Source organism: Actinoplanes cyaneus (assembly GCF_016862095.1).
GTDB lineage: Bacteria > Actinomycetota > Actinomycetes > Mycobacteriales > Micromonosporaceae > Actinoplanes > Actinoplanes cyaneus.
Map to the genome: position 1 here is coordinate 1 of NZ_BOMH01000049.1, position 57,504 is coordinate 57,504.

Annotated in this window: 51 protein-coding genes (1 of these 51 only partly in view); 14 read left to right on the forward strand and 37 right to left on the reverse strand. The window is 70.0% G+C overall.

Features of this window, described 5'->3' with window-relative positions; translation table 11 throughout:
* The 3 genes from Acy02nite_RS31780 to Acy02nite_RS31790 all read right to left on the reverse strand — a co-directional run.
* Window positions 1–2,199, reverse strand: a 2,199-nt coding sequence (locus Acy02nite_RS31780; protein ID WP_203748536.1) for an SseB family protein, incomplete at its 3' end; no start/stop codon positions are given.
* A 247-nt stretch (window positions 2,200–2,446) separates the two neighbouring features.
* Window positions 2,447–2,740 carry a WXG100 family type VII secretion target gene (locus Acy02nite_RS31785; RefSeq protein ID WP_203748539.1) on the reverse strand — a complete coding sequence of 98 codons (294 nt, stop codon included), beginning with the start codon at window positions 2,738–2,740 and terminating at the stop codon, window positions 2,447–2,449.
* A 17-nt stretch (window positions 2,741–2,757) separates the two neighbouring features.
* Complete coding sequence (locus Acy02nite_RS31790; protein ID WP_203748542.1) at window positions 2,758–3,075, reverse strand: WXG100 family type VII secretion target; 318 nt, start codon at window positions 3,073–3,075, stop codon at window positions 2,758–2,760.
* 282 nt (window positions 3,076–3,357) lie between these two features.
* Between Acy02nite_RS31790 and Acy02nite_RS31795 the strand changes: the two genes are divergently transcribed.
* From Acy02nite_RS31795 to rarD, 3 genes are all read left to right on the forward strand, one after another.
* Window positions 3,358–5,142, forward strand: coding sequence for a type VII secretion protein EccE (locus tag Acy02nite_RS31795; RefSeq protein ID WP_203748544.1), 1,785 nt, complete (start codon window positions 3,358–3,360; stop codon window positions 5,140–5,142).
* Between the two features lie 92 nt (window positions 5,143–5,234).
* The gene (locus tag Acy02nite_RS31800; protein ID WP_203748547.1) at window positions 5,235–5,618 is read left to right on the forward strand and encodes a phage holin family protein; all 384 of its coding nucleotides are present in this window, start codon (window positions 5,235–5,237) and stop codon (window positions 5,616–5,618) included.
* Between the two features lie 222 nt (window positions 5,619–5,840).
* Window positions 5,841–6,761, forward strand: a complete 921-nt coding sequence (rarD, locus tag Acy02nite_RS31805; RefSeq protein ID WP_203748550.1) for an EamA family transporter RarD — start codon at window positions 5,841–5,843, stop codon at window positions 6,759–6,761.
* An 84-nt stretch (window positions 6,762–6,845) separates the two neighbouring features.
* Here the strand turns inward: rarD and Acy02nite_RS31810 are convergent, their stop codons facing one another.
* The 24 genes from Acy02nite_RS31810 to Acy02nite_RS31925 form a co-directional block, all read right to left on the reverse strand.
* Complete coding sequence (locus Acy02nite_RS31810; protein WP_203748584.1) at window positions 6,846–7,529, reverse strand: anti-sigma factor family protein; 684 nt, start codon at window positions 7,527–7,529, stop codon at window positions 6,846–6,848.
* A gap of 195 nt (window positions 7,530–7,724) precedes the next feature.
* Window positions 7,725–8,519, reverse strand: a complete 795-nt coding sequence (locus Acy02nite_RS31815; protein WP_203748587.1) for an IclR family transcriptional regulator — start codon at window positions 8,517–8,519, stop codon at window positions 7,725–7,727.
* Between the two features lie 762 nt (window positions 8,520–9,281).
* The gene (locus tag Acy02nite_RS31820; protein WP_203748824.1) at window positions 9,282–10,241 is read right to left on the reverse strand and encodes a polyprenyl synthetase family protein; all 960 of its coding nucleotides are present in this window, start codon (window positions 10,239–10,241) and stop codon (window positions 9,282–9,284) included.
* A 115-nt stretch (window positions 10,242–10,356) separates the two neighbouring features.
* Window positions 10,357–11,268, reverse strand: coding sequence for a pyridoxamine 5'-phosphate oxidase family protein (locus Acy02nite_RS31825; protein WP_203748590.1), 912 nt, complete (start codon window positions 11,266–11,268; stop codon window positions 10,357–10,359).
* Between the two features lie 85 nt (window positions 11,269–11,353).
* Complete coding sequence (nuoN, locus tag Acy02nite_RS31830) at window positions 11,354–12,886, reverse strand: NADH-quinone oxidoreductase subunit NuoN (protein ID WP_203748592.1); 1,533 nt, start codon at window positions 12,884–12,886, stop codon at window positions 11,354–11,356.
* Between the two features lie 2 nt (window positions 12,887–12,888).
* Complete coding sequence (locus Acy02nite_RS31835; RefSeq protein WP_203748595.1) at window positions 12,889–14,427, reverse strand: NADH-quinone oxidoreductase subunit M; 1,539 nt, start codon at window positions 14,425–14,427, stop codon at window positions 12,889–12,891.
* Window positions 14,424–16,349 (reverse strand): NADH-quinone oxidoreductase subunit L, encoded by a 1,926-nt coding sequence (gene nuoL / locus Acy02nite_RS31840; protein ID WP_203748599.1) that lies wholly within the window; start codon window positions 16,347–16,349, stop codon window positions 14,424–14,426. Before nuoL ends, Acy02nite_RS31835 begins: the two co-directional genes overlap by 4 nt.
* 10 nt (window positions 16,350–16,359) lie before the next feature.
* On the reverse strand, window positions 16,360–16,659 hold the full coding sequence (gene nuoK / locus Acy02nite_RS31845; RefSeq protein ID WP_203748602.1) for an NADH-quinone oxidoreductase subunit NuoK: 300 nt from the start codon (window positions 16,657–16,659) through the stop codon (window positions 16,360–16,362).
* Window positions 16,656–17,399 (reverse strand): NADH-quinone oxidoreductase subunit J, encoded by a 744-nt coding sequence (locus tag Acy02nite_RS31850; protein ID WP_203748605.1) that lies wholly within the window; start codon window positions 17,397–17,399, stop codon window positions 16,656–16,658. Before Acy02nite_RS31850 ends, nuoK begins: the two co-directional genes overlap by 4 nt.
* A gap of 2 nt (window positions 17,400–17,401) precedes the next feature.
* Window positions 17,402–18,028 carry an NADH-quinone oxidoreductase subunit NuoI gene (nuoI, locus tag Acy02nite_RS31855; protein ID WP_203748608.1) on the reverse strand — a complete coding sequence of 209 codons (627 nt, stop codon included), beginning with the start codon at window positions 18,026–18,028 and terminating at the stop codon, window positions 17,402–17,404.
* Between the two features lies 1 nt (window position 18,029).
* Window positions 18,030–19,397 (reverse strand): NADH-quinone oxidoreductase subunit NuoH, encoded by a 1,368-nt coding sequence (nuoH, locus tag Acy02nite_RS31860; protein WP_203748611.1) that lies wholly within the window; start codon window positions 19,395–19,397, stop codon window positions 18,030–18,032.
* Window positions 19,394–21,892, reverse strand: coding sequence for an NADH-quinone oxidoreductase subunit G (locus tag Acy02nite_RS31865; RefSeq protein ID WP_203748614.1), 2,499 nt, complete (start codon window positions 21,890–21,892; stop codon window positions 19,394–19,396). Before Acy02nite_RS31865 ends, nuoH begins: the two co-directional genes overlap by 4 nt.
* A complete protein-coding gene (nuoF, locus tag Acy02nite_RS31870; protein WP_203748617.1) occupies window positions 21,892–23,208 on the reverse strand; it encodes an NADH-quinone oxidoreductase subunit NuoF in 1,317 nt (438 codons plus the stop codon). Before nuoF ends, Acy02nite_RS31865 begins: the two co-directional genes overlap by 1 nt.
* Window positions 23,205–24,272 carry an NADH-quinone oxidoreductase subunit NuoE gene (gene nuoE, locus Acy02nite_RS31875; RefSeq protein WP_203748620.1) on the reverse strand — a complete coding sequence of 356 codons (1,068 nt, stop codon included), beginning with the start codon at window positions 24,270–24,272 and terminating at the stop codon, window positions 23,205–23,207. The genes nuoF and nuoE overlap by 4 nt, the downstream gene beginning before the upstream one ends.
* The gene (locus tag Acy02nite_RS31880; protein ID WP_203748623.1) at window positions 24,272–25,597 is read right to left on the reverse strand and encodes an NADH-quinone oxidoreductase subunit D; all 1,326 of its coding nucleotides are present in this window, start codon (window positions 25,595–25,597) and stop codon (window positions 24,272–24,274) included. Before Acy02nite_RS31880 ends, nuoE begins: the two co-directional genes overlap by 1 nt.
* Complete coding sequence (locus Acy02nite_RS31885; protein WP_203748626.1) at window positions 25,594–26,313, reverse strand: NADH-quinone oxidoreductase subunit C; 720 nt, start codon at window positions 26,311–26,313, stop codon at window positions 25,594–25,596. Before Acy02nite_RS31885 ends, Acy02nite_RS31880 begins: the two co-directional genes overlap by 4 nt.
* The gene (locus Acy02nite_RS31890) at window positions 26,310–26,978 is read right to left on the reverse strand and encodes a NuoB/complex I 20 kDa subunit family protein (protein WP_203748629.1); all 669 of its coding nucleotides are present in this window, start codon (window positions 26,976–26,978) and stop codon (window positions 26,310–26,312) included. The genes Acy02nite_RS31885 and Acy02nite_RS31890 overlap by 4 nt, the downstream gene beginning before the upstream one ends.
* A 5-nt stretch (window positions 26,979–26,983) precedes the next feature.
* Window positions 26,984–27,349, reverse strand: coding sequence for an NADH-quinone oxidoreductase subunit A (locus tag Acy02nite_RS31895; protein ID WP_203748632.1), 366 nt, complete (start codon window positions 27,347–27,349; stop codon window positions 26,984–26,986).
* Window positions 27,350–27,431: 82 nt separating this feature from the next.
* Window positions 27,432–28,724 carry a geranylgeranyl reductase family protein gene (locus tag Acy02nite_RS31900; RefSeq protein WP_203748634.1) on the reverse strand — a complete coding sequence of 431 codons (1,293 nt, stop codon included), beginning with the start codon at window positions 28,722–28,724 and terminating at the stop codon, window positions 27,432–27,434.
* 116 nt (window positions 28,725–28,840) lie between these two features.
* Entirely contained in the window at window positions 28,841–29,101 is a 261-nt protein-coding gene (locus Acy02nite_RS31905; protein WP_203748636.1) for a hypothetical protein, read from the reverse strand.
* 235 nt (window positions 29,102–29,336) lie between these two features.
* Window positions 29,337–30,041, reverse strand: coding sequence for a demethylmenaquinone methyltransferase (locus tag Acy02nite_RS31910; RefSeq protein WP_203748638.1), 705 nt, complete (start codon window positions 30,039–30,041; stop codon window positions 29,337–29,339).
* Between the two features lie 262 nt (window positions 30,042–30,303).
* Window positions 30,304–30,591: a hypothetical protein gene (locus tag Acy02nite_RS31915; RefSeq protein WP_203748640.1), complete on the reverse strand. Its 288-nt coding sequence runs from the start codon at window positions 30,589–30,591 to the stop codon at window positions 30,304–30,306.
* A gap of 51 nt (window positions 30,592–30,642) precedes the next feature.
* A complete protein-coding gene (mqnC, locus tag Acy02nite_RS31920) occupies window positions 30,643–31,884 on the reverse strand; it encodes a cyclic dehypoxanthinyl futalosine synthase (protein WP_203748652.1) in 1,242 nt (413 codons plus the stop codon).
* 33 nt (window positions 31,885–31,917) lie between these two features.
* A complete protein-coding gene (locus tag Acy02nite_RS31925; RefSeq protein WP_203748655.1) occupies window positions 31,918–32,679 on the reverse strand; it encodes a TetR/AcrR family transcriptional regulator in 762 nt (253 codons plus the stop codon).
* Window positions 32,680–32,762: 83 nt separating this feature from the next.
* Between Acy02nite_RS31925 and Acy02nite_RS31930 the strand changes: the two genes are divergently transcribed.
* The 4 genes from Acy02nite_RS31930 to Acy02nite_RS31945 all read left to right on the forward strand — a co-directional run bounded on the left by Acy02nite_RS31930 (window position 32,763) and on the right by Acy02nite_RS31945 (window position 38,588).
* Entirely contained in the window at window positions 32,763–33,155 is a 393-nt protein-coding gene (locus tag Acy02nite_RS31930; protein ID WP_203748672.1) for a VOC family protein, read from the forward strand.
* A 30-nt stretch (window positions 33,156–33,185) separates the two neighbouring features.
* Window positions 33,186–36,278, forward strand: coding sequence for a DEAD/DEAH box helicase (locus tag Acy02nite_RS31935; RefSeq protein WP_203748675.1), 3,093 nt, complete (start codon window positions 33,186–33,188; stop codon window positions 36,276–36,278).
* 1 nt (window position 36,279) lies between these two features.
* Window positions 36,280–37,110, forward strand: coding sequence for an SWIM zinc finger family protein (locus Acy02nite_RS31940; RefSeq protein ID WP_203748678.1), 831 nt, complete (start codon window positions 36,280–36,282; stop codon window positions 37,108–37,110).
* Window positions 37,111–37,631: 521 nt separating this feature from the next.
* Complete coding sequence (locus Acy02nite_RS31945; RefSeq protein ID WP_203748694.1) at window positions 37,632–38,588, forward strand: aldo/keto reductase; 957 nt, start codon at window positions 37,632–37,634, stop codon at window positions 38,586–38,588.
* 167 nt (window positions 38,589–38,755) lie between these two features.
* On the opposite strand, the gene Acy02nite_RS31950 is transcribed toward Acy02nite_RS31945, so the two are convergent.
* A complete protein-coding gene (locus tag Acy02nite_RS31950) occupies window positions 38,756–39,607 on the reverse strand; it encodes a menaquinone biosynthetic enzyme MqnA/MqnD family protein (RefSeq protein ID WP_203748697.1) in 852 nt (283 codons plus the stop codon).
* A 702-nt stretch (window positions 39,608–40,309) separates the two neighbouring features.
* On the opposite strand from Acy02nite_RS31950, the gene Acy02nite_RS31955 reads away from it, so the two are divergent.
* The gene (locus tag Acy02nite_RS31955; protein ID WP_203748827.1) at window positions 40,310–42,298 is read left to right on the forward strand and encodes a HelD family protein; all 1,989 of its coding nucleotides are present in this window, start codon (window positions 40,310–40,312) and stop codon (window positions 42,296–42,298) included.
* Window positions 42,298–43,164 (forward strand): LLM class flavin-dependent oxidoreductase, encoded by an 867-nt coding sequence (locus Acy02nite_RS31960; RefSeq protein ID WP_203748700.1) that lies wholly within the window; start codon window positions 42,298–42,300, stop codon window positions 43,162–43,164. Before Acy02nite_RS31955 ends, Acy02nite_RS31960 begins: the two co-directional genes overlap by 1 nt.
* Window positions 43,165–43,214: 50 nt before the next feature.
* Here Acy02nite_RS31960 and Acy02nite_RS31965 read toward each other — a convergent pair whose 3' ends face one another.
* The gene (locus Acy02nite_RS31965; protein ID WP_203748703.1) at window positions 43,215–43,640 is read right to left on the reverse strand and encodes a GNAT family N-acetyltransferase; all 426 of its coding nucleotides are present in this window, start codon (window positions 43,638–43,640) and stop codon (window positions 43,215–43,217) included.
* Window positions 43,641–43,753: 113 nt separating this feature from the next.
* Between Acy02nite_RS31965 and Acy02nite_RS31970 the strand changes: the two genes are divergently transcribed.
* Window positions 43,754–44,515 (forward strand): VOC family protein, encoded by a 762-nt coding sequence (locus Acy02nite_RS31970; RefSeq protein WP_203748706.1) that lies wholly within the window; start codon window positions 43,754–43,756, stop codon window positions 44,513–44,515.
* 104 nt (window positions 44,516–44,619) lie between these two features.
* Here the strand turns inward: Acy02nite_RS31970 and Acy02nite_RS31975 are convergent, their stop codons facing one another.
* The 6 genes from Acy02nite_RS31975 to mqnE are packed head-to-tail and all read right to left on the reverse strand — an operon-like array spanning window position 44,620 to window position 49,537.
* Window positions 44,620–45,390: an ABC transporter ATP-binding protein gene (locus Acy02nite_RS31975; RefSeq protein ID WP_203748709.1), complete on the reverse strand. Its 771-nt coding sequence runs from the start codon at window positions 45,388–45,390 to the stop codon at window positions 44,620–44,622.
* Window positions 45,387–46,406 (reverse strand): FecCD family ABC transporter permease, encoded by a 1,020-nt coding sequence (locus Acy02nite_RS31980; RefSeq protein WP_239175409.1) that lies wholly within the window; start codon window positions 46,404–46,406, stop codon window positions 45,387–45,389. Before Acy02nite_RS31980 ends, Acy02nite_RS31975 begins: the two co-directional genes overlap by 4 nt.
* Before the next feature lie 11 nt (window positions 46,407–46,417).
* Window positions 46,418–47,338, reverse strand: coding sequence for an ABC transporter substrate-binding protein (locus tag Acy02nite_RS31985; protein WP_203748715.1), 921 nt, complete (start codon window positions 47,336–47,338; stop codon window positions 46,418–46,420).
* A 54-nt stretch (window positions 47,339–47,392) separates the two neighbouring features.
* Entirely contained in the window at window positions 47,393–47,920 is a 528-nt protein-coding gene (locus Acy02nite_RS47540) for a DUF4229 domain-containing protein (protein ID WP_203748718.1), read from the reverse strand.
* 12 nt (window positions 47,921–47,932) lie between these two features.
* A complete protein-coding gene (locus Acy02nite_RS31995; protein ID WP_239175403.1) occupies window positions 47,933–48,358 on the reverse strand; it encodes a hypothetical protein in 426 nt (141 codons plus the stop codon).
* A gap of 9 nt (window positions 48,359–48,367) precedes the next feature.
* Window positions 48,368–49,537 carry an aminofutalosine synthase MqnE gene (gene mqnE / locus Acy02nite_RS32000; RefSeq protein ID WP_203748734.1) on the reverse strand — a complete coding sequence of 390 codons (1,170 nt, stop codon included), beginning with the start codon at window positions 49,535–49,537 and terminating at the stop codon, window positions 48,368–48,370.
* A 296-nt stretch (window positions 49,538–49,833) separates the two neighbouring features.
* Here mqnE and Acy02nite_RS32005 point away from each other — a divergent pair, with 296 nt between their 5' ends.
* A complete protein-coding gene (locus Acy02nite_RS32005; RefSeq protein WP_239175404.1) occupies window positions 49,834–51,480 on the forward strand; it encodes a C40 family peptidase in 1,647 nt (548 codons plus the stop codon).
* Window positions 51,481–51,713: 233 nt separating this feature from the next.
* Here the strand turns inward: Acy02nite_RS32005 and Acy02nite_RS32010 are convergent, their stop codons facing one another.
* Complete coding sequence (locus Acy02nite_RS32010) at window positions 51,714–52,055, reverse strand: hypothetical protein (RefSeq protein WP_203748737.1); 342 nt, start codon at window positions 52,053–52,055, stop codon at window positions 51,714–51,716.
* 814 nt (window positions 52,056–52,869) lie between these two features.
* Between Acy02nite_RS32010 and Acy02nite_RS32015 the strand changes: the two genes are divergently transcribed.
* The 3 genes from Acy02nite_RS32015 to Acy02nite_RS32025 all read left to right on the forward strand — a co-directional run bounded on the left by Acy02nite_RS32015 (window position 52,870) and on the right by Acy02nite_RS32025 (window position 56,451).
* Complete coding sequence (locus Acy02nite_RS32015) at window positions 52,870–53,454, forward strand: hypothetical protein (RefSeq protein ID WP_203748740.1); 585 nt, start codon at window positions 52,870–52,872, stop codon at window positions 53,452–53,454.
* A gap of 265 nt (window positions 53,455–53,719) precedes the next feature.
* A complete protein-coding gene (locus tag Acy02nite_RS32020) occupies window positions 53,720–55,618 on the forward strand; it encodes a DEAD/DEAH box helicase (RefSeq protein ID WP_239175405.1) in 1,899 nt (632 codons plus the stop codon).
* Between the two features lie 179 nt (window positions 55,619–55,797).
* A complete protein-coding gene (locus Acy02nite_RS32025) occupies window positions 55,798–56,451 on the forward strand; it encodes a putative glycolipid-binding domain-containing protein (RefSeq protein ID WP_203748744.1) in 654 nt (217 codons plus the stop codon).
* Here the strand turns inward: Acy02nite_RS32025 and Acy02nite_RS32030 are convergent.
* Window positions 56,426–57,504: the 3' portion of a hypothetical protein gene (locus Acy02nite_RS32030; protein ID WP_203748747.1), read on the reverse strand. Its footprint extends 532 nt past the window's final position; 1,079 of the gene's 1,611 nt are visible here — the last part of the coding sequence; its start codon lies beyond the right edge, outside the window; its stop codon occupies window positions 56,426–56,428. The two genes, Acy02nite_RS32025 and Acy02nite_RS32030, sit on opposite strands and share 26 nt — an antisense overlap.

Sequence of the window (57,504 nt, forward strand, 5' to 3'; positions counted from 1 at the left end):
GTAGGCCGGCGGCGCGGCGGAAGCCGACGCACCGTACCCAGAGCTTCCCGGACCGCGGTCAGCGCCGGGAGCGCCCGGGATGACCGGCGGGAGCAGACCTGGACGGCCACCCGGCGCGGGCGGCGCCGGACGCTCGCCACCGGCCGGGCCGAAGTCGGAGCGCGGCAGCGCCGGAGCCGGGCCGGACGGGCCGAACCTGTCCGCCGACGGATCGCGCTGCGCGAGGCTGGGGTCCGGCGCCGGGGTCCGGCCGCCGGTAAGCGCCTGTGCCGCGGCCGCCATCGAGGACGGACGCTCCGAGGGCGGCGTCACCTGACGGCGGGGCAAGCCGCCCGGGCCGGTCGGCGCACTCGCGGACGAAACTGCCGCGGGCGGGGCGCCCGCGGGAGACGAATCGGGAGCCGGCGCGCCCGGGGCCGGGGTGGTCTGCGCGGCCGCTGCCTGCGGCGACGCGGGCCCCTGCGGGAAGCTCGGCGCCGGAGCGGAACCCGGCATCGTCCGCGCGTTGGTGAACCCGGAGAACGAGGTGGTCTGGCTGGGACCAGCGGCCTGCCCGGGCTGACGCCGCGGCAGGTCGGAGCCACCACGGGCGGGCGGCGGAGTCATCCCCACGCCGGCCGGTGTGCCGCTGGCCGGCACGCTGCTCGCCGGGACACTGCTGGCCGGGAAGTTGCTTCCCGGGACACCGCTGGCCGGGAAGCTGCTGGCTGCGGCACTGCCGGCCGGGAAGTTGCTTCCCGGGGCGTTGCCGGCCGGGGCGTTGAGCGAGGACGGGGCCGTGGCCGGGCTGGCGGGTGCGCTGCCGGGCGCGGCCGGGGCGCCGATGCTCGGCCCGCGCCCGCTGCCGATCGCCGCCCAGCTCGGGTCGACCTGCGCCTCGGCGGGGTCGTAGGGCTTGACGTGCTCGGGGATGGGCGGCGTGTTCGCCATCGGGGTACGCACGGGGAGCGGTGCGTTCAGATCCTGCAGCGGGCCGCGCGGGTCGTTGTCCGGCCCGAAGGGCACCGCGTCGGAGTTCCACCCCGGGGTCGCCGTGCCACTGCCGACCGGGTTGCGGGTGGGCAACGACGGCGAGGCGGCCGGAGCGCCGGGCGTTCCCGGGAAGTCACGCGGGATCGACGGCGACTGGTAGGCCGCCGGAACATGCTCGTCTCCCGGACGCCCGGGCGTGGCCGGAGCAGCCGGAGCCGGTGGGGCAGCCGCGGGCGTGGCCGAGGCGGGCAGCCCTGACGGGTCGACCGTCGACGGAGTGCGCACGGGCAGGCCGGACGACGTCGTCTGACGCGTGGGCAGACTCGCGGGACGCACCGGAAGACCACTCCCCGGAGCTCCACCCGGCTGAGCCCCCGGCCCTGGCGGCGTGCCGCCCGGACCGAACGGAGCGGAACCGGGCGCGTCGCCCGGGCTGAACGAGGAGGAGCCAGGCGTGGCGCCCGGACCGAACGAGGAGCCAGGCGTGGCGCCGGGACCGGCAGGCCCGGAGCCGAACTGCGCGGCAGCCGGCACCGGAGAACCGCCGGGCTGCGGTGCACCGCGCTGCGGAAGCCCACCCGGGCCAACCCCGGGCGGAGTGGCGCCGGGCTGCGGCGGCCGCGGGCCACCGCCGGGCGCGCTCGAAACCCCGGCAGGTGAAGCCGGGTAGGCGGCAGGCGCCGCGCCGGCCGGCTCATGGGTCGGCCCGCCAGGGCCCTCACCCGCGCGTTTGGCCGCGAGCGCAGCAGCTCCCAGCTCCTGGATCTTGGAGGTGCCGTGCACCTCACGCCCCGGACCGCGAGTCGGAAGCCGCAGGTCACCTCGCGCGAGCTGGGCGACGAACCAGGCCGGCAGGTATCCCTCGATCGGCAGACCGGGGTTGACCGCCAGCCACCACTCCAGGTTCGGCCAGGTGTTGGCCAGCTCCGCATACGGAACGCGGCGGGACGAACCGGTGTAGTCGGAGAGGCAGGACCGCAGTGCCTCCTGTGAGGTGAACGCCAGCACGTGCGTGCGCCCACCGGTGCTCCAGGTGCCCCAGCCGAGCGGGGCCAGACCGGCGAGCGCGTCGGCAGAAACCGGCAGCAAGAGGTCGACACCAGCGAGGATGCGGAAATAGGACTCCTGGTCGTCGGTACGCAACGCGTCGCGCATCGCGACCTCGGCGTCCGTAACCGGCTCCCACTCGGACACGTCCACCTCTCCCCACGCGTACGGCTGAGCCATCTCGACGCGTATAACCTACAAGGCCAGACCGCAATGACAATGGGCGGCAGTGCGCTGATGACCGAGTTGTATCCCGGCACGGCCGGTCCACGGTCGCGCCGAGCCGGTATGCGCGCTCCAATCGCCCGGCGCAATGATCCAACAACCGATGGTAGCCGTGTCAACCGCCCGGATCAGTACGCGAACGGGCGACCTCAACCCACCCGGATCGGGCCAATCGGAACGCCCGAACGGGTAAAACGCGTCATCACTGGAACCGCTGGGTCGCCGCCCGCTCGGTCGCCACGTAGTCGGCAGCCGACTCGTGCACCGCGTGCTTGATCTGGCGCAGGATGCCCTCCAGGTCGGCCGAGGCGGCGCGCCACTTGGCCTGCCGCTGGGCGTAGGCCTCCCGCGCGTCGCCGGCCCAGCCCGCGACCAGCGGAGCGGCATCCTGCTCGAGCTGGTCGAGCTGTGCCCGCAGGGTGCCGAGGGCCTTGTCGATGTCGGCGCCGGCCTGCTGCAGGCTGCCGAAGTTGACGAGCAGAACTCCGTCGTTCACAAGAATCTCCTGGGTAGTCAGAGCGGTAGCGTGAACGAGCCGCCGGTGCGGGCGACACGACTCGCGGCGTCGGAATCAGTGGTCTGATAGCCGACGCCGGAGGCCCGGATCGACTCGGCCGTCTCGGCCAGTGCGTTGTTGAGACTCCGCAGATCTGCCGCATATTGCGTCTTGACCTGCTCGAAAGCGGTTGCGCCGAGGCCCTTCCAGGTGCCGTTGAGCATCGACAGCTCGGACATCAACGTGCTCAGCATGGTTTGCAGCGCGCCGTTGACCTGATCGAATCTCGCGGCGGTCCGTGCCATCACCGCGGACTCCGCCTGCGTATAGGCCATTTCCGGTGTCCCCGTTCTCTGCTGTGGACATGGTCGAGGTCATCCACGCTCCGGCGCGGGTGATCAAGCTTTCCGGTGGCGACCAGGCATCGGGGCTGAGTGTGATCGCCTGATCACGTTCCGGGCCTCGACGCTAGGCGATGGACGGACGGCGGCGATAGCCCCGAATCAAGACCTGTGGATAACTCGGGCCTGTGGACAACGGACACGGCCGATCCGGATTTCGGCCTAGCATGAGCCGCGCAAAGGGATCGACGTCCATCATGATCTTGGGAGGTGCGCATGGCGACCGATCTGGCCACGCCACGGCCGCCCGGGGTGCGCCATGAGCAGGTGATCACCACTCAGGTGGCCGCGGTCCTCGTCCTGATCGGCGCCGCCAAGGGTGGTCCGGCCCTGTTCATCGCGGCGGTCGGCGCCGCGATCCTGCTCGCGGTGACCTGGCTGCGCAGCCGGGGACGCTGGGCATTCGAGTGGCTCGCCGCCGGCCTGCGGTTCGGCATCCGTCGCCGGCCCGCGGCCACGGTGCTCCGACTCGCCGTCCAGGGCACGCAGGTGAGTTCGGTAAATCTTCCGGGTGGCCAGGCCGCGGTGCTGGCCGACGACTCCGGACTCACCGTGCTTCTCGAGCTGGGCGACCCGGCCGGTCTGCTAGCCGATCCCGGCCACGAGCTTGCCGCGCCCTGGGAGCTACTGCCCGCCGACCGCCGTGAGCGGCCGTCCTGCCGGGTCCAGCTGCTGCTCTCCGGCGTGCCCGCGCCTGCCGTCACGACAGGGACAGGTCCGATCCCCACGTCGTACCGGGCGCTCGCCGGCAGCCCCGCGCTCGGGCACTCGCGGGCGATCCTCGCGGTCCGCACGCTGCGCGACGAGGGCTGGTCCGACGCCGAGCTCAGACGCACCCTGACCGGTCTGGCGCGGCGGTTGACCAAGCGTCTGGCGGCGCAACCGCTGGACACGGCGGCGGCGATGCGCACGATCACCGATCTCACGTATGCCGATCCGGCCGCCGAGGTCCACGAGGAGTGGGCAGCTTTGCGGGTCGGTGGCCTGCCCCAGGTCACGTTCCACACGTCACCGGAAGCGACAGCCACCCCGTCCGCAGAGTTGCTGACCGGGCTGCTTCACCTTCCGGTCGCGGCGACCACTGTCACGCTGACCGCCGACCTGCCCGAGTCCGGGTCCACCGACCCGCCACTGATCAGCCTGGCGGTGCGGTTGGTGGCCCAGGATCAAGCCGCCCTGGAGGTGGCGGCGGCCTCCGTGCAGCACATGTCAGCGGCCCTGCGCCGGCTCGACGGTGATCATCTCCGGGGCCTCACCGCCACCCTGCCGCTCGCCGCCTCCGGCAACCCCCGGCAGGCACTACAGACCTGGCACACCGTACGTCACTCACCGGCGACCCGGCCGTTCGGTCCGTTGTCACTGCCGGCGGGCTGGACGGGTGTCGTGGTGGGCCGCAACCGGCACGGGCACCCCCTGCCGCTCCGGCTGTTCCGCGCCGAGCCGACCCGGATGCTGCTGGTCGGCGGCCTGCGCTGTGCACAGCTGCTGGCGTTCCGCTCACTGGCCGTCGGCGCCCGGGTCCTGGTGCGCACCCGCCGGCCGCGGGAGTGGGTCGCGTTCGCCCGTGGCACGGCCGCGCAGGACGACTCGATCATCCTGGCGCCGCCCGGCCACCCGATCGAGCCGCCGCCGGGCACTCCACTACGCCCGCTGCTGACCATCCTCGACCTCGGTCCAGCCGATGAGGCCGGGGCGCCTGCCCGGGCGGGCAGTGGGAGACCCTGGGAGGCGACGGTGGACCTGCGCCAGGCTTTCGGCGATGCCGACGTCGTCACCGCGACCAGCGCCGATCTGGTGCTGCTGCAGCGGCTGCGGGCTGACGAGGCCGACCTGGTCGGGGCCGCGCTCGGGCTGGGTGATGTGGCCCGCCTGCTCACCAGGATGCGACCCGGCATGGTCGGTGTGATCAGCCACCAGGCGGTCCGGTGGGCCACGCTGTCCCCCACCGATGTCGAGAAGATCCTGATCGGGGACCCGAGTCGATCGGCAGGTGAGCGGTAAGTCTCAATACGACGGATTGTCCGGCGGGCTGCGGATGAAGATCGCGGAGTGTCGTACCCACCGGTGGCGCAGCCGTGGCACGATCCCCTGCCATGGGCATCATCATCCGGCTCGTGATCACGGCGGTCTCGCTGTGGATCTCGACCCTCGTCATCGACGGGATCGACCTCACCACAGGCAGCACGACCGGTAAGGCCGGCACGCTCCTCGCGGTCGCGGCGATCTTCGGTCTGGTGAACGCGGTTCTGCGGCCGATCGTCAAGACGGTCGGCTGCGGGCTGTACGTCTTCACGCTCGGCCTGATCGCGTTGATCGTGAACGGCCTGCTGTTCATGCTGACCAGCTGGATCGCGGGCCAGCTCGACCTGGGTTTCCACGTCGACGGCTTCTGGCCCTCCGCGGTCCTCGGCGCGCTGCTCGTCGGCATCGTGAGCTGGGTGCTCAACATGCTCGTCCCCGACGGCGGCGACGACTAGGAGCCATCGTCACGACGAGAGCGGGGTGCCGGTCGGCGCCCCGCTCTCGTCGTGCACGCCCGAGCCCGGCAGCCGGCTGAACCGGCCGGAGAATCCGGCTGGGAGACCGCCACGCAGCCGCCCGAGCGGGCACCGGACACGCAGGCCAGATGTCCCCGATTGGCCTCGTGACCTGGAACATATGCAAGGACCGCCACAGACGTCTGCCCTTACGGTGAGGGCATGAGCGACGAGCGGCGCGGATACCTGTTCGGCTTGACGGCGTACGCGATGTGGGGTTTCTTCCCGATCTACTTCAAGCTGCTCCAGCCGTCCCCGCCCCTGGAGATCCTCTCCCACCGCGTGATCTGGTCGGTCGTCTTCGTGGCGCTGCTGCTGATCGCCATGCGGAACTGGAGTTTCCTCGGCCGCATCCTGCGCACGCCGCGCCTGCTCGGCGGCGTCGTCCTGGCCGGTCTGCTGATCGGCGTCAACTGGGCGACCTACATCTACGGCGTGAACTCGTCCCGCGTCGTCGAGACCGCCCTCGGCTACTTCATCACCCCGCTGGTCGTGGTCCTGCTCGGCGTCACCGTCCAGCGTGAACGGCTACGCGCCTGGCAGTGGATCGCGGTCGGCGTCGGCGGGCTGGCGGTCGCGATCCTCACCGTCGACTACGGGCACCTGCCGTACATCGCGTTGATCCTGGCCGCGTCGTTCGGCTCGTACAGCCTGGTCAAGAAGCGGATGTCGTTGCCGCCGGCGGAGGGCCTGTTCATCGAGTCGGCGGTGCTCGCGCTGCCCGCGCTGGCCTATCTGACCTGGCTCAACCTGGATGGCGGCGCGAAGTTCGGTCACGTCTCCGCGCTGCACACGGCGCTGATGCTGTTCTCCGGCGTCGCCACCGCGGTGCCGCTGCTGCTCTTCGCCGGCGCGGCCAACCGGGTGCCGCTGGTCGGCCTCGGCATCCTGCAGTACGTCGCGCCGATCCTCCAACTGGCCTGCGGTGTCCTGATCTATCACGAGCCGATGCCGGCCGCCCGTCTCGCCGGTTTCGGGCTGGTCTGGATCGCCCTGATCATCTTCACGGCGGACGGTCTCCGCAGCGCCCGCGCCTCGGCCCGTTCCCGGGCTGCCGCCGAGGCCACCGCCGCCCCCGCCTGACGATCGAAGCTTCACGACGAAGAGCCTGATCCGGTACGGCGTCAGCACCGCACCGACCGAGGCGACACCCGGCAGAGCGGAGGTTCAGCGCGGTCGGTACGTCAGCATGACCTTGCCGTCGAACCGGACCAGATCGAGCCGGTCCAGGCTTTCCGCCGCGAAGTGGGTGGCCCCCTGCATCGGGAACTCCGCTCCGGGCTGGGGTGTCCACGATCCGAGCTGCTCGCTCTGGTCGTCCGGCCCGTAGGCGATCAGCCGGAACGTGTACGGCTTCCCGGACGCGGCGTACGCGCAGACCATCTCCACCTTCGTCCCGCCGGGTGTCCCGACGACCCGGATCGTCGCGGTGATCGGCGAGTCCGGTTCCACAGCGGTCATCGCCACGGCGGGACCACCGGCGCCACTTCCCGCGGCCGGCCGGTTCATCAGCCACAGCGTGACCCCGCCGCCGAGCATCACGATCAGGAGCACGGCCGCCACGGTGCTCAGTACCCGTACGGGAAAGGTCTTCGATCGAGGCGCAGCCGAGCGCGGGGGCGACACCGGGTAGGAGCGTTCCGGTGGCCGGTCGGCCAGGGCCGGGTCGAGCAGCCGCGCGAACTCGTCGGCGTCGAGCCGGTCAAGCATGTCCGGCACGCGGGACAGATCGGCCACCGCTTCGCGGCAGAACGAGCAGGTCGCGAGGTGCTGCTCGTAGGCCGCACGTTCCGCCGCGGACAGCGCGCCGAGGACGTACGCGGCGTCGTCGTGCCCGTCCTCACAGCGCATCTCGTCCTGCCTCCAGCCGGCTCAGGTCGTCCGCACTCTGGTACGCGACAACCGCCGGGGAGGTTCAAATATCTCTTAAAGCCGCACCTCAAGCTGTAGTGATTCGGTCACTCAAAACTCCCGGGGGCTGCGGAAACGTCGCCAAAAGAAATGTGCGCGGGCAGCGAGATCCGACGGGCTCCGCGCGACTGCTTCTCAGGCGGTCGCGGACTCCCCGCCGGAGAGCGCCTCGGCGACATTCCGCGCGGCCGCTGTCAGTTTGGCCCGCACCACCCGGGCCGAGGTCAGCATCTCGGCGGCCGGCATCGAGCAGGCGAGCACGAGCCGGCGCTCCATGTCGCGGTCCGCCACGACGACCACCGCGGCCGAGGCCAGCCCTTGCCGGAACTGCCCCATCTCGATCTGCATGCCGCGTCGCTCGCCCGCGGCGAGATCCGCCTCGAGCGCCTCGGGCGTGGTCAGCGTGGTCGGGGTGAACGCCCGCATCCCGTAATCCCGCAGATATCGCGACCGCTGATCGGGCGTGAGCGTGGCGAGCAGCGCCTTGCCCAGCGCAGTCGCGTGGCCGCCCTCGTCGAAGCCGGGTGCGACGTCGTCCAGGAACGGTGAACGCGCGCCCTCGGCCGACGCCGTCACCGCGATCCGGCCGCCGACGAACCGGCCCAGATAGTGGCTGTACCCGGTGTCGAGCGCGGCACGGCGCAGCGCGTCGCCGACCGCGGGTGGGCCGCGGAACGCCGAGACGAGCTCGCGATACCGATCCGCGATCTCCAGGCCGACGATGTACGTGCCGTCCTCGCGGCGAATCACATAGCCCTCATAGGCCAGCGTGCGCACGAGGTGATACGTCGTTGCGACGGTCAGCTCGCAGCGCCGGGCGATCTGTTTCACCGTGAGCCCGCGCGGAGCCCGGCCGACCGACTCCAGCACACGCAGGGCCCGCGACACGCTCCGGATGAGATCTGACGGCTCCGCTAGGGGGTCACGCACAGCTACCTCCGAGGCCAGGGACTTACACCATATGAAGAAACTCACGTCGACGGAATGCCAAAAGCATGTGGATCACGATCGATTTGCACAGCGGGTGTGATCAATAGAACGGCGCGTGTCCGAACCTGCCCGAATTGGCTTAGTCTGCGTCCGATGCCATCCGGTTCGGATCAGCCGTAGAAAGGCGCTCTCAGCAGGCAAGACGTCCCGCTGTCGGTGGCCAGGGTTTTACCACGGCGATTTCTGTTTCGATACTGGTCTTCTTGGTGGGTGGGGCCGCCGTTCAGGTGGGGCAGCGGTCTTCGGTTCAGTCCGCCGGTCCCGAGCCGGGGCTCCACCCACTTCGGAGCGCCCCGCCCTCGTCGAGCACTGTGGTCGGTAGCCGGGGCACCAAGGCCGCCTTGGAAGTCGACGGGGTCGTGGCGCAGGTGCTGATCGTTTTCGGACCGGTCACGACGCTTCCGGTGAGACCGCAGCGGCTCACGCGGCCATGGCACGGGACCGGGCGGAAGAACTCGACGCCGTCGACCGACCTTGTGCGGTAACCGCGACCACCCACGGACGCCGCCCTTGCGGGTTGAGCGTTCAGGGCGCGCCAGCGCCCTGCTCAGCCCGGAAGGGTCCCCGCGGGAGCGACGATCCGGACCACAGCGAAGGCAGGCAATGAAGAAGTTGATCCTGCAGTGGACCGGGAGCCGGACGGAAACACCGTCGATCGATGGCATGGTCGCCCGGAGGCGCCACGCGACAGGCGTGCCGCTGTCAGGTCGTGCGGTCGGCGATGTAGTCGCAGAGGCTGGCCATCGCGCGCTTCGCCTCGCCGTCGGGCAGTGGCGCCAGGCGGGCCTGCGCCTCCTCCGCATAGCCGCGGACCGTCTCGCGCGCCTGCTTCATCGCCGTGGACTCGCGCAGCAGGGCCAGCGCCTCGGCGTGCAGCGTGTCGTCGGTGATCGGGCCGGCGGAGAGCAGCTCGCGGAGGCGAACCGCGGCCGGGTCGGCGTCGTCGCCGGCGAGCGCGTAGAGGACCGGCAGCGTGGGCACGCCCTCGCGCAGGTCGGTGCCGGGCGTCTTGCCCGATTGGACGGACTCGGAGGCGATGTCGAGCAGGTCGTCGGAAAGCTGGAAGACCAGGCCGATGATCTCGCCGTAGCCCGCCAGCGCCTCGATGACCTCGGGGCGAGCACCGGAGAAGAGGCCGCCGAAACGGGCCGCGGTGGCGATCAGCGAGCCGGTCTTGTCCGCGATGACCTGCAGGTAGTGCTCGATGGGGTCGCGGTCGCGCGGGCCGACGGTCTCGGCGATCTGGCCGTGCACCAGGCGCGCGAACGTCTGGGCCTGCAGGTTCACCGCCTCGGTGCCGAGCTTGGCGGCCAGCTGAGCGGCCTGCGCGAACAGGTAGTCACCGACCAGGATGGCCACCGAGTTGCCCCAGCGCGCGTTGGCGCTGGGGGTGCCGCGGCGGACCGGCGCCTCGTCCATCACGTCGTCGTGGTAGAGCGTGGCCAGGTGGGTGAGCTCCACCACGTTGGCCGCGTCGATGAGCTCGGGGCGCGTGGGGTCGCCGAACTGGGCGGCGAGCGCGACCAGGATGGGGCGCAGCCGCTTGCCGCCGGCATCGGCGAGATGGCGCGCGGCCTCGGTCACCAGCGGGTCGGCGCTGGCGACGTGAATCCGCAGCGCTTCCTCGACGGCGGCCAGCGTCGCCGACACCGACGCGTCCATCGCGGGATCGACGTCGAGGCCCAGCGACGACAACGTCAGATCACCGGTGCTCACCACGCTCCAACGATGCCATACCGGCCCACTCGTTTCAGTCCCAGGGGTCCGACTCGCAAGATCAAGAATTGCTTTTCGGCAGGCTCGTCCGGATGGCGCGATAGGCGTCCCACGGGATGGACGGCCGGGCCAGGTTCCGGCGTTCCAGATAGCGGCGAGTCGTGGCCTGGCACTCGCGCCCGATCCGGATCGGGTCGAGCAGGCTCGCCTTGCTCCGCTGGCCCGGCTCGACCAGCTTCGACGGAAGAAGCAGCCAGCCCTTCCCGTCGGCGACGAGCGATCCTCGCACGTTGGCGTTGTGCAGATTCCACAGTTTCTCGTCGTGGCGGTGCACGAGCAGACCGGCCGGGCCTTCCGCGACCTGGGCGTCCCCGGGCACCTCGACCCGGTAGCCGCCGGCTTCCGAGGTGACCGTGGTGCGCACGAGCGTCGGCGCGCCCTCGGCATCGACGGCGATCAGGACGACGGCCGGGTACTGCGCCAGCACGTCGGCGCCGAGCAGCGCACTGCCGGAGACCGCGTTCGCCCCGGTCGGCAGCGGGCGGGTGACCACCTCCGTCGGCGCCACAATGATTTTGAGTCGCATGTAATAGAAATCGGTCATCTTGTTCGTCGGCCAGTTGAGGTACTTCTGGCTCGACGGCTGACGCTCCATCAGCCTCGCCCAGAGCCGCCCGAGGTCACCGACCGGCTCGACGTGCACCTGCTCCGGGCACGTGGCGATCCCGCGCACGAGAACCTGCCCGGGCGCCTCCAGACCACTGCCGAGCGGCTCGGAGAAGAGCAGCGCCACCCGCCCGTCCCGGCGGATGTTGAACGCCTTCTGCGGGTAGCCGAGCGACGTGCTCAGCAGGAACGTCCCGTCGTCGAGGCGCAGGCCCGAGGTGGGCCACGCGACCGGCGAACCGTCCCTGGTCAGGGTCGCCAGCTCGCAGGTGCGATAGGCGTCGATCACAGCGGGCAGCACATTCACGCCGCGAATCTTAAGTGGAGGCTGTCGGCGCCCGATAGACGAACAACGGCTCCGGCGGAATGCCGGAGCCGTTGAACAGGGTGTCTCATCGGACGAACTGGGAGGCCTCACGCGTCAGGTCGATCAGCGGCGCGGGGAACACACCGAGGGCGATCGTCACGAGCACCCCGAGGCCGAGCGCGGCCGAGGTGAGGAAGCCCGGGATGGAGACCGCCGGAGTGGACTCGCCCGGCTCGGACTGCCACATCAGCACGACGACCCGCAGGTACGGGAAGGCGATCAGCATGCTGCTGATCACGCCGAAGATGACCAGCCAGGTCTGCCCGCCCTCGATCGCCGCACCGAAGACCGCGAACTTGGCCGTGAAGCCACTGGTCAGCGGGATGCCGGCGAAGGCGAGCAGGATGAGCGTGAACACCCCGGCGAGCAGCGGGCTCTTGCGGCCGATCCCGGCCCAGCGGGACAGGTGGGTGGCCTCCCCGTCCGAGTCACGGACCAGGCTCACGATGGCGAAGGCGCCGAGCACCGAGAAGCCGTACGCCACCAGGTAGAGCATCGTGCTGCTCAGGCCGGAATCGTTGAGCGCCAGCACGCCGACCATCAGGTAACCGGCGTTGGCGATCGACGAGTACGCCAGCAGCCGCTTCATGTCGGTCTGGGTGACCGCCAGAATCGAGCCGACGAACATGGTCAGCACCGCGACCGTGCCCAGCACCGGCTGGAAGTCCCAGCGGACCCCCTCGAACGCCACGTAGAGCACGCGGAGCAGGGCGCCGAACGCCGCGACCTTGGTGCAGGCCGCCATGAACGCGGTGATCGGGGTCGGCGCGCCCTGGTAGACGTCCGGCGTCCAGACGTGGAACGGGGCGAGCGCGCTCTTGAAGAGCAGCCCGATCGCGACCAGGCCAAGGCCGCCGTAGAGCAGCAACTGGCTGTGCTGCGGGTTGGCCACCGCGTCGTGGACGACGCTGAGCTGCACGCCACCGGCGTAGCCGTACAGCAGGGCGACGCCGAACAGGAAGAACGCCGAGGCGTACGACCCGAGGAGGAAGTACTTGAGCGCGGCCTCCTGGCTGAGCAGGCGCCGGCGGCGGGCCAGCGCGCACATCAGGTACAGCGGCAGCGAGAAGACCTCCAGCGCCACGAACATGGTGAGCAGGTCGTTCGCGGCGACGAAGAGCAGCATGCCGCCGAGCGCGAACGCGGCCAGCGGGTACACCTCGGTCAGGCCGGGCTGGCCGGTCGACTGCTTGCCGTCCCGGTCCGAGCCGACCACGACGGCCGCCTGGGCCACGAACGCGCCGCCGGCCTCCACCGATCGTTCGCCGATCAGCAGCAGCGACACCCCGCCGAGCACCAGGATCGCGCCCTGCAGGAAGATCGTCGGCCCGTCGAACGCGACCGCGCCGCCGATCGTGACGATCCGGAGGTTCCGGTTGACGATCAGCACGGTCAGCGCGGCGACGACACCCAGAAGGGCCAGGCTCAGCTGTACGACGTTGCGGAGCCGGCGTGGAACCAGCACCTCGACGAGGACTCCGGCGCAGGCCACGCCGAAGAGGATCAACATGGGCGCCAGCGCGCCGTAGTCGATCGCGGGCAGTTTCAGCTCTCCCATGGTTACCGGCCAGCCTTTCCGTCCGCGATCGTCGGGGTCGGGTCCTGCGTGCCGACGTCCTCGAGGGTCTTCTGCACCGCCGGGTTGATCACGTCGGTGACCGGTTTCGGATAGAAGCCGAGCACCAGCAGGAGCAGGATCAGCGGGGCGACGACGACCTTCTCGCGCAGGCTGAGGTCCTTGCGCATCGCCGGGACCTCCTCCAGAGCCGGATTCAGGGTGCCCTGCGTGGTCCTTTGGATCATCCAGAGCACGTACGCGGCGGCCAGCACGATGCCGGCGGTGGCGATCACCGCGTACACCTTGTGGGTGCTGAAGGTGCCGATCAGCACCAGGAACTCACTGACGAACGGGGCGGTGCCCGGCAGCGCCAGCGAGGCGAGACCGGCGAAGAACAGCACCCCGGCCAGCACCGGCACCAGTTTGCCGGCCCCGCCGAAGTCGCTGACCAGCGACGACCCGCGCCGGGCCACGAACATGCCGACCACGATGAAGAGCAGGCCGGTGGCCAGGCCGTGGTTGACCATGTAAAGCACCGAGCCGGTGCCGCCCTGCGTGGTGAAGGCGAAGATGCCGATGCCGATGAAGCCGAAGTGCGCGATCGACGTGTACGACACCAGGCGCTTCAGGTCGTTCTGCCCGACCGCCAGCAGAGCCGCGTAGATGATGCCGATCACCGACAGCACCAGAACGGTCGGCGCGAACCAGCGGGACGCCTCGGGGAACAGCGAGAGGCAGTAACGCAGCAGGCCGAACGTGCCGACCTTGTCCATCACGCCGACCAGCAGCGCGGCCGCGCCGGCCGGGGCGGCGCCACCGGAGTCCGGCAGCCAGGTGTGGAACGGGAAGAACGGCGCCTTGATCGCGAACGCCACGAAGAAGCCGAGGAACAGCCATCGCGCGGTGTCCGTCTCGATCGACGAGCCGGCCTTGACCAGCTCGACGAAGTCGAACGTGTGCCCGCCGACCACCCACAGCCCGATCACCGAGGCCAGCATGAACAGGCCGCCGACCAGGCTGTAGAGGAAGAACTTCACCGCGGCGTACTGCTTCTGACCGGTGCCGAAGGACCCGATGATGAAGTACATCGGGATCAGCATGACCTCGAAGAACACGTAGAACAGGAAGATGTCCGCCGCGGCGAACACCCCGATCATGGTGAACTCGAACGCCAGGAGCAGGGCGAAGTAGGTCGGCGCGGACCGGCGGCTCTGGTCCACGTCGTTCCAGGACGCCAGGATCACGATCGGGAACAGCACCGCGACCAGCATCAGCATCACCAGGGCGATGCCGTCCGCCGCGAAGGTGAAGTTGATGTTCCAGGCCGGGATCCAGGAGTACGACTCGTGGAACTGGAAGCGATCCTTGGAATCGACCGAGTACGCCAGCCACATGACGATGCTGAGCGCCAGCACGACCAGCGACCAGATCAGCGCGACCAGCTTGGCCAACTCGGCCCTGGCCCGCGGAATGGCGGCCACCACACCGGCCCCCACCAGGGGAAGCAGCGTCAGAAGAGATAGATAGGGAAAGTCGTTCACGCCAGCCATCCCAACTGGATCGCGAGGAAGGCGCCGACCACGAGCATCGCGCCGGTGAGCATGGAGAGGGCGTAGGACCGGACGAACCCGGTCTGCAGCCGCCGCAGCCGGCCGGACCCGCCGCCGACCCCGGCCGCCAGCCCGTTGACCAGGCCGTCGACACCCTTGTTGTCCAGGTAGACCAGGGCGCGGGTGAGGTAGATGCCGGGCCGCTCGAACACCGCCTCGTTGAACGCGTCGGTGTAGAGGTTGCGCCGGGCCGCGGTGACCACGATCCCGGCCGGCTCCGGCGCGAGCGCGGTGCCACGGCGGAACAACGCCCAGGCAAGACCCGCACCGATGAGCGTGACCAGGATGGACAGGATGGTGATCACGGTGTGCGAGAGGACGCCGGTCGCCTCGGCCTGCTCCTCGCCGAAGACCGGGTTGAGCCAGTCCGGCACTGTCGTGCTCATCAGGTAACCGGCCCCGACCGAGCCGATCGCCAGCAGGATCAGCGGAATCGTCATGATCTTCGGCGATTCGTGCGGGTGCTGGTTGTCCTCGGTCCAGCGGGCCGGGCCGTGGAAGGTCAGCACGAACAACCGGGTCATGTAGAACGCGGTCAGACCGGCGCCGATCAGCGCCGCCATCCCGAACGTCCAGGCCTGCCAGGTCGACTCCCGCTCGAAGGCGGCCGCGATGATCGGCTCCTTGGAGAAGAAGCCGGAGAGCGGCGGGATGCCGATGATCGCCAGCCATCCGGTGGCGAACGTGATCCAGGTGATCCGCATCGGCTTGGCCAGCGCCCCGAACCGCCGGATGTCGACCTGGTCGTGCATGCCGTGCATGACCGAGCCGGCCCCGAGGAACATGTTGGCCTTGAAGAAGCCGTGCGCCAGCAGGTGGACGATCGCCAGCGCGTACGCCGCGCCGCCCAGCCCGACGCAGAGGAACATGTAGCCGATCTGGCTGACCGTCGACCAGGCCAGGACCCGCTTGATGTCGTCCTTCGCGGCGCCGATGACACAGCCGATCAGCAGCGTCAGCGCACCGACGCTGACCACCACCAGTTGCAGTGTCTCGTTCGCCGTGAAGATCGGGTTGGACCGGGCGATCAGGTACACGCCGGCGGTCACCATCGTCGCGGCGTGGATGAGGGCGGAGACCGGGGTCGGGCCCTCCATCGCGTCCGGCAGCCAGGCCTGCAGCGGGAACTGGCCGGACTTGCCGGCCGCGCCGAGCAGCAGGAGCAGGCCCATGACCAGCACGACGGTCGCGCTCATCCCGCCGACGCTGCTGAACACCTTGTCGTACTGGGTGCTGCCGACCGTGGTGAACATCAGGAACACGCCGACGGCCAGGCCGGCGTCGCCGACCCGGTTCATCAGGAACGCCTTCTTACCGGCGGTCGCCGCCGACGGGCGCGTGTACCAGAAGGAGATCAGCAGGTACGACGCGACGCCGACGCCCTCCCAGCCGAAGTACAGCATCACGTAGTTGTTGCCGAGGACGAGCAGGAGCATCGCCGCGACGAACAGGTTGAAGTACGCGAAGAACCGCCGGCGGTCCGCGTCGTGCTCCATGTACCCGACCGCGTACAGGTGGATCAGCGAGCCGACGCCGGTGATCAGCAGGACGAAGACCCCGGAGAGCGGGTCGAAGAGCAGCCCGAAGTCGACCTTCAGGCTGCCGACGTCGATGAAGTCGAAGAGACTCAGCTGCGCCGATCGGTGCTCGGCGTCCAGGCCGCCGAGCTTGATGAAGAAGATCAGCCCGAGTACGAACGACGCGGCGACCGCGAGCACGCCGAGCCAGTGCCCCCACTTGTCGGCGCGCCTGCCCAGTAACAGCAGGATCGCCGCGCTGGCCAGCGGGATGGCCACGAGCAGCCAGATGCTGCTCAACACTCCCGTCGCCGGGGCGTAGTCCACTTGTTCCACGACAGCCCCTTCAGTACTTCAGGAGGTTCGCGTCGTCGACGCTCGCCGAGCGTCGAGTCCGGAAGATCGACATGATGATCGCGAGGCCGACCACGACCTCGGCGGCGGCGACGACCATCACGAAGAACGAGATGATCTGCCCGTCCAGGCCACCGTTGATCCGGCTGAAGGTGACCAGCGCGAGGTTCGCCGCGTTCAGCATCAGCTCGATGCACATGAACAGGACGATCGCGTTGCGCCGGACCAGCACACCGGAGGCCCCGATGGTGAACAGGACCGCGGCCAGAATGAGGTAGTAATCGGGGGTCACTTCTCGGTTCCCTTCGGTGCGACCTCGGAAGCCGTCAGCTCCCGGACCGGCAGGATCGGCGAGATGCTGTTCTCGGTGCCGTTGCCGTCGGGCAGTCGCGCCGGCGCGGCCACCGACATGGTGTTCGCGTAGACGCCGGGGCCCGGCTTGGGTCCGGGGTAGTTGCCCGGGCGGAACCGTTCCTTCATCCGGGTCACCTGATCGACCTTGTCAGCCTTGCCCCGCTCGACGTGGGCCAGGACCATCGCGCCGACCGCCGCCGTGATCAGCAGCGCCGACGTGACCTCGAAGGCGTACACGTACTTGGTGAAGAGCAGCGCCGCCAGGCCCTGGACGTTCCCGTTCTGGTTGGCCTCGGTCAGACCCACCGTCGGGGTGTCCTGCAGGCCGCGGGCGACGCCGGTGCCGACCAGGGCCGCGAAGCCGAGGCCGAGAAGGATGGCCGCGATCCGCTGCCCGCGCAACGTCTCGATCAGCGAATCAGACGCGTCCCTGCCGACCAGCATCAGCACGAACAGGAACAGCATCATGATCGCGCCGGTGTAGACGATGATCTGCACGAAGCCGAGGAACGGCGCCTGGTTGACCACGTACAGGATGCCGAGGTTCAGCATCGTGACGACCAGGCACAGCGCGGAGTGCACCGCGTTGCGGGCCAGCACCATGCCGAGCGCCCCGAGCACCGCGAGCGAGCCGAGGATCCAGAAGGCGACCTGCTCACCGGTCGAAACCTGGGTCATGGTCAGCCCTCCTTCCGGACGGTGCCCGCGGTCTCCGGCCGCGACGCGTGGTCGGCCGGGTCCGAGGCGTCGTGCGTGTCCGAATCCGACCACGGTGCCCGCTCGGCGCCGGCCGAGGTGCCCGGGTTGGTGAGCGCCCCGACGTAGTAGTCCTTGTCGGTCTCGCCGAGGCGCATCGGGTGGGGCGGCTGCTCCATCCCGGGCAGCAGCGGCGCCAGGAGCTGCTCCTTGGTGAAGATCAGGTCCTGGCGGCTGTCCCGGGCCAGCTCGTACTCGTTGCTCATGGTCAGCGAGCGGGTCGGGCAGGCCTCGATGCAGAGCCCGCAGAAGATGCACCGGGTGTAGTTGATCTGGTAGATCTTCGCGAACCGCTCGCCCGGCGAGAACCGCTGATCGTCGGTGTTGTCGCCGCCCTCGACGTAGATCGCGTCGGCCGGGCAGGCCCAGGCGCACAGCTCGCAGCCGATGCACTTCTCCAGGCCGTCCGGGTGCCGGTTGAGGATGTGCCGCCCGTGATAGCGCGGCGCCGGCTTGGGCGGCGAGAACGGGTAGTCGGTGGTGATCACCTTGCGGAACATGTGCGCGAAGGTCACACCGAAGCCCTTGAAGGAGCCGGTCAACGTGTTCACGTCACACCTCCTTCGACTCGGAGTCGCCGCCCACGGCGGCCGGGGCGCGCTCGGCGACCGCACGACGGGCACGGGGGCTCGGGGGGACCTGCAGATCCATCGGGGGGACCGGGAAGCTGCCGGGTGGGCGGCGGGCCAGTTCCTCCTCGATGGAGCGTTGCTTGGGCTTCTCCTTCGACGGCCAGGCCCAGGCGATGACCAGCACGACCAGCGCGATCGCTCCGGTGGAGATCCACCGGGCCTCGTCCGAGAGCGCGCCGCTGCGGGCGATCTTGAAGTAGGCCAGGAAGAGGATCCAGACCAGGTTGATCGGGATCAGGATCTTCCAGCCGAACCGCATGAACTGGTCGTAGCGCAGCCGGGGCAGCGTGGCCCGCAGCCAGATGAAGCCGAACAGCAGCAGGAACACCTTGGCGAAGAACCAGATCAGCGGGAAGTAGCCGGAGTTGGCGCCCTCCCAGAACGTGGTGATCGGCGCCGGGGCCCGCCAGCCGCCCAGGAACAGCGTCGTGCAGAACGCCGAGACAGTGATCATGTTGATGTACTCGGCGAGGAAGAACAGGGCGAACTTGAACGACGAGTACTCCGTGTGGAAGCCGCCGACCAGCTCGGACTCCGCCTCGGGCAGGTCGAATGGCGCCCGGTTGGTTTCACCGACCGCCGCGATCATGTAGATCAGGAAGCTCGGCAGCAGCTGCAGGCAGTACCAGCCGGGCATGGTGATCTCGGCGCCGAAGATCTTCGTGGGATCTCCGGCCGCCTGCGCGGCGACGATCTGCGAGGTGCTCATCGACCCGGCCTGCATGAAGACCGCGACGATCGAGAGACCCATGGCGACCTCGTACGAGATCATCTGTGCACTCGACCGCAAGCCGCCCAGCAGCGGGTACGTCGACCCGGACGCCCAGCCCGCGAGCACCACGCCGTAGACGCTCATCGACGAACAGGCCAGCAGCACCAGCACCGAGACCGGCACATCGGTGAGCTGCAGAGCGGTGCGGTGACCGAACATGTTCACCACGCCGCCGAACGGGATCACCGCGAACGCCGTGAACGCCGTCGTCGCCGAGATCACCGGGGCGATGAAGTAGACCACCTTGTCGGCGGTCCTCGGGATGATCTCCTCCTTGAACGGCAGCTTCAGGCCGTCACTGAGCGAGGTCAGCCAGCCCTTCGGCCCGACCTGGTTGGGGCCGGGCCGGACAGCCATCCGGGCCACGACCTTGCGCTCATAGTTGATCGTGAACAGCGTCAGCAGGAGGAGCAGGACGAACAGGCCGACCAGCTTGATCAGCACGATCCACCAGACGTCCTGCTCGAACGACTGCAGGGTCGGGTCCTCCGCGTGCGCCGCGAGCACGTGGATCATTGGTCAACTCCCTCGGCGAGGATCGGGCCCGGCAGACCGGCCGACAACCGGACCACCGCACCGGCGGTGACGCCGAGGCTGCGGCGCACCGTCGAGCCCGGCGAGTTGGTCGGCAGCCACACCACCTGCCGGGGCAGGTCGGCGATCTCGGCGGGCAGCGTCACCGAGCCGCGGTCGGTGCGCACGGTCAGCAGATCGCCGTCGGCGACCCGCAACTGCTCGGCCAGCTCCTTGCCGAGCCGGACGACCGGCGGCCGGGCGGTGCCGGCCAGCACCTCGTCGCCGTCGAGCAGTGAGCCCAGGTCGATCAGCTGATGCCAGGTGGCCAGCACCGCGGCACGCTCGCCGGGCTCGGCCAGCGCCTGCGGGGCGACCGCCGGCAGCTCGACCCGCGTCGTGATCGCCGGCATGGCGCCCAGCTCACGGCGGACCGCCTGCACGTCCCCGGTGTTCAGGGTGACGTCCAGCTGCGCCGCGATCGCCTCCAGCACCCGGCCGTCGGTCATCGCCGTGCTGCCCCGCAGGACCGTCTCGAAGGACCGCAGCCGGCCCTCCCAGTCCAGATAGGTGCCGGACTTCTCCACAGCGGGCGCGACCGGCAGCACCACGTCGGCCCGCTCGGTCACCGCACTCCTGCGCAGCTCCAGGCTGACCAGGAAGGGAACCGCGTCGAGCGCCTGCTCGGCGAGGACCGGGTCGGCCAGGTCGCCCGGGTCGACCGCGCCGACCAGCAGACCGCCCAGCTTCCCGCCGGCCGCCGCCGCGATGATCGCGTCGATGTCCCGGCCCGGCCGGTTCGGCAGCGTGCCGCCGTCGACGGACCAGGAGATGGAGAGCTCGGCCCGGGCCGACGGGTCGCTGACCGGACGGCCGCCCGGCAGCAGGTTCGGCAGGCAGCCGGCCTCCAGGGCACCCCGGTCACCGGCCCGGCGCGGCACCCAGGCCAGGCGCGCTCCGGTCCGGGCGGCCAGCGCCGCGGCCGCGGAGAGCCCGCCCGGCACGGTGGCCAGCCGCTCGCCGACCAGCAGGAGGCTGCCCGGCGCGCTGAGCGCCCCGGCGACCGCCGGGTCGGTGTTCAGCAGCCGGGCCTCGTCGCCCGGAACCGCCGCGACGAGCGCGGCGCCGAGCTTCTCGAAGCCCCGGGACAGGAACGGCGCCACGGCCGTGACCTGCAGCTTCTTCTTGGTGTGTGCCTTGCGCAGGCGCAGGAAGAGGATCGGGCACTCCTCCTCCGGCTCCAGCCCGACGATCACGGCGGACGGGGCGTTCTCCACCTCGGCGTACGTGACGTCGGAGACACCGGCGACCGCGGCGGCCAGGAAGTCCGCTTCTTCGGCGACGTCAGCCGGGGAGCCGGTGGCCCGCACCGGCCGCGCCCGGAAGTCCACGTCGTTCGTGTTCAGGACCAGACGGGCGAACTTGGCGTACGCGTACGCGTCCTCCACCGTCAGCCTGCCGCCCGGGAGCACCCCGACGCCGCGGTCCCGCGCCGTGCGAAGTCCCTCCGCGGCGGCGACCAGCGCCTCGCTCCACGACGCCTCGCGCAGCTGCCCGGTGCTCGAGTCGCGGATCAGCGGCGTGGTGATCCGGTCGTTGGCGCTGGCGTAGCGGAAGCCCCACCGGCCCTTGTCACAGTTCCACTCCTCGTTGACCGCCGGGTCGTCACCGGCGAGCCGGCGAAGCACCTTCCCGCGGCGATGGTCGGCTCGCATCGAGCAGCCGGCCGCGCAGTGCTCGCAGGCGGTCGGGGAGGAGACCAGGTCGAACGGGCGGGCGCGGAACCGGTACTGCTCACCGGTGAGCGCGCCGACCGGGCAGATCTGGATCGTGTTGCCGGAGAAGTACGAGTTGAACGGGACGTCCCCCTCGCCCTCGCCGGCCTGCCCGTCGCCGGTGCCCTCGCCGCCGAAGAAGTCGTCGCGGTAGACGTTGATCTGCTCGCCGGAGGAACGGTCCATCAGGTCGATGAACTTGTCCCCGGCGATCTCCTCGGAGAACCGGGTGCAGCGCTGGCAGAGCACGCAGCGCTCGCGGTCCAGCAGCACCTGGCTGGAGATGTGGATCGGCTTCTCGTACTCCCGCTTGTGCTCGTGGAAGCGGGAGTCGGCACGGCCGGTGCTCATCGCCTGGTTCTGCAACGGGCACTCGCCGCCCTTGTCGCAGGTCGGGCAGTCCAGCGGGTGGTTGATCAGCAGCAGCTCCATCACGCCGGCCTGGGCCTTGGCCGCGACCGGAGAGCTGAGCTGGGTCTTCACGATCATGCCCTCGGCCACCGTCTGGGTGCACGAGGCGACCGGCTTGCGCTGGCCCTCCACCTCGACCAGGCACTGGCGGCAGGCGCCGGCCGGGGCCAGCAGCGGGTGGTCGCAGAACCGCGGGATCGCGATCCCCATCCGCTCCGCGACCCGGATGACCAGCTCGCCCTTCTCGGCCTGCACTTCGACGCCGTCGATGGTGAGCGTGACGGTGTCGGCTCGTTTGGCTACGTCAGTCATCAGTGCGCTCCCACCAGGCTCTTCTCGGACAGGCGGGGAGCCGTGCGGCCCTCGATGTAGCCGAGGTAGTCGTCCCGGAACCACTTCAGCGTCGAGACGACCGGCGTCGCCGCGCCGTCACCGAGGCCGCAGAAGGACCGGCCGAAGATGTTGTCCGCGGTGTCCTGCAACGTGTCCAGGTCGGCGACGGTGCCGTGACCGGCCAGGATCCGCCGGTACGTGCGGACCATCCAGTAGTTGCCCTCCCGGCACGGGGTGCACTTGCCGCACGACTCGTGGTGGTAGAACTCCAGCCACCGCCACGTGTTGTAGACCGGGCAGTCCTGGTCCGAGAAGATCTGCATCGCCGTGGTGCCGAGGATCGAGCCGGCCGCCGCGACACCCTCGAAGTCCATCGCGGTGTCGATGTGCTCGGCGGTCAGCAGCGGGGTGGACGAGCCGCCCGGGGTCCAGAACTTGAGGTTGTGGCCCGGCTGCATCCCGCCCGCCAGCTCGATCAGCTCGCGCAGAGTGATGCCGAGGCCGCACTCGTACTGTCCGGGATTGACCACCCGTCCGGAGAGCGAGTAGATCATCGGGCCGGCCGACTTCTCCGTGCCCATGCTCTTCCACCAGTCGGCGCCGCCCAGCACGATGTACGGCACGCTGGCGATCGTCCCGACGTTGTTGACCACTGTCGGGCTGGCGTACAGGCCGGCGATGGCCGGGAAGGGCGGCCGCAGCCGGGGCTGGCCGCGGAACCCTTCGAGCGAGTCGAGCAGCGCGGTCTCCTCGCCGCAGATGTACGCGCCGGCGCCACTGTGCACCACCAGTTCCAGGTCGAACCCGGAGCCGAGGATGTTCTCCCCGAGGTAACCGGCGGCATACGCCTCCTTGACCGCGTTGCGCAGCCGCCGAGCGGCGTGGACCGCCTCACCGCGGATGTAGATGAACGCCCGGTTCGCCCGGATCGCGTACGACGCGATGATCGCGCCCTCCACGAGCGAGTGCGGGTCGTACGTCATCAGCGGAAGGTCCTTGCAGGTTCCCGGCTCACCCTCGTCCGCGTTGATCACGAGGTAGTGCGGCTTGCCGTCGCCCTGCGGGATGAACCCCCACTTGAGCCCGGTGGGGAAGCCGGCGCCGCCACGTCCGCGCAGCCCGGAGTCCTTGATCAGCTGGATCAGGTCGTCCGGGTGGACGTCGAGCGCCTTGCGGACCGCCTGGTAACCGTCGAGCCGCTCGTAGACGCCGATCTGCCACGCGTCCGGCGAGAGCCAGCGCTTGGTGAGCACCGGGGTGAGCTTCTGCAGCACCTCCGGCCGGGGTTGAGTCATTTCTGCTCCTCCGTGCCCTGGCTGACGATGCTTTCGCCGCGCGTGCTGTCCCCGGCCGGCTTGCCGTCGCCGGCCGGTGCGTTGGCTGCCACCCCGGCGCGCTCGGCGGGCGTTTCCGCGGGCGGCTGGGTGGCCTCGGTCGTACCGGTCCGGTCCGGCGTGGCCATCGTGGGGTTCCGCTGTTCGGCGGTCCGCACCTCCGGGTCCTTGACGTCCCCGGTGTCGGTGGTCCGGCCGGCGTGCCGGCGTTCCTCGACCTTTCCCGCGACCGCCTTGACGGCTGCCGTCGCGGCCTGCACCACGCCGGCGACCTTGCCCGGCTTCTCCGCGCTCTCCTCACGCGGGGAGGGCTTGGTCTTGGTGATCGGGGTGTCCGGGTCGAAGCCGGCGACCGCGATCCCGTGCTGCTCGGCGAGGCGCACCCCGCGCAGCGTCGGCGCGCCGGCCACCCCGTCACCGACCGCGCCCTCGCGCGGATCGGCGAAGCCGGCCAGCTGGTACTGCATCTCCTTGAGCGAACAGATCCGGGCGCCCCGGGCGGGGGTCGGCCGTTCGCCGGCGGTCAGGCTGTCGACCAGCGCGACCGCGGACTCCGGGGTGGCCTGGTCGACGGTGAAGTCGTAGTTGACCGTCACCACCGGCGCGTAGTCGCAGGCCGCGAGGCACTCGGCGTGCTCCAGCGTGATCCGCCCGTCGGGGGTGGTCTCGTCATGCCCGACACCGAGGTGCTCGGTGAGCGTGTCGTAGACCTCCTGCCCGCCCAGCACGTTGCAGAGGGTGTTGGTGCAGACGCTGACCAGGTACTCACCGGTCGGCCGGCGCTTGTACATGGTGTAGAAGGTGGCGACCGCACCGACCTGGGCCTTGTTAATGCCCAGCACCTCGGCGCAGAAGGCCACCCCGGCCGGGCTGACGTGCCCCTCCTCGGTCTGCACCAGGTGCAGCAGCGGGAGCAGCGCGGAGCGCTCCCGGCCGGCCGGGTAGCGCGCCAGGATCTCCCGCGCGGATCCCAGCAGCTTCTCCGCGAGCGGAGCGGCTGCCGGAGTGAACTCTGTCGTGGTCATCAGCGATCACACCCACCCATCACGGGGTCCAGCGACGCGCCGCCGGCGATGACGTCGGCGAGCAGCGCGCCCTCGGCCATCGCCGGGATGGCCTGGAGGTTGACGAAGCTCGGCTCGCGGTAATGCACCCGGTACGGGTGGGTGCCGCCGTCGGAAACCGCGTGAACGCCGAGTTCGCCCCGCGGATGCTCGACCGCGACGTAGACTTGACCAGGCGGAACCCGGAAGCCTTCGGTCACGAGCTTGAAGTGGTGGATCAGCGACTCCATCGACTGGCCCATGATCTTGGCGACGTGTTCCAGGGAGTTGCCGAGACCGTCGACGCCGAGCGCGAGCTGGGCCGGCCACGCGATCTTCTTGTCCTCGACCCAGATCGGGCCGGGCCGGAGCCGATCGAGCGCCTGCTCGACGATCTTGAGGGATTCCTTGATCTCGGCCAGCCGCACGAGGTAACGACCCCAGACATCCGCCGTGGTCGCGGTCGGGACGTCGAACTCGTAGTTCTCGTAACCGGCGTAGGGCATGGTCTTGCGCAGGTCCCAGGGCAGGCCCGCGGCCCGCAGCACCGGGCCGGTGATGCCCAGCGACAGGCAGCCAGTTACGTCCAGGACGGCGACCCCCTGCGTGCGCTTCTGCCAGATGACCTGGCCGGAGAGCATCGCCTCGTATTCCTTGAGCTTCTTCGGCAGGTAGGCGAGGAAGTCCCGGATCTTCTTGACCGCCGAGTCCGGCAGGTCCTGAGCGAGGCCGCCCGGCCGGATGTACCCGTTGTTCATCCGCAAGCCGGAGGTCTCCTCGAAGATATCGAGGATGTACTCACGCTCGCGGAAGCCGTACAGCATCATCGAGATCGCGCCGAGCTCCATGCCGGTGGTGGCCAGCCAGACCAGGTGCGAGGCGATCCGCTGCAGCTCCATGAACATGACCCGGATCGTGCTGGTCCGCTCGGTGATCTGATCGGTGATGCCGAGCAGCTTCTCCACCGCGAGGCAGTACGCCGTCTCGTTCGACATGTTGGACAGGTAGTCCATCCGCGTGACGAACGTGACGCCCTGGGTCCAGGTCCGGTACTCCAGGTTCTTCTCGATCCCGGTGTGCAGGTAACCGACCACCGGGCGGGCCGCGGTCACCGTCTCGCCCTCGAGCTCCAGCACCAGCCGGAGCACGCCGTGCGTGGACGGGTGCTGGGGACCCATGTTGACGACGATCTTCTCGTTGCTGAGCGGGTCGATGCCGGACGTGACGCTGTCCCAGTCGCCGCCGGTGACCGTGAAGACCCGGCCCTCGGTGGTCTCTCGCGCGCTCGCGTACTCAGATGTGGTCACTGGTAGACCCTCCGCTGGTCGGGCGGCGGGATCTCGGCGCCCTTGTATTCCACGGGCACCCCGCCGAGCGGGTAGTCCTTGCGCTGGGGATGGCCCTCCCAGTCGTCCGGCATCAGGATCCGGGTGAGGTTGGGGTGGCCGGGGAAGACGACGCCGAACATGTCGTAGATCTCCCGCTCCTGCCAGTCGGCGGTCGGGTAGACCCCGGTGACGGACGGGACGGGCACGCCGTCGGCGACGCTCACCTCGAGACGGACCCTCCGGCGGTACGTCATCGAAGTCAATTGATAAGCGATGTGGAATCGCCGCTCGTCGCTGCCCAGGTAGTCCACGGCATCGACGGAAGAACACAGCTCGAACCGCAGGGACTCGTCGTCCCGCATTACCTGACAGACATCCGTGATTCTCTCGGGCCTGATGTGAAGTGTGAGTTCCGCCCTATCCACCACCACTTTCTCGATGGCTTCGGAGAAGGCCGGATAAGCTTCCTCCAACGCGTCATAGACGTCGTCGAAGTACCCGCCATAAGGCCGTGGGCTGTCAAAAACAGCAGGCCGCGGGCGGACCAGACGACCGAAGCCGGAGACGTCGCCGGTGCCTGTGACGCCGAACATCCCTTTATCGGGGCTGGGTGGGGTCTGCGCGGGTGCATCGATATTCGCGCCGGTCGTTGCGGTAGCGGGAACGTTACCGTCAGTTCCTGGTTGAATACTCATTTGCCCTCCCGCAAATGCGGCTGGAGTTTCATCCAGTTCTCGATCCGCAATTGCTCCTCGCGGCCTTCCTTGACGGCCTGCGTCCATTCCGCGCGGCGAACCTTGTCCGCCCGGTAGGACGACGGCATGGCGCCCGGCGCGACGATCGGCAGCTTGCCCTCGGCGCGGCGTTGTTCCAGCATCTTGCGCCCGTTCGGGCCGAGCGGCTGGGCCATCACCTTCTCGCGCATCTTGAGGATCGCGTCGATCAGCATCTCCGGCCTGGGCGGGCACCCGGGGAGGTAGATGTCGACCGGCACGATGTGATCGACACCCTGCACGATGGCGTAGTTGTTGAACATGCCACCGGACGAGGCGCAGACGCCCATCGAGATCACCGAGCGCGGCTCGGGCATCTGGTCGTAGATCTGCCGGACGACCGGGGCCATCTTCTGGCTGACCCGGCCCGCGACGATCATCAGGTCCGCCTGACGGGGCGAGGCGCGGAACACCTCCATGCCCCAGCGACCGAGGTCGTAGTGCGGGCCGCCGGCCGCCATCATCTCGATGGCACAGCAGGCGAGGCCGAAGGTCGCACCCCAGAACGACGACTTGCGCGCCCAGTTCGACAGCTTCTCGACCGAGGTCAGAAGGATGCCGCTGGGCAGCTTCTCTTCGATTCCCATGGTTATCAGTCCCAGTTGAGGCCGCCGCGCCGCCACACGTACGTGTAGGCGATGAAGACGGTGACGATGAACAGGACCATTTCCACGAAACCGAACAGGCCGAGCGCCTGGAACGAGACGGCCCACGGGTAGAGGAAGATGGTCTCGATGTCGAAGACGATGAAGAGCATCGCGGTCAGATAGAACTTCACCGGGAATCGGCCGCCGCCGACCGGTTGGGGGGCGGGCTCGATGCCGCATTCGTAGGCGTCCATCTTTGCCCGGTTGTAACGCTTCGGCCCGACGATCGGTGCAACGGACACCGAGAACAACGCGAAGAGCGCGCCGAGGATCAGCAACCCGACGATCGGGACGTATGGGTTGATCGTCATCTTCACTCCCGTACGACTGTTAGCCGCTTAACACTAGTTTTTCGCTTTTGTATCCCTTTGGTCGGGGTGCCCGATTCTGCCGTCAGACGGCGGGCGCCACCTTGGTCAAGCCGTTGATGATGCGGTCCATGGCGTCGCCACCGCGCGGGTCGGTGAGGTTTGCCAGGAGCTTCAGGACGAACTTCATCAACGTCGGGTGCGGCATGCCGTGCTTGGTGGCCAGCCGCATGATCTGCGGGTTGCCGATCAGCTTCACGAACACCCCGCCGAGGCGGTAGTAACCGCCGAACCGCAGGCTCAACTCGGCCGGGTACGCCCGCAGGGCGCGCTCGCGCTCCGGACCCGCCGGACGGGCCAGCGCCTGGACCGCGACCTCGGCGGCCAGCTCGCCGGACTCCATCGCATACGCGATGCCCTCACCGTTCATCGGGTTGACCATGCCACCCGAATCGCCGACCAGCATTACCCCGCGGGTGTAATGCGGCACCCGGTTGAAGCCCATCGGGAGCGCCGCGCCGAGCGTCGGACCCTCCGCGTTCGCCTCGTCCCGCATCCCCCAGTCCTCCGGGGTGGAGCCGAGCCAGTCGGTCAACAGGTGCCGATAGTTGGTCTTGCCGAAGGCGTCCGACGAGTTCAGGATGCCGAGGCCGACGTTCACCCGGCCGTCGCCGAGACCGAAGATCCAGCCGTAACCGGGGAGGAGCCGGCTCGGGTCCTGCGCGCTGCGCAGCTCGAGCCACGACTCCAGGTAGTTGTCGTCCGCCTTGACCGCGGACCGGTAGTAGCGCCGGACGGCCACGCCGAGCGGGCGGTCGTCGCGCTTGGCCAGCCCGAGGGCCAGCGGGAACTTGCCGGAGACACCGTCCGCGGCGATCACCAGCGGCGCACGGTACTCGACGGGCTCCTTGCCCTCACCGACTCTGGCCTGGACGCCGATCACCTGACCGTCCTCGTCGAGGACCGGGCCGGTGACGTTCACGTTCGTCCGCAGCAGGGCGCCGGCCTCGACCGCGCGCTCGGCGAGCATGTCGTCGAAGTCCATCCGGGTGCGGACCAGGCCGTAGTTGGGGAAACTCGCCAGCTCCGGCCAGTCCAGCTCGAGGCGGACACCGCCGCCGATCACCCGCAGGCCACGATTGTGCAGCCAGCCGGCCTTCTCCGAGGTGTCGATGCCCATCCGCACCAGCTGGCGGACGGCACGCGGGGTGAGACCGTCACCGCACACCTTCTCGCGCGGGAACTCGGTCTTCTCCAGCAGCAGGACACGAATGCCGTGCCGAGCAAGGTGGTAGGCGGCCGCGCTGCCACCGGGACCAGCCCCGACCACGATCACGTCCGCTTCGTCAGCGACAGTGGATGGCGAGTGGTCGTTCACGGTGCAGCCTCCGATCTGCAGTGCTCGTGAATTAGTTCACAAGCATGCCTCGTTCGGAGTCTAGGCCGACTATCGACGATCTTTGCACCCAGGGCGACCGGATTGTTTCAGCGCGCCTAACGAATCGGGTCAGATTCTCCCAAAACCCGCTCAGCCATCCCACGTGCCGGACCGTCGAGATGATCTCGGATGGTGCCGTCCATCGCGCGGTCCAAAGCGACGATCAGTTCCTCTACCAGGTCCTGCGCCAACAGGGGATCTTGAGCGGCGACCATCCGGATACGCGTGGCCAGCTCGGTCGCGCGACGCTCGCCGGCTTCGCCCTCGTCGATCGCGATGTCGATGTCGGTGTCCTCTAGCTGCCCGATTTTCGTCATGACTTCGAGCTAAACAGCCGTTTCGCTCCGCGTACGCGAAACGCCCGATTTGTCACCGACACGCGGGAGTTGATCTAGACACGCCGGTCTCGGCCCGCCTCTGACTCCGATCGCGGCGCGCCTTCCGGCGACGGCTTCCCCCGCCGGCCCCCGTCCGCTTTCCGGTGACGGCTTGCCTTCGCTTGCGGCCGCCGCTTTTCCCGTACGGCGATGAGTGCTCTTCCCGGCTGCGACGTCAGCGGCGCGTCGCGCGATGCAGCGCCACCACGCCACCGGTGAGGTTGCGCCAGCCCACCCGGTCCCACGGCCCCGACTCCGCGATCCGCCCCGCCAAGCCGGCCTGGTCGGGCCAGGCGCGGATCGACTCGGCGAGATAGACATACGCGTCGGGGTTGCTCGACACGCCTCGCGCCACCACCGGCAGCGAACGCATCAGGTACTGCATGTACACCGTCCGGAACGCCGGATTGACCGGAGTGCTGAACTCGCACACCACGAGCCGCCCACCCGGCCGCGTGACCCGGCCGAACTCACGCAGCGCGGCGACGGTGTCCACCACGTTGCGTAACGCGAAGGAGATCGTCACCGCGTCGAACGTGGCGTCCGCGAACGGCAGCCGCAACGCGTCACCGGCCAGCAGCGGCACGTCCGGCCGGACCCGCCGGCCCGCCTGCAACATCCCGATCGAGAGGTCGGCGCCCACCGCGAACGTGCCGGAACGCCCCAACTCGTCGGTGGAGACCCCGGTGCCGGCGCCCACATCCAGCACCCGCTCCCCCGGCCGCAGGCCCAGCGCCGCCCGGGTGGCATGCCGCCAGCCCCGATCCTGGCCGAACGCGAGCACGGTGTTGGTGAGGTCATACCGCCTGGCCACGCCGTTGAACATCTCGGCGACCTCGTGCGGCTGCTTGTCCAGGTCTGCGCGTGTCACCCGGTCCATGCTGCCACCACCCCGGACAACAGAACGGGCGGGATGGTCACCCATCCCGCCCGCGCCTTGTGCGTTATATATACGACCGCCATCGGTCGGGTCCGAGTGCTCGTCACCGAATTCGACCGCCCGGCGACGCATGAGGTTTTGCCAATGCCTTACGCAGGCAACGTAACCAGCGGGAACGAGTCGGTACAGCCAACAGGCGGGCTCGTTACGAAGGAGCAATCAGGCCCTCACCGGTCCGACGACCCCCACCCTGGCCGAACGGTCAGGTCCGGCCCGCCGAAGGGCTCGGTACGGGCTTCTCGTCGGCGACATCCGCCAGATCGCTCGCCTGCCAGGCCACCAGGATCAGCGCGATGATCGCGACCAGGACGCCGACCTTGAACAACGATCCGATTGCGGACCACATCGACTTACGCGCCGAGGGCACCGCGGCCTTGGCCTTGCGGTAACCCTCTCGGGCACCCTTCATCGACACCCAGGCCGTGGCGAAGAAGAACACCACGATCGAGGTGACGATTGCGGTCAGCAGTGACACGCTGCTGGTTAGCATGCGTGACACTCTGCATCGGCAGACGCACCTACGTCTGTCGATCGTTCGGTCCTACTTGGCGTCCACCAGGGGGAGCTGGGCCCGGCCGGCGCCGCCGCCGGGCAGCGCGATCGACGAGAAGTGCGAGACCACCCGGTCATCGGTCGGGTCGTCGGCGGGCGTGTGGTGGACGGCAAGATGCCTGTACCACGTGTCTCGCCAGGCCGGGATCCGATCCGCCGTGCGGATCATGGAGATCAGCTCCTGCAGGTTGGAGCGGTGCCGGGCGCCGGCCGAGGAGATCACGTTCTCCTCCAGCATGATCGAGCCCAGGTCGTCGACGCCCATGTGGAGCGAGAGCTGGCCGATGTCCTTACCGGTGGTCAGCCAGGACGCCTGCAGGTGCGCGACGTTGTCGAAGAACAGGCGGGAGACCGCGATGAACCGCAGGTATTCCATCGTGGTGGCCTGGGTGCGGCCCTTCAGATGGTTGTTCTCCGGCTGGTAGGTCCACGGGATGAACGCGCGGAAGCCGCCGACCTCGTGCGACTCCTCGACGGCGACGTCACGGTAACCGTTGGCCACCGCCAGGTCCTGCACGTCGCGGATCATCCGGATGTGCTCGATGCGCTCGGCCGCGGTCTCGCCGGTGCCCATCATCATGGTCGCGGTCGAGGACAGGCCGTTACGGTGCGCGACCGCCATCACCTCGAGCCAGCGCTCGCCGCTCTCCTTCAGCGGGGCGATCGCCTTGCGCGGCCGCTCGGGCAGCATCTCCGCACCGGCGCCGGCGATCGAGTCCAGCCCGGCCGCCTTGATCCGGAGGACCGCCTCCTCGATCGAGACCCCGGAGACCTTGGCCATGTGCAGGATCTCGCTCGGGCCGATCGAGTGGATCGCGATCTGCGGGAACGCTCCCTTGACCGAGGAGAACAGCTCCTCGTAATACTCCACACCGAACTCCGGGTGGTGGCCGCCCTGCAGCATCACCTGGGTCGCGCCGAGCTCGACCGCCTCGCCGCAGCGGCGCAGGATCTCCTCGGTCGGGTGCACCCAGCCCTCGCCGTGCTTCGGCGCCCGGAAGAAGGCACAGAACTTGCAGGCCGTGACACACACGTTGGTGTAGTTGATGTTGCGGTCGATCAGATACGTGACGATGCCGTCCGGATAACGCCGGCGCCGGACCGCGTCGGCCGCCTCGCCCAGCGCATGGAACGGGGCCTCCGTGTAGAGCAACAGCGCCTCGTCGGGGGTGATCCGCCCGCCGTCGGCGCCACGCTGCAGGATTCTGTCGATCTCCGGGTTCGCCGTCACGTCTGGAAGCGTACGTCCACCACCCGGGGATCGTCAGCGGCCCGGGTCACGGCCAGCCCGTCCCTCGATCAGCACGCCCAGGCCGTCGAGGACACGTTCCAGGCCGAAGACGTACGCGTGATCAGGGTCGTACGCCGAGCCCAGCGCCTCCCCCGCGGCCGCGCCCACCCGCGTCGCCGTCGGATAGGTGTGCGGGTCGAAGACGACCTCGAAGATCGGGCCCCGCTCCTGCCACCACTCGACATCGGTCTCGGCGCTGCGGGCGGCCGCGGCGCGCACGTCGGCGGCGGTCCGCGCGGAGGACTGCACGAAGCCGATCAGAAAGGTCAGCGCCGAGTCGATCGTCACATCATCGAGGCCGCAGCCGTCGAAGGCGCGCAGCTCGTGCTCGTACTTCGCCATCAGCCCCGGCCCGAGCGGCGGCCGGCTGGCCGGCAGCCCGGCAACCCAGGGATGGTCCTCGACCAGCTTCCGGTTCTCGGCCGCGACCGCGGCCAGCCGCTCCCGCCAGGGCAGGTCCGGCAGATCCGCCCGGGGCATCGCCAGGTAGACCCGGTCCAGCATCAGCTCCAGCAGCGTCGCCTTGTCCGGCACGTAGGTGTAGAGCGTCATCGGCACCACGCCGAGCTCGGTCGCGACCCGGCGCATGGAGACCGCGTCCAGCCCCTCCTCGTCGGCCACCGCGATGCCGGTCTCGACGACGCGGGCAACGTTGAGGCCCGGTCGGCGGCCGCGCTTGCGCTCGGCCGACTCCGGAAACCAGAGCAGGTCGATGGTGCGGCGGGCTTCCGCCATGGCTGGCATTCCTTTCTTGTACGGCGTATTGTGTACGGCGTACAGCTAACGCTCTAGCTGTTCAATGCTCTCGAGGAGGCACCGTGCGAGTCCGGTCATCCGCCATCGCTCTCACCGTCGACGATGTTCCTGCCTCCAGCAAGTTTCTCGCGGATCACTTCGGCTACACCGAACGGATGGCCGCCCCGGGGTTCGCCTCCCTGGGGCGCGACGACGCCGGGGTCGACCTGATGTTCATGCGCCGCGGCCTGGAGGTGCTGCCACCGGCGTTGCGGGAGGTGCACACCGCGGGCACGATCATCGCGTTCGTGGTCGACGACCTCGAGGCCGAGCAGGCGAGGCTGCGCGGCGAGGGTGTCGAGCCGTCGCTGCCCATCCGGGAGGAGCCCTGGGGCGAGCGACTGCTCATGGTCACCGACCCCAATGGGGTCGTTTACGAGTTGGTGGAGTGGGCCGAGCCGTCCTCCGGCCGATAATCTCGACGGACTGCTCAGGGGGTTGAGGAAGTGCTCGTCGTTCACGGCGGCTGGGTGCCCGGGTCCGGGCGGCCCGGCCGGTTGCTGCTCTGGGCCGAGGAGCCCGCCACTCAGGAGTCCTCGGCGTCCCGCTCCAAGGTCCGGCCCCACCCGTTCGCCGCGAGCATCGAGGCGCTGACCGCCGCTCTCGACCTCCCGGCCGGAGTGGTCGCCGGGGTGTCCTCGGTCAGGTTGCCGGGCACCTCGCGCGGCCCGCTGCCCTCACCCGAGACCGGGATCGAGACGAGCTCGCCGCGCGGGGTCAAGCTCGCCTCCTGGACCGTGCCGACACTCGCGGTCCCCGGGGAGTCCGCGATGGCCCTGCTGGCGGCGCTCGGCGAGCCCGACCCGACCGCTCCGTGGATGCCCGGCGCCTCCTTGCGATACCTGTGCTTCCTCGCCGGCTGGGCGTGCGACCTGGCTCAGCACGGCCGCATGCTCCCGCAGCTGGTGATCGAGGAGGGTGTGCCCGCGGCTCGCTGGCGCTCCGTCCTCACCGGCCCCGACCTGGCGACCTATCGTGACTTCGCGGCCGGCATGCCACCGGTGGTCCGATCTCTCAGCGCTCCCGCGCCCGCCCGCCGATCGCCCCGGGCAGGCGCCGCTCCGGCGGACGTTGCCGCGAGCGGTGAGGACGGCCCCGGCGCCGGGCGCACCCTGCGGGATGCGCTGGAGACCCTGCTCGACGGCGCCGCCCGGGCCACCCTGCCGGAGAAGATCCTCGGCGGGCACCGCCCGGGGCGGAAAGCGCCGCTGCCCGACCGCTGGGTCGCCGCCCTGACCGATGCCGACCCGACCCTGCCCGAGGCGCCCGCCGGTGAGGTGCGCGAGCTGCGCAAGTCGCTGGACGACTGGATGCGGGCGGCACAGGCGGCGAACGCGCCGATCCGGGTCAGCTTCCGCCTGTTCGAGCCGGAGCCCGGTGAGGACGAGTGGGATCTGGAGTTCGCTCTCCAGTCCGCCGAGGATTCCGGGATCTATCTTCCGGCCGCCCAGGTCTGGGCCGGTGAGCGCTTCCCCGGCCTGCCCCGCCGGCCCGACGAGGCACTGCTCACCGGCCTGGGCCGCGCCGTCCGCCTGTTTCCGGCGCTGCACGAGGCTCTGCGCGAGCAGCAGCCGGCCGCGATGACGCTGAGCACCGCCGAGGCCTACGACTTCCTGCGTCAGGTCGCGCCACTGCTGCAGGCCGCGGGTTTCGGGGTGCAGCTGCCGTCCTGGGCCGGGCGCAAGGGCGTCGGCCTCAAGCTGACCACCCGGTCGCGCTCCAAGGCCGGCTCCTCGCGGGCGGCCGCGGATTCCGGGTTCGGCCTCACCGAGATCGTCGACTTCCGGATCGACCTGGTGATCGGTGACGGCGTGGTCAGCCCCGCGGAGCTGGCCGAGCTGGCCCGGCTCAAGGTGCCGCTGGTCCGCGTCCGAGGCCAGTGGGTCGAGCTCGACGACAGGCAGCTCAAGGCCGCGCTGAAAGCGGTCAGCCAGCGACGCGAGGGCGAGCTCACCGCCGCCGAGGTGCTGCAACAGGTGGTTGACGGCGGCGAGGAGGATCTGCCGCTCGTCGAGGTCGACGCCGACGGGACGCTGGGCGACCTGCTCTCCGGCCAGGCCTCGGAGCGGCTCGACCCGATGCCGACCCCGGACGGCTTCCAGGGCGCCCTCCGGCCCTACCAGGAGCGCGGCCTTTCCTGGCTGCACTTCCTCGGCCGGCTCGGGCTCGGCGGGATCCTCGCCGACGACATGGGCCTGGGCAAGACCGCGCAGACCATCTCGTTGCTGCTCACCGAGCGGGTCGGCCGGGCGCCGGGCGAGGTGGCCCCCACCCTGCTGATCTGCCCGATGTCACTGATCACGAACTGGAGCAAGGAAGCTGCCCGGTTCGCCCCGAGCCTGCGGGTCTATGTGCACCACGGCGCGACCCGGCAGCGCGGTGACGAGTTCCTTGCCGCGGTCGGCGCCGCCGATCTGGTCCTCACGACGTATGGCACGGCGGCCCGCGACCTCGAGACTCTCCGGGAGATCGGCTGGGGCCGGGTCGCGTGCGACGAGGCCCAGGCCATCAAGAACAGCGGGACCCGCCAGTCCCAGGCGGTCCGGGCCATCCCGGCGGGCACCCGCCTGGCACTGACCGGCACCCCGGTGGAGAACCATCTGGCCGAGCTCTGGTCCATCATGGATTTCTGCAATCCCGGTCTGCTCGGGTCGGCCAAACGATTCCGCCGCCGGTTCCAGGAGCCGATCGAGGTCCGGCAGGACGAGGACGCGACCGCCGCTCTGAAACGGGCGACCGGGCCGTTCGTCCTGCGGCGCCTCAAGACCGACAAGACCATCATCTCGGACCTCCCTGAGAAGAACGAGATGAAGGTGTGGTGCTCGCTCACCCCCGAGCAGGCCACCCTCTACCAGGCCGTGGTCGAGGACATGATCGCCGAGATCGAGAGTTCCGAGGGCATCCAGCGGCGGGGCAACGTGCTGGCCGCGATGATGAAGCTCAAACAGGTTTGCAACCACCCGGCGCACCTGCTCAAGGACGGTTCGCGCCTACCCGACCGGTCCGGCAAGCTGGCCCGGCTCGAGGAACTGGCCGACGAGATCGTCGAGGACGGCGACAAGGCGCTGGTCTTCACGCAGTACGCGGAGTGGGGCTCATTGCTGCAGCCGTATCTGGCGGCGCACCTGGACCGGCCGGTGCTGTGGCTGCACGGCGGGCTCAGCAAGTCCCGCCGTGACGAGCTGGTCGAGCGGTTCCAGACCGCCGACGAGCCGATGATCTTCCTGCTCTCGCTGAAAGCGGCAGGCACCGGCCTCAACCTGACCGCGGCGAACCATGTCGTCCACTTCGACCGATGGTGGAACCCGGCGGTCGAGGATCAGGCCACCGACCGGGCCTTCCGCATCGGGCAGTCCCGCAACGTGCAGGTCCGCAAGTTCATCTGCACCGGCACGCTGGAGGAGAAGATCGACGCGATGATCGAGCGGAAGAAAGCGCTGGCCTCCGCGGTCGTCGGCACCGGCGAGGAGTGGATCACCGACCTCAGCACCGATCAGCTGCGTGAGCTGTTCGCGCTCGACCCCGCGGCGGTGGGCTGAGATGCCGTTCGACCGGGACGGCCATTTCTACGAGGCCGCGCGCGCGATCGAGGTGGACGGCGGGCTCGCGGTCCGCTCGAAGCGGGGCAAAATCGGCGAGCAGTGGTGGTCACGGCGGTTCGTCGACGTGCTGGAAGGTGTCTGCGACGCGGGGCGGCTCACGCGCGGCCGGGCCTACGCGCGCAAGGGCCAGGTGATCGACTTCGCGCTGAGCTCCGGGCAGGTGGTCGCTCGGGTGCAGGGGTCGCGGCCTACGCCGTACCAGGTGACCATCCGCATCGCCGCGTTCGACGACGCCCAGTGGGAGCAGATCACCGAGGCGCTGGGGTCGCAGGCTCTGTACCGGGCCGCGCTGCTGGCCGGCGAGATGCCCCGCGAGATCGTCGACCTGTTCACCGACCTCGGGCTGCCCCTCTTCCCGTCGGAGCTGGACATCGACTGCTCCTGTCCCGACTGGGGCGTCCCGTGCAAGCACGGCTCCGCCGCGCTGTATGTCCTGGCCGAGGCCTTCGACGACGACCCGTTCCTGGTCCTGGCCTGGCGCGGCCGCGCCCGGGAGCCACTGCTCGACGCCCTGCGCGGCACCGCCGACCCGGGCGAGGCGTTCGATCCGCTGGCGGTTCCGGAGGAGCCGCTGGCCGACCGGCTCGCCGACTACTACTCCCCCGCTGTGAGCCTCGGCCGGCTACGGGAACGCCCCGGCCGTGGCGGCACCCCGCCCGAGCTGCTGTTGCGTGCGCTGGATCCGCCTCCGGTCAAGGTCCGCCACATCCCGCTGATCGACCTGTTGCGCCCCGTCTACCGAGATCTGGCAACCCCACCCGAGGAGTGATCAAGCGGCACGCCCCGGCGCGGCCCGTCACGCCCCAGCACGGCCCGCCACGCCCCAGCACGGCCCGGCACGGCGCGGCCGACGCAGCGCGGCCCCGGCACGGCGCAGCCCGGCGCGGCCCGTGCCGCCCCGCGCGGCGCAGCCCCGCGCGGCGCAGCCCCGGCACGGCCGGCACGGCACGGCCCGGCACGGCCCTGCACGGCACGGCACGGTCGAGCGCAGCCCGCGCCAGCGTGGAGCGGCCCCGATTGGCGCCGGGTGACGGCAGGCTGACGGAGTGTGCGCGTGGCTGAGCGGTGCGCGACTGCTGAGCGGCATGACGAAGGGGCCGCGCCCATCGTGAACCGATCGTGGGCGAGTCCACGATGGACGCGGCGGCTTGGAGACTACCCGACTTGAGGGGATTTCGCCTCTCAGAAATTACGCATCGGCATTCGACGCGTTACAACCCGTATCAATAGATCATCGGCGATGTGTGGGTCTTCCCGGAGCCACGGCATCACGCGGACTAGGTTTGGCTCATGACTGAGATGAGCTACCGGCGCCTCGGCGAGTCGGGCCTGGTCGTGTCCGTCGTCGGCATCGGCTGCAACAACTTCGGCCGGAAGCTCGACGAGGACGGCACCCGCGAGGTCGTCGACGCGGCGATCGACGCCGGCATCACCCTGTTCGACACGGCGGACATCTACGGCACCCCGCACGGCGCTTCGGAGGAACTGCTCGGCGCCGCACTGAAGGGCCGTCGCGACGAGGTCGTGCTGGCCACCAAGTTCGGCATGAACATGGAGGGCCTGAACGGGCGGGACTTCGGCGCCCGTGGCTCCCGGCGCTACGTGGTCCGCGCGGTCGAGGCGTCGCTGCGCCGGCTGGAGACCGACTACATCGACCTCTACCAGCTGCACGAGCCGGACCCGTCCACCCCGATCGAGGAGACCCTGACCGCGCTGGACGATCTGGTCCGCTCCGGCAAGGTGCGCTATCTGGGCAATTCGAACTTCTCCGGCTGGCAGATCGCCGACGCCGACTGGACTGCCCGGGCCTCGAATCTGTCGCCGTTCATCAGCGCGCAGAACCGCTACAGCCTGCTGCACCGGGATGCGGAGATCGAGGTCGTCCCGGCGTGCGAGCACTTCGGGCTGGGGCTGCTGCCGTTCTTCCCGCTCGACTCGGGGTTGCTCTCCGGGAAGTACCGGCGTGGCGAGAAACCGGCTTCGGGCACCCGGCTCTCCCAGGACCGCTATGCGCCGTGGCTGGAGCACGCGGACTGGGACACGATCGAGGCGCTCACCGCGTTCGGCGCCGAGCGCGGCCACAGCCTGCTCGACGTCGCGATCGCAGGTCTGGCCGCCCGTCCCGCGGTGACCAGTGTGATCGCCGGCGCGACCACCGCCGACCAGGTCCGGGCGAACGCCGCCGCCGCAACCTGGGAGCTGACCGCCGCGGACGTCGCCGCCCTGGACACGATCCTCACCGCGTGACCGCCGCCCCGGACACGATCCTCACGGCGTGACCACGGCGCTGGGCAGGATCCTGACCGCGTGACCGCGCGCCGGCCAGGATCCTCACCGGCCGACCGCCGTGGGCCTGGCCGCCCTGCACCACTCGTCTCGAGGCCGAAGCCCCGGGCGCGCGACGGTGCGGGCGGTCAGACGTCGGCGAAGACCAGGCCCTCGGCGGGCAGCGACGGAACCTCACCGCGAGCGGCGGCCCGCCGGGCGAACTCGCGAACCCCCAGCTGCTGCCGCTCGCCCAGGGAGAAGTCGAGGGCCCGGAAGTAGTTGGCCAGGGTGGCCGCGTCGAACGGCTCCCAGCGCGCTGCCGCCTCGGCCACCGCGTCCAGCTCGCCGAGGCACAGCTCCTTCGAGCGCTGGAACGCCTCGTGCACGTCCTTGACCTGGCCGGGGTGGGCTGCCGCGAAGTCTTTCCGGACCGCCCAGACGGCGAAGACCATCGGCAGGCCGGTCCATTCCCGCCAGGCATCGGCCAGGTCGATCACCTGCAGGCCGAGCGCGGGCGCCTCATACAGAGCCCGGAGCGCCGGGTCACCGATCAGCGCCGCCGCGTCGGCCTCGCGCAGCATCAGTGACAGGTCGGGCGGGCAGCGGAAGTAGGTCGGCTCCACCCCATACCGCTCGGAGAGCAGCATCTGCGCCAGCAGCACCCCGGTCCGCGAGGTCGAGCCCAGTGCCACCGGCCGTTTGTCGAGCTCGTCGAGGGGTCGAGTGGTGACGAGGTTGACCGAGAGCACCGGCCCGTCGCTGCCGACGGCCAGGTCAGGGAGCAGAACCAGCTGGTCGGCATGCTTCAGATACTCCACCAGCGTGATCGGCCCGATGTCGAGGTCACCGGCGACGAGCGCGGCGCTGAGCCGGTCGGGCGTGTCCTTGTGCAGATCGACGTCGAGGAGCGCGCCCGAGCGCATCAGCCCCCAGTAGATCGGCAGGCAGTTGAGGAACTGAATGTGCCCGACCCGGGGCCGACTGACGCTGTCGCTCATGACCCGACGGTATCCCTGACCTGGGTGGGTTCGCTTCTCGGAGCAACGTCTCGTTCCTCACGTCCGCCGCGGAGCCGGCCCGGCCGGGCGCGCTGTGCGACCACGGATCGTGAGCCCCCGCTGCGGGATACGGATCTCACCGCCCCGTTCGTGGTGCCGGCCCCCGCGAGTGGATCCCGAGTTCCGGCGACAGCGCGCGTCGCGGTGTCCGGCTGGTCCTCATGGTCGTTATGAGGCACGAATAACGACCATGAGGACCAGCCGGGAGAGCGAGCGCGCCGCTTCCCTGCCCACCGGCCTCGTCGCGGACTCCAACGGGTGGGACTGTTCCCGCCGGAATGGGCCGACGGCGGGTTTTCTGCTCTGACCGTGCCCCGCCACGGAGGCCGCCCCGGAGGGTTTCGCGTTCTGGCCGCGCCAGCGGCCTGCGAAGCCCGCAGGGGTCCCCGCGGGAGCGACGGTCCGGACCACAGCGGAGGCAGGACATGAAGATCTTGAAGTTGATCTTTAGAACGCCGGCCGGAGGGCGATAAATCGGTGGACAGATGATGAAGGCGGCGTAGCGTGGAGGGCCGCTCGACGGCCGTGGTGAGCAAGCACCGCAGCGGACGTCCCCGCGCCGACCGGCAACCGAAACGCCGTCCGGAAACGCGAGCGCAGCCGAGATCAGCCTGCCGAGGATGCCCCGTGTCCACGTTTGACATGCAAGAAGAGCTCGCTGCCGAACGATCCCACCTCACCGAGTCGCGGGCCGCGCTGAAACGGATGCGCGGCCGCGCGGAAGCGCTGTTCTCGACCGGCGACAAGGTGGCCGGCGACGCCTACACCGCGGAGCAGCTGGGCCGGCACATGGCCCGCCGGGTGAAGGAACTCGCCGACGATCCCGACACTCCGCTGTTCTTCGGGCGTCTCGACATCGAGGAGAGCGCCTACCACGTGGGTCGCCGGCACGTCACCGACGACGCCGGCGAGCCGATGGTGCTGGATTGGCGCGCGCCGCTGTCCCGCTCGTTCTACCGCGCGAGCGTCCGCGATCCGCAGGGGGTGGCGACGCGCCGCCGGTTCGGGTTCGTCAAGGGCGAGTTGACCAGTTTCGAGGATGAACACCTGGATCGCGGCGAGGAACTGGGCACCAGCAGCCGAATCCTGACCGCGGAGATCGAGCGGCCGCGCGTCGGGCCGATGCGTGACATCGTCGCCACCATTCAGCCGGAGCAGGACGAGCTGGTCCGCGCGGAGCTGGGCGATTCGATCTGCGTGCAGGGCGCGCCGGGCACCGGGAAGACCGCTGTCGGGCTGCACCGGGCAGCGTTCCTGCTCTACCTGCATCGGGAGCGTTTGCGCAGGTCCGGGGTGTTGATCGTGGGGCCGAACACGGCATTCCTGTCCTACATCTCCGCGGTCCTGCCGACGTTGGGTGAGGTCGAGGTCCAGCAGTCCACGCTGGACGAGCTGATCCAGCGCGCGAAGATCAAAGCGACAGACGAACCGGCGGCCGCGCTCGTCAAGAACGACGTGCGCATGGCGGAGACGCTGAAAACCCTGCTCTGGAACCGGATCGCCGAACCGGCCGAGCCGATCATGGTGTCGGACGGCTCCTACCGCTGGCGGATCGACATCGAGCCGCTGCGCCGGATCATCGACGAGGCCCGCCGCGAGGACTTGCCGTATTCGGTCGGCCGGGAACGCGTCCGGGCCCGGGTCGTGGGCCTGCTGCAGCGCCAGTCGGAGTACCGGACCGGCAATTCGCCGGGCGAGACGTGGCTGCGCAAGATGAGCAGGATCGCCCCGGTCACGGGCTTCCTGGAGGCCTGCTGGCCGGCCGTGACCCCGGAGTCCCTGGTCGCCGAGCTGCTGACCGACCCGTCCGCGGCCGAGCTGTTGACCGAGGAGGAGCGGGAGGCGATCCGCTGGGCCAAACCGCCCAAGACCGCGAAGTCGGCCAGGTGGACGACGGGCGACCTGCTGCTGCTCGACGAGGCGGCCGGGCTGCTGGAGCGGGAGAACAGTTTCGGTCACGTGGTCGTCGACGAAGCTCAGGATCTGTCACCGATGGCGGCGCGCGCGATCGCCCGGCGCAGCGAGCACGGCTCGATCACATTGCTCGGCGATCTCGCGCAGGGCACCGCGCCGTGGGCCACCACCGACTGGCGGGAGATCCTGGCCCACCTGGGCAAACCGGACGCGTCGGTGGTGCCGTTGACCGTCGGCTTCCGCGTCCCGGAGGCCGTCGTGACGCTGGCCAACCGGCTGCTGCCGGCGCTCGGCGTCAACGTGCCGGAGGCGGTGTCCCTGCGCCGCGACGGTGATCTCGCGGTCATCCCGGTCGCCGAGCCGGACGAGCTGGACGCGCGCACGCTCGTCGAGGTCACCGCGGCGCTGGAGCACGAGGGCTCGATCGCGATCATCGCGGCGGACGCGGCGGTGGACCGGCTCCGCGGTCATCTCACGGCTGCGGGCATCGGGCACGCGACGCCCGACGACCTCGAGGCCGAGGCGCGCGTCATGGTGGTCCCGGCCACGCTGGTCAAGGGCTTGGAGTACGACCATGTGATCGTCCACGAGCCGGCCGACATCGTCGCTGCCGAGCCGCGCGGCCTGAACCGCCTCTACGTCGTGCTCACCCGAGCGGTCACCCGTCTCTCCGTCCTGCACGCGAAACCGCTTCCTGAACCGCTTAACATCGACTGATGCCCCGCATCGGAGTGATGTTCGACCGCGACCTGCCCCCTGAAGACCTGCCTGCCTTCGCCGCCGCGGTGGAGCAGGCCGGCGCCGACGACCTGTGGGTGGTCGAGGATCTCGGCTGGGCCGGCTCGATCAGTACGGCCGCGCTGGCCCTGGCCGCCACGTCCCGCATCCGGGTCGGCATCGGCATCACGCCGGTCCCGTTGCGCAGTCCAGCGCTGCTCGCGATGGAGCTGGCCATGCTGGCCCGGGTGCACCCGGGCCGGCTGGTGGCCGGGCTCGGGCACGGCGTGACGCAGTGGATGGAGCAGCTCGGCGTGAAGCCGAAGTCGCCGCTGGCCATGCTGGAGGAGACGATCGTCGCGGTGCAGGGCCTGCTCCGCGGTGAGACGGTGACGATGAACGGGCGGGAGGTGTGCATCGACGGCGTTCGCCTGGTGCATCCGCCGGCCGTTCTCCCGCCGATCGTGACCGGCGTGGTGAAGCCCCGCTCGCTGGAGCTGTCCGGCCGGGTGGCGGACGGCACGATCATCGCCGAGGGCAACGGGCCCGCGCAGCTGACGGACGCGCTCACGCACCTCCGGCGGGGTGGCGCGGGCGACGAGCACGAGTTGATCGTTTTCACGTACCTGCACGTCAACGACGACCCGGCGGACGCCGCGAAGGTCACCGGCGCGATGGTCGAGGGCCAGGCGAGCTGGCTCGGCCTGCCGCCGTCCGAGGTGTTCTCGCTGATCGGCCCACTCGGCGAACTGCCGTCCAAGGTGGATTCCCTGGTCGGGGCCGGAGCCGGGACGATCGTGCTGCGGCCGCTCGGGCCGGATCCGATCCCGCAGGTCAAGGCGGCGCTCAAGGCCCTCGGCCGCTGACCGGACCCGGTTATCCACAGCCTGACACCGCAGGCTGTGGATAACGGGAATCACCTCAGAGGTTTGACCCAGCGGGACCATTCGTCCTGCCTGCGGTAACCATGCGCGGCCCAGATCCGGTGGGCGCGCTCGTTCCCGTCGAGCACCATGGCGTCCACGCGTGTGCCACCCAGACCGCGGAAACGCTCCTCGGCGGCCTCGATCAGCCGGGCTCCGATGCCCTGGCGGCGATGCTCGGGCGCGACCGCGAGCCGATAGAGGTGACAGCGCCAGCCATCCCACCCCGCGATGATCGTCCCGGCGATCTTCCCGTCGGTGATCGCCAGGATCAGCGCCTCCGGGTCCCTGGCGACCAGCGCGTCCACCGCGTCCGAGGTGTCCGCCGGGCGGCTGTCGTTCTCCGCCGCGCCCCGCCAGAAGGCCAGCACGCTGTCCAGTTCGGACCGCTTCGCCACTCTCAGGATCAGATCTTCCACGGCGTCACCCTAGAACCGCTCAACCCCGGCTTCGACCCGTTTGATCACCCCGGATCGGCTAGAAGGCCGACAGTTCGGGCCGGGCTCGGGTGTCCGGATGCGACCATCCGGCTATGACGGTTCCATTGCCCGGAGTGCCCAACTGGGTGGATCTGGCCACGTCCGATCTCGGCGATTCGACCCGGTTCTACACGAACCTGTTCGGCTGGACCGCCGACGTCTCCGGCGACGATTTCGGCGGATACACGACGTTTCTGCTGAACGGCCTGCCGGTGGCCGGCGCCGGGCCACTCTTCGGCGAGGGGCAGCCGACCGCCTGGAGCACGTACATCGCAACCGACGACGCCGACCTGGTCGCCGCCCGGGTGGAGGCGTCCGCCGGGAAGGTGCTGGTCGCGCCGTTCGACGTGATGGATCAGGGTCGGATGGCCGCATTCCTCGACCCGTCCGGCGCGCCGTTCAGCGTCTGGGAGGCCGGCATGATGCGCGGCGCCGAGATCTTCAACGTGCCCGGGGCTTTGACCTGGAGCGAGCTGAACACGCGGGACGTCGAGGGGGCACGCCACTTCTACGCCACCGTCTTCGGCTGGACGTTCCGGGAGACCGAGGTGGGTGGCCTGCCGTACGTTCTCTGCGACAATCTGCGCCAGCCCGTCGCGGGCCTGCAGCCGATGGTCGGCGAGGGCTGGGCCGACGACGTCCCGCCGTACTGGCTGGTCTACTTCGCGGTCACCGACTGCGACATGGCCGCGCAGCACGCGTTCGCCCTCGGCGGCCGGGTGATCAGCCCGCCGACGACGATCGCCATCGGCCGTTACGCGGTTCTGGCGGATCCGCAGGGCGCCATGTTCGCGCTGCTCGCCGCGAGCCGCTGAAGACCGTTCCCGCCGGCGCCGGGCCGCTTCCCCGCACGCTTGCCCATTTCCCGGTACGGCCGCGGCGCGCCTCTCCGGCGGCGATGCGCTTGCCGTTCCCAGGGTCAGGAGCGGACCGCGACGACCAGCGGACCGTGTTCGCCGGGGATGACCCGCACCCGGACCCGGTAGTGCTCGGCCAGGTTCGCCTCGGTCAGCACCTCGGCCGGAGTGCCGGCCGCCACGACCCGGCCGGCCGACAGCAGGACCATGCGGTCGGCGTACTCCCCCGCGGTGGACAGGTCGTGCATGGTGGCGAGCACGGTCAGGCCCCGCGAGGCTCGCAGGTGGTCGACGAGTTCGAGAACCTCCTGCTGGTGGCCGATGTCCAGGGCGCTGGTCGGCTCGTCGAGCAGCAGGATCCGGGCGCCCTGGGCAAGCGCCCGGGCCAGGAAGACCCGTTGCCGCTCCCCACCGGAGAGCGTGTCCAGGCGGCGGCTCGCGAACGGGACCAGGTCGAGGGCGGTCAACTCCTCCTCGACGGTGGCCAGGTCGGTGGCGGATTCGCGGCCGAGCGGCGCGATGTAGGGCGTACGCCCGAGCAGGACGTAGTCGAAAACGGTCATCGCGGCTGGGACGACCGGGTTCTGGACGACCACGGCGACCGTCCTGGCCCGTTCCCGCCGGTGCAACTCGCCGATCGGCCGGCCGTGCAGCCGCACCGTGCCGGCGAACGGGAGCAGACCGGCCACGGCGCGCAGGGCGGTGGACTTGCCGGCGCCGTTCGGTCCGATCACGGTGAGCCACTCGCCCCCGGCCACGTCGAGGGTGACGCGGTCGACGATGAGGGCGTTGTCCAGCCGTACCGTCAGATCGACGACCTCGACCGCCGTCATGCCGCCGCCGATCGTGTGGTGCGCAGCACCACGATGAAGAACGGTGCGCCGAGGAATGCCGTGACCACGCCGATCGGGATCTCCGCGGCGCCGCCGGCGACCCGGGCCAGCAGATCGGTGAGTGCCAGGAACGCCGCGCCGAAGAGCAGCGACAACGGCAGCAACGACCGGTAGCTCGGCCCGGTCAGCAGCCGCAGCGTGTGCGGGACGATGATGCCGACGAACCCGATCAGCCCGGAGACCGAGACGGCCGCGGCGGTGCCCAGCGACGCGGCCACGATCAGCAGGTAACGGCTGCGCTGCGGGTGCAGGCCCAGGCTCGTCGCCTCCTCGTCGCCGACGGTGAGAACATCCAGCTCACGCCGCTGGGTGAGCATGATCGCGGCGGTCAGCACGGTGTACGGCAGCACTACCAGCACGTCGTGCCAGCCGGCCGTCCCGAGGCGGCCGAGCAGCCAGGAGTACACCTCGCGCAGCGACTCGACGTGCCGTTGCAGCAGGTAGGTCTGCACCGCGGAGAGGAACGCGGAGACCGCGACCCCGGCCAGGATCAGCGCCGACGGTGATCGATCGCGGCCACCGGCGGCGCCGAGCACCCAGGTGAGCGCGACCGCGATCAGCGCTCCCGCGAACGCCGCCGCCGGCACGCCGATCGGCAGACCCGCCCCCGGCGGACGCAGCACGAGCACCGCGGTCACGCCGAGACCGGCCCCGGCGGCGACCCCGAGCAGGTGCGGGTCGGCCAGCGGATTACGGAACGCGCCCTGATACGCGGCGCCGGCCAGCGACAGCATCGCGCCGACCAGGAGACCGAGCACGACCCGGGGCAGCCGCAGCTCGGTGAGGATCGCCACCTCGCGCTCGGTGAGTCCGCTGTCCAGGTGCACCCCGGGGATGAGATTCAGCAGCTCGACGGCGACACCGCCGGGCGGCAGCGACACCGAGCCGAAAGCGAGACCGGCGACGACCGCGACCAGCACGGCCACGACGCCGGCCGCCAACCAGGCCGGGCGCATCCCGGCCGGCCTCACGAGATCTTGCTCACCGCGTCGGCCACGGACTTCACGAGATCGACGGTACGCGGACCCCAGCGCGACGCGATGTCATCGTCCAACGCGTAGACCTGCGACTTCTGCACCGCCGTGACCGAGGACCAGCCCGCCCGCGCCTTGACCGTCGCGGCGGTCTGCTGACAGCACTTGGAGTCGGCCAGGAAGACGGTGTCCGGGTTTGCCTTGACCAGCGCCTCCGCGGACAACTGCGGGTAACCGCCCTTGCTGCCGTCAGCGTCCGCGGCGTCGGCCACGTTGGTCATCCCGAACAGGTTGAAGACTCCACCGATGAACGTCTTCGAGGTCGCCGTGTAGAGCTCCGGCCCCAGCTCGTAGAAGTAGGTGAGCGGCTTGCTCCGCGCCGGCACCGACTTCACGATCTGATCGATCTCGGTCTTCATCCGGTCGCTGACCGCTGTGGCCTCGGCAGCGTGACCGGTCAGAATCCCAAGATCTCCGATTTCCCGGTACGTGTCGTCGAGCGTCACGGCGGCCGGCGACACCAACGTCGGGATCTTGAGTTTGCCCAGTTGAGCAACGATCTGGTCGGCGTCGCCGGAGAGCACCACGAGGTCGGGTTCCTTCGCGGCGATCGCCTCGGCGTTCGGCTTGAAACCGGACAGATCGGTCTTCGGCGCCTCGGCCGGGAAGTTCGACTGGTCGTCGACCGCGGTCACCTGCGGGCCGGCGCCGATCGCGAACAGCATCTCGGTGGCGGTCGGGCTCAGCGAGACGATCTTCTCCGGGCGGGTGGCGAGCGTGAGCGCACCGACCGTGACCGGGAAACTGGCCGCGGCCGAACCCGACGTGGTGGGCGACGTGCCCGGCTCGTCCGATTTGCCGCAACCGGTGAGCAGCAGGGCCGCCACCGTGGCAGCGATCAGTACACGTTTCATGACGTCCTTCTGTCGGTCGGATTGGTGCTTCGCCGACAGGGCCGCGGCGCGCGATTACTTGCCGGCGTCGGTCTTGTGCTCGGTCTTCAGGCCTTCGCCGGTGTCCGCGGCGCCCGCGGCCGCGGCGCTCGCCGCGTCGGCCACGACCTGGTCCTTGCCGTCGGTCGCGACCTGGCTCCCGGCGCTGCCGCCGCCAGTCGCAGCCCGCTCCGCGTCGCGCGCGACAGCCTGCTCCGCACCCTCGGTCTTGTCGTGCGCAGCAGCCAGCGTCTTGTCGTGCGTGGCGGCCTGGGTCTTGGCGTCGGCGGCGGCCACCCGGTCGCCCGCCTCGGCGGCCTGGTCGTCGCCGGCCAGGGCGGAACGCAGGCGCGCTTTCTCCGCCGAGCGGCGCGCGGCCGCCTCAGCGAGGTGCTCGGCCATCTGGTCACGCCAGTTGCGCAGCAGGAAGAAGGCGAAGGCAGCCGACGCGACAAACGCAATCATGGCCTTGACCAGGATATTCAACGGCGTCGGGAAGAGGGCCGCAAACACGATCAAAAACAGGCCGATGCGACCCAGCGTGTACTTGATGGCGGGGCTCATGATCTCTCTCCCTCAGCCGGACCGCTGACGGAGCCAGCGGAGGCCGTAGAACCAGACGAAGCAGTGGACGACCGTGGCGGTCACCGCGCCGGCGCCACCGCTCACCAGGGGAGGAGTGTACGGCGCGACCACACCGGCGATCGTCAAGCCCGCGGCCGTGCCGAAGCCGATGCCGAGAATCGCGGCGAGCACCCGGTCCGCCCCGTAGGCCTCGGCCCGGAACTGCTCGACGAAGAGCCACACCGGCAGGATCACGATCAGCCAGCCGTTGGTCTGCCCGAACCGGGCCACCCCGGTCAGCGCGAGCACGCCCTCCAGAACGAGCACCACCACGATGCCGACGACCAGACCGGCGAACGCCGCGCCGAGCAGATCACCCACCGTCGCCACCGGACCGGTGTTGCGCCGCAGGCCGCCAGTGCTCCGCTGCTGGGTCATCGCATCACCCTAGGCCCAGACCTTCTGCGGCTCACTGCGCCGCTCGGCCAGGCTGACCGGCTTCTCATACTCCCGGACGACCTCGTAGCGGGTGTTGCGCTCGACCGGCTGGAAACCGGCGTCCCAGATGACATTGAGCAGATCGTCGCGGTGCATCGTGCTGGGCGTGCCATACGAGTCGGCGTCATGCGTGATCTTGTATTCGACCACCGAGCCGTCGAGGTCGTCGGCGCCGAAGTTGAGCGACAGCTGAGCCACCGACAGCCCGTGCATGACCCAGAAATTCTTCAGATGGGGCACGTTGTCGAAGAGCAACCGGGAGACGGCGAAGGTCTTGAGCGACTCGGCCGGCGCGGCCATCGTCGTCCGCTCCTGGATCCGGTTACGGATCTTGCCGTCCGCCGAGTCGTGGAAGTCGTGCTGATAGCGCAGCGGGATGAAGACCGCGAAACCGCCGGTCTCGTCCTGCAGCTCACGCAGGCGCAGCACGTGGTCGACCCGGTGCCGCGGCTCCTCGATGTGGCCGTAGAGCATCGTCGCCGGGGTCTTCATGCCCTTCTGGTGGGCGAGCCGGTGGATGCGCGACCAGTCCTCCCAGTGGCAGTTGTGGTCGACGATGTGCTGCCGGACCTCCCAGTCGAAGATCTCGGCGCCGCCACCGGTCAGCGACTCGAGCCCCGCGTCCATCAGCTCGTCGAGGATCTCGCTCGCCGAGAGGCCGCTGATCTTCTCGAACCACTGCACCTCGGTGGCGGTGAAGCACTTGAGCTTCACGTTCGGCAGCGCCGCCTTCAGCTCGCGCAGCACCTTGGGGTAGTAGCGCCAGGGCAGGGACGGGTGCAGGCCGTTGACGATGTGCAGCTCGGTGAGCTGCTCGTCCTCCATCTCCTTGGCCTTGGCGACCGCCTCGTCGATGCGCATCGTGTACGCGTCCTTCTCCCCCGGCTTGCGCTGGAAGGAGCAGTAGGCACAACTGGCCGAGCACACGTTCGTCAGGTTGAGGTGCCGGTTGACGTTGAACATCACCCGGTCACCGTTCAGCTGGGTGCGCTTGTGGTGTGCGAGGCGCCCGAGCCAGGCGAGGTCGTCACTGTCGTAGAGCGCGATGCCGTCCGCACGGCTGAGCCGCTCACCCGCGTAGACCTTCGCCTCGAGGTCACGCTTCAGTCCGGCATCCATGTGCGCCCCTTTCCGGTTCTCGCCATCGAGCCTACGTGCCGCCTATGACAGCGAACACGGCGACGGGCCGCCGGGTGTTCCACCACACCCTGGCCAACGCTCGCTGATCAGGCAGAACGGATGTGGACACCGACAAGTCGAGAAATTCTCAGGCTCCTTTCACCTTCTTTCGATCGACAGCGGTGCGCGGCTGAGGTATGAACCTTTAGGAACGACTAGCGACGGTCCGATGGCCGTCGCGGACCGGGGAGCTCATGTCCAAGGCATTGCGGTACGGATCAGTTTCATCACGTTCCGTGCTTACGCGATTGCTGCCCGTCACCATCTCGGCGGCGGTCGCCGCGGCACTGGCTGCGCTGTTCGCGCCGGTTCCGGCGATGGCGGCGCCCTATGGTGATCAGCCGATCGCCGCGGGCGTGCCGGACTCCGGCTCGCGCCCCACGCAGGTCGGCTCGCTCGTGCTGCCCAACACCCCGATCAGCACCACGACGGTCAGCACCATCCCCGGCTCCGCGACCAGCCCGGTCCTGCAGACGATCGAGAAGGGCCGGGTCGCGATCGACCAGCTCGGCGACGAGCTGCTGAAGCTGAAAGCCGACCGCGATCTCGCGCAGACCCAGGTCACCGTCACCCAGCAGAAGGTCGCCGACGCGCAGACCAACCTGCAGGGCGCGCAGACCGAGGCGACGACCGCCGCCAATCAGGGCCTGCAGGCGGCCGCGGCGGTCCCGCCGGGCGCTCTCGACTCCGGCCTGCTCAGCCTCGATCAGCTCGCCCGCCTGCAGCGCGGGGAGAAACCGGTCGACTCCTCCGCGGTGCAACGCCTGGAGTCCGCGCAGGTCGCCGCGCAACTCGCGCTCGACGAGCGGCAGACCGCCGACGAGAAGTACGACGCGCTGCTCAAGCAGTACCAGGAGCAGGAGACCAAGCTCAAGCAGAAGCAGGCCGCCCAGGACAAGTACGAGGCTGCCCACCGGCCCGAGCTGACCGCCGCCGAGACCCTGGCCAGCCAGACCGACCAGGCGCTCGGCTCGCAGTACCTGTCCGGCCAGACCGGGCAGGGCGCCGACCCGCGGGCAATCCAGGCGCTGCAGTTCGCGCTCGCCCAGCGCGGCGACCCGTACGTGTGGTCTGAGGAAGGCCCGGACCAGTACGACTGCTCCGGCCTGATGTACGCGGCGTACCACACGGTCAACTTCCCCCTGGTGCGCGTCTCCCGCGATCAGTACTGGCAGACCCGTAACAAGGCGGTCGACCGTTACTCGCTGCTCCCCGGCGACCTGCTGTTCTGGAGCTACACCAACAGCTGGACCGGCATCCACCACGTCGCGATGTACGCGGGCAACGGCATGATGGTCGAGGCCCCGCGCACCGGTCTCAACGTGCGCCTCGTCCCGGTTCGCTGGGGCACGCTCTTCGGCGCCACCCGGGTGTTCGGTTCGGTCGAGGGCGGTCTCGGCTCGGTCGACCTCGGCGCACCGGACTCCGAGGTCGAGCCGCCCGCACCGACGACCACGACCACAAGCACGCCGAAGCCGGGCAAGACGGCGACGCCGAAGCCGTCGACGACCACGTCCAAGCCGGGCGGCGGTAACTCCAGCAGCCCGAAACCGGGGTCGTCCGCGAGCACTCCGGTCCAGACGCCCAGCCCGAGCACCTCGGGGAGCAGCCCGTCCACGAGCACGAGCCCGAAGCCCTCGGACTCGGGAAGCCCGAAACCGTCCAGCAGCTCGTCCGGCGGCTCCGATGGCGACGACGAGTCCACGCCCGCCTCGCCGGCGGCCACCAGTGAGTCGGCCACCAAGACGACGTCGCCAACCAAGACAACGTCAGCAACCAAGACGACGTCGGCAACCGTGACGACGCCGACCACCACGACGAAGTCGGCCGATTCCCCGTCGGCGAAAGCTTCGTCGTCCTCCTCCGGCGCTAGTGACAACTAGTCCGGAAATCAGGTAACAAGGCACCAGCCCTCGACCGTTTTGTCGGAGGGCTGGTCGGGTCTATGCCGGGTGCGTCAACACCGACTGATGTGGCACGGTTAAGGTCAGCGACCGACGTCCTCAACCCGTCGGCAGCGGCGGTCGGGAGGCCCCATGGACGAGCAGCAGGCGACCAGGGACGGCGATAGCTCCACGCCGCCACCCGGTCGGTCGCCCGCGGGCGACATCGAGGGCTACGCGCCGCCTCCGCCACCGGCGGCGGGTGCCCTGTGGGCCGCGTCCGGCCCTCGTCCCGCCACGGTCTCCGCGTCCGCACAGGTTTCCGCCGCTCCGGCCACTGTTTCCGCCTCAGCCCCGGTCTCGGCGGCTCCGGTCTCCGGCTCAGCGCCCGTTTCGGCCGCACCCGCTTCTGGCTCAGCACCTGTTTCCGCCGCGCCGGCTTCCGGCTCGGCACCGGCCGTCGTCGCCAGTGCGAAGGCTTTCGGCTCGGCCCCGGTCTCGGCCCCGCCGGAATCCAGGAACTCCGCGCGGACGAGTTCGGACGCCGGCGGTTCCGCGGGGACCAGCTCGGACAAGCCCACCGCCTCAGCGGCCGCGCCGACGAGCGGGCCCGGCCGGGTCTACGGCACTCCCACGTCGGAGCACCCGACCATCTACGGCAAGGCGACCTCCCCCGAGCCGGAGGCGGCCGACCCGGCCTCGGAGCCGGCCGACCCCGAGCCGGCCGAACCCGCTGACCCGAAGCCCACCGAGCCGAAACCGCGCGAGCCCCAGCCCAGCGAGCCGAAACCGGACAAGCCGCAGCCCAGCGAGCCGAAACCGCGTGAGCCACAGCCGGGCAAGCCGGAGCCCACCGAGCCGGGGCCGAGTGAGCCTCGCCCGGGCGACCCGCGCCCGGTCCCGGCGCCGCACAAGCCCAATGAGCCGAGACCGGCCGAGCCGGAGCCCACGGTTCCGGACCCGATCAAGCCGCCGCCCGGGCCCATCCCCGGTCCGCAGCCGGGTCCGTTCCCCACGCCCGGGCCCCAGCCGGGTCCGTCGCCCACGCCTCCCGGCCCGGCGCCCGATCCGTACCCGCCGAGCCCCGTTCCGCCCGGTCCGGGCCCCTCGCCGGTGCCGCCGCTGCCGGCGCCTGCTCCGGTTCCGCCTGGCCCCGGCCCGTCCCCGGTTCCACCCGGCCCGGGGCCGAGCCCGGTTCCCGGCCCGGGGCCGAGCCCGGTTCCTGGTCCGGCGCCGAGCCCGGTTCCCGGTCCGCCCGGGCCCAGCCCGGTGCCCGCGCCGCCACCCGGCCCTGGTCCGGTGTTCCCACCGCCCCCGATGATCGGGAACGGTCTGCCTCACTACACGATGCCGCCGGAGAGCGGCGGCCCGACGGGAGTCCTTCCGCCCATGTCCAACGGCATCCCCGGCTTCCCGCCGGCCCCGGCGAACCCTGAAATGACCCAGCCGCTCCGCACCGCCGCGGGTAACCCGGACATGACGATGCCGCTGACCTCCGCGGCCATGAACGGCGACTTCGACCGCACCACGCCGCTCAACCTGGCCGGCGGCAACGCCGACCTGACCATGCCGGTGAACCTGGCCGCGCCCGGCACGAGTGACATGACACTCCCGGTGAACCTGGCCGCCGCGACGAACATCGACGCCACCATGCCGGTGAACTACATCCCGACGCAGCACAGCCCCGCGTCCGCGCAGCGCAACGCGGGCGGTCAGGTCTACAGCAGCACCGGCGGCCACCCGGCGATCGACATGACGATGCCGGTCGGCGACCCGGTGGAGAACTCGGGTTCGCTGACCGGGCACATCCTGGCGCAGGGCTGGCACGACGCGAAGGTCGACCAGCGCCGCGGCAACCTCAAGGTGGTGATCGCCATGCTGATCGTTCTGGGTCTGCTGGTCGCCGTCAGCCTGGTCTTCGTCCTCACCGTCGGCAGCAGCTTCACCGATCTCTTGAAGGGCACCGCGGGCTGAGCCGACGCCGTTCACTCCCCGCGCTGTTTGCTGCTCGGGGAGACCTGCTCTAAGCTGGCGAGGTTGTGCGCTGAGGTGAGCCTCCCCACTACCCGACGGGAATGCAGTCGGTAGCACGAGCGTTCACACGTACACTTATGGCAGTTATTCATGCGGCGTGCCCACCCGGTGCGCGCCACGGGCGTTCTTGCGGGCATTTCAGCGGGCGGTTCTCGACAACCGCGGCGGGCTATTCGCGAGCATGCGCCCCCGTAGAGAGGTTCTCTTGACCACTTTCGCTGACCCCAGCACGTTCCCGTCCGTTTTCGACAGCAGCAACACCCCCGAGAGCAGCAGCGTCGCCGCGAACGACAGCGACACCGCCGCGAAGAGCAGCGACACCGCTGAGACCAGCGTCGCCGCCCCCGAGGTCGTCGAGACCACCGCGACCGTCGAGATCATCGAGGCCGAGCCCTCCGCCGTCGAGCCGGAGCCGGTCCGCACCTTCGCCGACCTGGGTGTTCCGGCCGAGATCGTGCGAGTCCTCAACCGTGAGGGCATCACCACCCCGTTCGAGATCCAGGCCGCGACCGTGCCGGACGCTCTGGCCGGCCGTGACGTGCTCGGCCGTGGCCAGACCGGCTCGGGCAAGACGCTCGCTTTCGGCCTGCCCGTGCTGGCCCGCACCGCCCTCGGCGGCAAGGCCCGGCCGCACTACCCGAAGGCTCTGATCCTGGTTCCGACCCGCGAGCTGGCCATGCAGGTCGCCGACTCGCTGATGCCGGTCGGCCGCGCGGTCGGTGTCTTCCTGAAGACCGCTGTCGGCGGTGTTCCCTACGACCGCCAGATGGACGCTCTGCGCCGCGGCGTCGAGGTCATCGTGGCGACTCCGGGCCGGCTCGCCGACCTGATCGAGCGGGGCGCCTGCAAGCTCGATGACGTCGAGGTCACGGTTCTCGACGAGGCCGACCAGATGGCCGACATGGGCTTCCTGCCCGAGGTCACCGATCTGCTGGCGAAGACTCCGGAGAACGCGCAGCGCCTGCTCTTCTCGGCCACTCTGGACGGTGACGTCGACACCCTGGTCAAGCGGTTCATGCACGACCCGGTGACGCACTCCACCGCGCCGGCCGAGGCCAGCGTGTCCACGATGGATCACCACCTGCTGCTGATCCCGCCGGCCGAGAAGTTCCCGATCACCTCGTGGATCGCGAACCGGGCCGGCAAGACCATCGTCTTCGCACGGACCCAGATGGGCGTCGACCGCCTGGTCGAGCAGCTCCACGCGGTCGGGGTGCGGGCCGGTGCGCTGCACGGCGGCAAGACCCAGCGGGTGCGCACCCGGACCCTTGCCGAGTTCAAGGAAGGCCGGACGAACGTCCTGGTCGCCACGGACGTGGCCGCCCGGGGCATCCACGTCGACGGGGTCTCCCTGGTCGTGCACGTGGACCCGCCGAAGGACCCGAAGGACTACCTGCACCGGGCCGGTCGCACGGCACGGGCCGGCGAGTCCGGCGCGGTCGTGACGCTGGTTCTGCCGAAGCAGCGCCGGTCCACCCAGGCGATGATGGCCAAGGCGGGCGTCGCGCCGGCCGAGGTCCGCGTGCGGGTGGGCGACGAGAAGCTCGCCACGATCACCGGTGCTCAGGAGCCGAGCGGCATCCCGGTGATCGAGGAGCCGGAGCCGCGTCGTGAGCGGTCCGGTGGCGGGCGTGGCCGCTTCGGTGGCGACCGGGGTGACCGGCCTCGCTACGGTGACCGTCCGCAGCGCTCCTACGGCGACCGGAACGACCGTGGTGGCTACCGCGGTGACCGCCCGGCAGGCGACCGTCCCGCTTACGGTGACCGGCCGAACCGGGAGCGCGGCACCTTCGGTGACCGTCCGGCCGGTGAGCGTGGCAGCTTCGGCGACCGCCCCAACCGCGAGCGCGGCAGCTTCGGTGACCGTCCGGCGGGTGACCGCGGGGGTTTCGGTGACCGTCCCGCGGGCGACCGGCAGGCCGCCGGTTCCGGCGAGCGCGGGAGCTTCGGTGACCGTGGTGGTGACCGGCGCTTCGGTGACCGGCCGCGGACCGACCGGGCTTTCGGTGACCGTCCGGCCGGCCAGCGCCGGGACGGGCAGCGCACCGACCGTCGTGAGGCCCCGGGCCGTTTCAACACGGCGCGCCCGGCTCGCAGCCACTGATCATCTGAACTGAGTTGTCAGGCAAGCCCCGGTTCGCACTGCGAGCCGGGGCTTGCCGTTATCCACAGGCTGTCCACAGGCGCTGGGCGGGCGGCTCATGGCCGTACGGGAAGAATCGAACGCGGCGAAACCTGCGCTGCGGGCGCTTCTGCCGGGACGAAGCCGGGTAGCTTGCCGGTATGGGCATGCTGTCTGCTGGATTGTTCTGGGAACGCCGGGATGTCCCCGGCAGCGAGCATGTGCGTCTCGACGCACGGAACGGGTTGTATGCGCAGGGCGTGGCGCTGGCCGCGACGCCGGTCGCCTACTCCTGCCGGTATGAGATCCAGACCGATCCCGGCTGGGCGAGCGCCTCGCTGGACGTGCGGACCGAGGGCGCCGGCTGGGCGCGCGGGGTGCGGCTGGAACTGGCGTCCGGTCGCTGGCGGGTGACCACCTCCGAGCAGGGCGACCTGGACGCGGCACTGGCAGCCGCCGGGCACGCCCGCGCCGGCCTGCCCGGGATCGAGGATCCGGACCGGCTGTTCGGGGCGTTCGACGTGGATCTGGGCTGCTCGCCGCTGACCAACACGTTGCCGATCCGCCGCCTCGGCCTGCTGCGCGGTGAGGCCGGGCTCTCGCATCGGCTCAGCGTCGCGTGGGTGCTGGTGCCGAGCCTGGAGGTGGTTCAGGCGGATCAGATCTACACGCCGCTGGGCGAGGGTCGGGTGCGGTTCGCCGGCGAGACGTTCTCGGCCGATCTGACGGTCGACGACGACGGTTTCGTGGTCGACTATCCGAGCCTGGCGCGACGGGTGGAGCCCGGCGTCAGACCCGCTGCCGAATCCAGCTGAGGCACGCCTTGTCGACGGCCGAGAACGGTTTGCCGTAAGCGGTCCGGGACGCCTCGTCGGGCTGCTTCGACTCGCGCAGCACCAGGTTCGTGAACTGGAACAGCTTGCGCTCGCCGAACTTGTCAGCCATGCACGACGTCGCGTAGTGCCCCATCGCGTAGAGCGTGTTGACGGTCAGATCGTCCGCGTCGTCGGACAGTGACGGCAGCGCCATCGTCTTCGGCATGCCGCGCTTCTTGAACGACTCGGCGAGCACGTCGCGGTTGTCGGTGTCCTGGGGTTTCCGCGGCAGCGCGCCCACATACTCCGCGATGCCCTCGACCAGCCACTGATCGTTGTCGGACGCCCAGTCGTCGCCGCCCAGCGTGACCACGTGCGTCAGCTCGTGCTGGACGGTCACGGCGAGCTGACGCGCGTTCGTGCTGGACTTGGCACGCAGGATGATGTCACCGCCGGTCGAGTTCAACGGCATCTCGTAGCCGACGATCCAGTCCTGCTTGACCCCGCCGTACCAGCTCTTCCAGCCCTTCTCGTCGGCGACGTAGATGCGGTAGCGCTTCTGCGGGTTGCCGACGTAACCGGCGTACTTGTCGACGACCTTGGCGGCCTTCTCGGCCATCGTCAGCACCTGCTTCAGCCGTGCTGCCTGGCTACGCGGGCCGGCCACGATCACGCGCTCGCCCTTGACCAGGGTCAGCGCCGCGTTGTCCCACGGCGCCGGCTGCAGGTAGTTGTCCTTCACACCGGTCGCGTCGTCCAGCGAGGTGATCGTCCACACCCCGCCGATGATCTGGAACGTCAGCTTGTAGGTGGACTTGGCCGGGCCCTCACCGTAGTTGCCGTGCCAATCCGGGCAGGTGACGCCGGAGAAGCAGTAACCGAGCGCCGCCTGGACCACCACCCTGCCCGCGGCGGCCTCGAGCTTGTCGCTGTGGAACTCGGCGTGACTGATCTCCAGGGCGCGCAGGTTGCGGAACATCGCGCGGTACCGTGCGACCAGCACCGCCTTGCCCGGGTCGACCGGGGCCAGCCAGCCCTTCTCGTCCCCGTCCC

Excerpts from the sequence above, each read along its gene's own strand:
- Acy02nite_RS31790 (WP_203748542.1), bottom strand. The coding sequence starts at position 3,075 with ATGGCCTATACGCAGGCGGAGTCCGCGGTGATGGCACGGACCGCCGCG.
- Acy02nite_RS31795 (WP_203748544.1), top strand. The coding sequence starts at position 3,358 with ATGGCGACCGATCTGGCCACGCCACGGCCGCCCGGGGTGCGCCATGAG.
- Acy02nite_RS31800 (WP_203748547.1), top strand. The coding sequence starts at position 5,235 with ATGGGCATCATCATCCGGCTCGTGATCACGGCGGTCTCGCTGTGGATC.
- rarD (WP_203748550.1), top strand. The coding sequence starts at position 5,841 with ATGAGCGACGAGCGGCGCGGATACCTGTTCGGCTTGACGGCGTACGCG.
- Acy02nite_RS31810 (WP_203748584.1), bottom strand. The coding sequence starts at position 7,529 with ATGCGCTGTGAGGACGGGCACGACGACGCCGCGTACGTCCTCGGCGCG.
- Acy02nite_RS31820 (WP_203748824.1), bottom strand. The coding sequence starts at position 10,241 with ATGGACGCGTCGGTGTCGGCGACGCTGGCCGCCGTCGAGGAAGCGCTG.
- nuoN (WP_203748592.1), bottom strand. The coding sequence starts at position 12,886 with ATGGGAGAGCTGAAACTGCCCGCGATCGACTACGGCGCGCTGGCGCCC.
- Acy02nite_RS31850 (WP_203748605.1), bottom strand. The coding sequence starts at position 17,399 with ATGACCCAGGTTTCGACCGGTGAGCAGGTCGCCTTCTGGATCCTCGGC.
- nuoH (WP_203748611.1), bottom strand. The coding sequence starts at position 19,397 with ATGATCCACGTGCTCGCGGCGCACGCGGAGGACCCGACCCTGCAGTCG.
- Acy02nite_RS31865 (WP_203748614.1), bottom strand. The coding sequence starts at position 21,892 with ATGACTGACGTAGCCAAACGAGCCGACACCGTCACGCTCACCATCGAC.
- nuoF (WP_203748617.1), bottom strand. The coding sequence starts at position 23,208 with ATGACTCAACCCCGGCCGGAGGTGCTGCAGAAGCTCACCCCGGTGCTC.
- nuoE (WP_203748620.1), bottom strand. The coding sequence starts at position 24,272 with ATGACCACGACAGAGTTCACTCCGGCAGCCGCTCCGCTCGCGGAGAAG.
- Acy02nite_RS31885 (WP_203748626.1), bottom strand. The coding sequence starts at position 26,313 with ATGAGTATTCAACCAGGAACTGACGGTAACGTTCCCGCTACCGCAACG.
- Acy02nite_RS31890 (WP_203748629.1), bottom strand. The coding sequence starts at position 26,978 with ATGGGAATCGAAGAGAAGCTGCCCAGCGGCATCCTTCTGACCTCGGTC.
- Acy02nite_RS31895 (WP_203748632.1), bottom strand. The coding sequence starts at position 27,349 with ATGACGATCAACCCATACGTCCCGATCGTCGGGTTGCTGATCCTCGGC.
- Acy02nite_RS31905 (WP_203748636.1), bottom strand. The coding sequence starts at position 29,101 with ATGACGAAAATCGGGCAGCTAGAGGACACCGACATCGACATCGCGATC.
- Acy02nite_RS31910 (WP_203748638.1), bottom strand. The coding sequence starts at position 30,041 with ATGGACCGGGTGACACGCGCAGACCTGGACAAGCAGCCGCACGAGGTC.
- Acy02nite_RS31915 (WP_203748640.1), bottom strand. The coding sequence starts at position 30,591 with ATGCTAACCAGCAGCGTGTCACTGCTGACCGCAATCGTCACCTCGATC.
- Acy02nite_RS31925 (WP_203748655.1), bottom strand. The coding sequence starts at position 32,679 with ATGGCGGAAGCCCGCCGCACCATCGACCTGCTCTGGTTTCCGGAGTCG.
- Acy02nite_RS31940 (WP_203748678.1), top strand. The coding sequence starts at position 36,280 with ATGCCGTTCGACCGGGACGGCCATTTCTACGAGGCCGCGCGCGCGATC.
- Acy02nite_RS31945 (WP_203748694.1), top strand. The coding sequence starts at position 37,632 with ATGACTGAGATGAGCTACCGGCGCCTCGGCGAGTCGGGCCTGGTCGTG.
- Acy02nite_RS31950 (WP_203748697.1), bottom strand. The coding sequence starts at position 39,607 with ATGAGCGACAGCGTCAGTCGGCCCCGGGTCGGGCACATTCAGTTCCTC.
- Acy02nite_RS31955 (WP_203748827.1), top strand. The coding sequence starts at position 40,310 with ATGCAAGAAGAGCTCGCTGCCGAACGATCCCACCTCACCGAGTCGCGG.
- Acy02nite_RS31960 (WP_203748700.1), top strand. The coding sequence starts at position 42,298 with ATGCCCCGCATCGGAGTGATGTTCGACCGCGACCTGCCCCCTGAAGAC.
- Acy02nite_RS31970 (WP_203748706.1), top strand. The coding sequence starts at position 43,754 with ATGACGGTTCCATTGCCCGGAGTGCCCAACTGGGTGGATCTGGCCACG.
- Acy02nite_RS31975 (WP_203748709.1), bottom strand. The coding sequence starts at position 45,390 with ATGACGGCGGTCGAGGTCGTCGATCTGACGGTACGGCTGGACAACGCC.
- Acy02nite_RS31980 (WP_239175409.1), bottom strand. The coding sequence starts at position 46,406 with ATGCGCCCGGCCTGGTTGGCGGCCGGCGTCGTGGCCGTGCTGGTCGCG.
- Acy02nite_RS31985 (WP_203748715.1), bottom strand. The coding sequence starts at position 47,338 with ATGAAACGTGTACTGATCGCTGCCACGGTGGCGGCCCTGCTGCTCACC.
- Acy02nite_RS47540 (WP_203748718.1), bottom strand. The coding sequence starts at position 47,920 with ATGAGCCCCGCCATCAAGTACACGCTGGGTCGCATCGGCCTGTTTTTG.
- Acy02nite_RS31995 (WP_239175403.1), bottom strand. The coding sequence starts at position 48,358 with ATGACCCAGCAGCGGAGCACTGGCGGCCTGCGGCGCAACACCGGTCCG.
- mqnE (WP_203748734.1), bottom strand. The coding sequence starts at position 49,537 with ATGGATGCCGGACTGAAGCGTGACCTCGAGGCGAAGGTCTACGCGGGT.
- Acy02nite_RS32015 (WP_203748740.1), top strand. The coding sequence starts at position 52,870 with ATGTCCAACGGCATCCCCGGCTTCCCGCCGGCCCCGGCGAACCCTGAA.
- Acy02nite_RS32025 (WP_203748744.1), top strand. The coding sequence starts at position 55,798 with ATGGGCATGCTGTCTGCTGGATTGTTCTGGGAACGCCGGGATGTCCCC.